Consider the following 57671-nt stretch of genomic DNA (forward strand, 5'->3'; position numbering starts at 1 on the left):
CCTGCCCGGCGCCTGCGTATGCCGTGCAGTTATAAAAGGCGATCACCTGTATGCCGCAGTATTACGCTCTCCCAATATGGATGCAGAAGGGAGTGGCTTTGTAACCATACTGGATAATGACAATAAGGTAGTTTCCAACATTGGTGGTACCGCGCCGGTATATACCAACGGAAAGCTGCAGCCGATGCAGCAGGCAGAGAAAATATTTGTACATCCGCATGATGTATGTGTGGACAACGACGGGAACCTCTACGTGGCACAATGGGCCTCCGGGAAAGTGTATCCTTATAAACTCAGGAGGGTATAATGACCGTGAAACAGCCATCCAGATGGCAAAGCGCAGGCAGCAGCCTGTTATTTGCCGGTAATATTTTTATCCTTTTCCTCGTGATCTTTGGCAACAGGGTGGTGCTACCTCCCTGGCTGCAGGTGCTGGGGCGCATGCATCCTTTGTTGCTGCATTTTCCTATTGTACTGATCCTCGTGGCGGGTATTTTAACGTTTATCCGTTTACGTGAGCCTGCCGCTGAAGCATGGAAACAACAGCTGGCAGCGGTGTTACTGCTCACCGGCGCACTCAGTGCAGTCGTTACCGTTATTATGGGCCTGTTTTTATCCGGTGAAGAAGGATACAACGGCAGTAGCACTTTACAATGGCACAAATGGAGCGGCGTGAGTATGTGCTGGCTGGCCTCCCTCTTATACTGGTTTGGACAATCGGAGAAAAGCCGGCCGCAGTTACAGAAAGGAGGTATCCTTATCACCGCGGCATTGCTGGTGATCACCGGTCATTTCGGAGCCGATATTACGCACGGCGAAAACTTTGTGCTGGCGCCGGTAAGCCCCGCAGGCAAACGGCCACAGGTGTCCTTTGATCAGGCGCTGGTATATGAGCACCTGGTGAAACCGGTGTTGCAGGAAAAATGTATGAACTGCCACAACGCAGGTAAGGCCAAAGGAGAGCTGGCGATGGAACTGCCCCGGCAACTCCTGAAAGGAGGAAAAAGCGGTAAACTGTTTGTAGCCGGCAAACCCGAAATGAGCCTGTTAATGGAAAGACTGCATCTGCCACCGGATGCCAAAAAGCATATGCCGCCGGCGGGAAAACCACAGCTTACACCCGAAGAAGCAGACCTGTTGTACTATTGGATCAAAGGCGGCGCCGATTTCAAAACAAAGGTAGCTGCATTACCCTTAAAGGATAGCCTGCGGTTGCTGGCCACTGCTATGTTGCAGCCCGCTGCATCAACCGCCCCTGTATACAACTTTGCCGCAGCAGATGAAAAGCTGGTGCAAAAGCTGAATAACAATTACCGGGTTATTTACCCGGTAGCCTTGAATGCAGCGCCACTTGTTGTGAACTGTTATAATAAGGATCAGTTCAACAGTAAATCAATAGAAGAACTGCTGCCGCTGAAAAAACAGATCATAGAAATGCACCTGCAGAAGATGCCGGTGCAGGATGCGGATCTGAATATCATTGCGCAGTTCCCGGAACTACGGGTGCTGAACCTGAGCTTTACTAACGTAAAAGGACAAACGCTGCCGGCCCTGGCGAAGCTACCCCACCTGGAAAGCCTTTCCCTGTCCGGTACACCGGTTACGCTGCAGCAGCTGCAAGCGCTGAAAACGGCGCCTGCACTGAAGGAGCTGTACCTGTGGAACACCGCGCTCACCGCCGCCGAACTGGACCAGCTGCCTGCTGCATTTAAACAGGTAGCCATTATCAAAGGATTTACAGACGATGGCAAACAATTGCTGAAACTGAATCAACCTTTATTGCTGAACACCGCTTCCGTTTTCCGTAGTGCTACGCAGCTGTTGCTGAAGCACCCGGTAAAAGGGGTGGAGATCCGCTACACTACTGATGGATCGGTACCGGACAGCATCCATTCGCCGCTGTTTAAAGACAGCCTGTTGCTGCAAAGTAATACTACCATCCGTGCCATTGCCTGCAAAAAAGGCTGGTATGCCAGCGACCCGGTGCAGTTTAGTTTTTACAAATCTTCGTATATCCCTGACAGTGTGGTATTGCTCACACAGCCGGATGGCAGTTACGCCGGCAACGGCGCCAAAACCTTATGCGACGGGCAGAAAGGCGGCATGGATCAGGGCAACGGGAAATGGCTGGGCTACGTGAAAGAACCTATGACAGCCATGCTGCTATTCAAACAGCCCGTACCCCTGCAGTCAGTATCGGTGGGTATCTTAAGAAATATTAACGGGTATATTTTCCCTCCCGCTAAAATAGAAATATGGGGTGGGACAGATGAACAACACCTGAAGCTGTTGAAACGCATTATTCCTGCCGCAGGGAAAAAAGACGATCCTGCTACCGCAATGGAAATAGCAGCTGCTTTCCCGCTTACCACCGTTTCCTGTGTGAAGCTGGTAATGGAGCCTTTGCTGAAAATACCTGGCTGGCATCCCGGCAAAGGGAACCGCGGATGGGCATTTGCAGATGAGGTGTTGTTGAATTAGCTGTGTATAATTTTTACTCATGAGGTCCAGGTATCTTATTTTATTATTGATCTTGTTTTATCATGTGCCGCTATTGGCGCAACGGGTAAAGATTGCTTGCCTGGGTGCAAGCATCTGTGCGGGCGCCCGCCTGCAACGTCCTGAAACAGAATCCTACCCGGCGCAGCTGGGAAGGCTGCTGGGGCCGGGCTTCGAGGTTACCAACTATGGTGTAAGCAGTACCACCTTACTCAAAAAAGGGGATCACCCCTATTGGAATACGCCGGAGTATAAAGCAGCGCTGGCAAGCGATCCAGACATTGTGCTGATCGACCTGGGGGGCAACGACAGCAAGCTGATTAACCGCGTATATCTTGATGAATACGAACCGGATTACCACGACATGATCCGCGCATTCCGTGCATTGCCTTCGCATCCGCGGATCCTGCTACTGCAGCCCATTGTTTCTTTTGTGAAAGACACCACCCAGATCTGGGACCCGGTTATTACAACGCAGATTTTACCGAAGGTGAGACAGGTGGCTTATGATGAAAACCTGGAGCTGGTAAACCTGAACGCACTGCTGATCGGTAAACCCGGACTTATGCCGGATGGTATTCATCCTGAACTAACGGGTACCACGCTGATGGCGAAAACACTTTATGAAGTGCTGCATCCGTTTCGGGACACGGCTTTTGACGCTATCAGCCACCTGCCGGGCGATAAAAAGATCACTTCATTTTATGGCTACCGTTGCGCGGATTTTGAGTTCAGCGGGCGCGCCTGTAAAGTGGTAGCGCCTAAGTTTGCGGTTGCCGGCCATCCGTGGATCTGGCGCGCCCGTTTCTGGGGCCATGAACCGCAAACAGATATTGCCTTGCTGGAAAGAGGTTATCATGTGGTGTATTGCGATGTGGCGGAACTGTTTGGCAATAAGGAAGCCATACGGCTCTGGAACGGCTACTACTCATTGTTACGCAAAGCCGGCCTGGCACGTAAAGCAGTGATGGAAGGCATGAGCAGAGGAGCGGTTTATGTATACAACTGGGCGGCTGAAAATCCGGATAAAGTAGCGGCCGTATATGTAGATAACCCGGTGATAGACCTGTGCAGCTGGCCGGGAAGCCAGTTTAAAAAACAGTTTACGAAACGCAACGAATGGGAAGCTTTCAAAAAGGATTACGGTTTCACTTCCGATAGCGCTGCTATAATGTTTAAAGGAAGCCCGCTCTATAAAACAAAGGAAATTGTAAAGGGAAAATACCCGATGCTGCATGTGTTGGCGGATGCGGATAGGGATGTGCCGCCGGCGGAAAACACATTGCCATTTGAAGAGAAAATAAAAGCGCTGAACGGTGATATAACGGTGATGCATAAACCGGGATTTGCCCATCATCCGCATAGCTTCCCGGATCCTACGCCCATCGTAGATTTTATCTTAAAAGCGGTAAAGTAAAACAGTTAGCTTTCAGCGTAATGCCGGAAGCTAACTGTCTGTAGTTTATTTTACGAGCCACTCCAGTTTATACATACCACGGAACCGGTCGTAGGTGAGCAGTTCTGCATCACGCTTAAAGTGGGTGTCCATCTGATCCGCCAATGTTTCATGAGCGGGGAAAGCCTGCTTCACATTCCAGGCGGTCAGCGTTTGTATTTTACCATTTGGGGCGGAGAAGTACATTTTGTACTGATCTTCCGGACCTGCTTTCGGAGAAGTGGGTATTTTTCTCTTATACAGCAATAATTGCGGGTTTTTATTCAGGATCTGGTAACTATGATTACCTTCTACCCGGTATACATCGCCATTTGTGAGCTGGTAAGCAAATATTTCATTTTTGTTGATATGAATATTTCTGCCGTTATGCTGCAGGGTGACATAACTTTTAGGCGCAAGCGTATGCAAATGGATCCTGGGCGCTTTGCTGCTGTTATCTTTGGTATAACTCAGTTCGTTAGCCAAATAATCATCCATGCTGCGGTAAATGCCGGTGATCTTCTTTTGCGCGTCTGCTGCTATATTGACACACATCAATAAGCAGATCATGTAAAAAATTCTGCTACAGTATTGCATATGTTGATCTTGTTTTGGTGCCAGGATTAAGATAGCAAAATTAGCCGATAATTTCTTGTTAAGACATGACAAAAATCATTAAAAACTTCTCAAAAACATTTTGGGTATCTATTTTATCAATCAAAAGTGCCGCTTATCTTTATCCTTTCCACGCTAAACAAAACATACCCACTGTGAATACCAAGCTACTATTTTTACTCGCTGCAATAATAGCCATCACACAGCATCCGCTGAAGGCCCAAACCAACCGTTTGCCCGATTGGGCAATGGGCGGCTTTGTAAGACCTGCGGGCGTAAATCCCGTGATCCGTACAGATTCCACGGCGCATTTTTATGATTCGCTCCTGCAAAGGGAGGTCGACTGGGAGTCGAACGACACCTTTAACCCTGCCGCCATTGTTAAGGCCGGGAAAATAGTAGTGCTTTACCGCGCGGAAGATAAATCCGGCATAAAGATAGGCATGCGCACTTCCCGGATCGGCTATGCGGAAAGTAAAAACGGCACTTCTTTCAAAAGAAAAAGAATACCGGTATTATACCCGCGCAACGATGATCAGCAAACCTATGAATGGCCGGGTGGCTGTGAAGATCCCCGTTTAGCCGTTACCGTTGATGGCACATATGTGATCTTCTATACACAATGGAACCGGCAGGTGCCGCGGCTGGGAGTAGCCACCAGCAAGGACCTGGTAAACTGGACCAAACACGGTCCCATCTTCCGGAAAGCCGGCGGCCGTTTCGTGGATCAGCCACATAAATCGGCTTCTATTGTTACGGAGCTGAAAGGAAAGAAACAGGTGATTGCAAAAGTGAATGGTAAGTACTGGATGTATTGGGGAGAAGCCGGCGTATTTGCCGCTACGTCTGATAACCTGGTCGACTGGCAACCCGTTACCGATAGCAGCGGTGCATTAAAAGCGCTTATAAGGCCCAGGAAGGGCTATTTCGACAGCGGGCTTACGGAGTGCGGTCCGCCGGCTATTATCACGGATAAAGGCATTCTATTGCTTTATAACGGCAAGAACCAGCCGGGCGATAAAGGCGACAAGCGTTTTACTGCAAATACCTACAGCGCCGGGCAGGTACTTTTTGATAAACAGGATCCTGAAAAAGCCATTGCCCGCCTGGATGTACCCTTCCTGCGCCCGATGGAGGCATTTGAAAAAAGCGGGCAGTATGCCGCAGGCACTGTGTTTATAGAGGGACTGGTATATTTTAAGAAGAAATGGATTTTATATTATGGCTGCGCCGACAGCAGGGTAGGGATGGCCGTATTTGATCCCAAACATCCTGCACCGGGAGATCCGCTGCCATAGGTATCCGAGGATGAACAAAACGGTCCGGAAACGGACAATGCGGAACAACTAATTCATTGGTTACCAGCAGTCGTTATTGCGGTACTTTTTTAGCCGCATAGCCGGCTGCTTTCCGGTACTAAATTTACGCTGTCATGCATACCCGTTTTTTTGCCTTACTCATTGTTGCTGCTTTTTTTGCCGCATCACATGCAATATGCAGATACCGCCGTGGTAAACCGCATCAGTACCGTTATACGGCACGTCGCCGGTAAATATAAAGCCGACACCTCGAAATTTGTACTGGCCGGATACGACTATGCCGGCAACATCGCCCTGCGTTATACGGAACTAACCCAACAGTTTCCCGGTAAATATGCCATCCATCCCAAAGCCGTTTTTACTGTAAGCGGCCCTTTTCTTTAAGATGGCATAATCCTTTTGCCTATGCCCTTTCATCAGTGGACATACCAGGTCGTTGATCAATGTGGTGTCCAGTATTTCGTACAGCGGGAGTTGCGCGCGGTAAATATGCCACATGGAAAAGTCGTCGTAGTAATTGCCTGATGCCAGTTGTTTCACCTGGTAAGATTGCGCAAAGGCAGGGTAGGTGCCTTTTACATCATTGAAAAGACGCGGGGTGCTGCATGGTATGATACAGCGCCGTATAAAAGATTTTTTTATCTTTTTCGGAAGAACAGGTTACTTCAATTTTCCCCAACGCTTTATTTTATACATCGCTGCCTGCTTTTGTTTGTGCGCTAAAATCCCGGTGATTGATTTCTGCGGCAAGATTTTCCCGTACGCCATCAATAAAATTGATGCGCCGTTGCTGGCAGAGTGGCGGAATCCGCTTAATTTGCAGGCAATGAACGATACGCATATGACACAACCGATAAAGCTACTGGCTATCTGTGGAAGCACCCGGCAATCCTCTTCCAATCATCATTTGATCAAAGCGATCACAGAGCTGAGCGCCGGTAAGTTTACCGTGCAACTGCTGCACTGCCTCACGGAGATCCCGCATTTTAATCCTGATCTGGACACAGCCGCAGACAGTGCGCCGGAGGCGGTGCAACATTTCCGGGCGCAACTGGCGGCGGCAGATGCCGTGCTGATATGTACGCCGGAATACGCCATTGGTGTGCCGGGGACACTAAAAAATGCGATCGACTGGACCGTATCTTCCATGCATTTCTCACAAAAGCCGGTAGCGCTGATTACAGCTGGTACTTCAGGCCATAAAGCGCACCAGTCGCTGCTGGGCACACTGCTGATCATTGAGTCAAAGATCGCTGAAGATGCGCAGCTGGTGATTTCCTCGGTAAGAACAAAAGTAAACGGCGAAGGCGTGATCACGGACGCGGCCACGGAAACGCAGGTACGAAAACTGATCCATGCACTGGTAGATGTGGCAGAGGGGAAAGAAACCACCCTGCTGCCGGCGCCCTCCCTGTTCTAATCGCCTTCGGCGATTTTAAATTGTCTTGGAGCAGGATTACGCTGATTTTACTGATTTTTTGGATTTGATCACTTTTGATTTTAAATGATTAAGGGAGATAAAAACGAATATATCCGCTTATATCTCCCTTAATCATTTAAAAAATCCAAAAAAATAAAATCCCAAAAATCAGTAAAATCAGCGTAATCCTGCTCCAAGACAATTTCCATCGCCGAAGGCGATGCCCGCTACATTTATCTTACACTGTACTTCACTTCTTCTGTTACGCCTTTCCAGTTGTCGGTGCGGAAAGGCGCGGCCGGGAAGCCGTCTTTATTAAAAAGATTATCTTCCAGGTTATCATCAGACCAGCCATAACGAACGGCTACCGGTGTACTCACTTCATCTGCATACACTACTACTTTATCGCCATCAACAAATGCTTTGGCGTAATGGAATTGCTTATCGGCGCCGGCTACTTCAAAGCCGCGGATATAGCCATATTTATCCTTTACTTCCAGACCGCTGCCGGTGCTGGTAAAGCTAACGGTTATCTTGTTGCCGTTTACCTGCATGGACTGGTATACCGGGCCGCTGAAAATATTGTTTTGTCCGTAGGTATCATGTAAGGCTACGGCAGCCAGTCGCTTTCCTACGTCCTGTTTGTTTTTCGGGTGGATATCTTTGGGTTCGCCAATGTCGGTGATAACGGCCATGCCGGTATGGGGTACCTGCAGGGTAAGGGTTTGCGCTTCTCTCAGCTCTGCCCATTTGCTGCCTTTCTGGCTGTTGCCGTTGGCGGAATTAAAGCTGGCCAGCTGTACAAAGTAAAACGGAAATTCACCCTGGTTCCACAACCGGCGCCAGTCGCTGATCATCAGCGGGAAGGCTTTGCGGTACTGGTAGGCGCGGTCGGCGTTGCTTTCGCCCTGGTACCAGATGGCGCCTTTAATGGCAAAAGGCAGCACCGGGTTGATCATGGCATTAAACAGCAGGGAAGGATAACTGTTGGGGCCCACGCTGGCGCCGGGATTGAACGCCTTCTGGATGCGGAACGCCCAATCTCCTGCAAGGGATAGTTTCTGGCTGGCTGTTTGCAGAAAAACACTTTCTGCATCTCCATAAAAACCACCGCCGCCGGTATTATCTTCAATGCTAACTGCAATTACATTGTTACCGGCTTTTAAAACCCCGGCAGGGATTTTATAGGTACGCGAGGCGTCGTAGCCTTTGGTACTGCCTACCTGTGTACCGTTAATATAAGTAACGTCGTTGTCGTCTATGACGCCCAGGCTCAGTTCTGCCGGTTTGCCGGCATCGGCGTCGGCCACCTGGAAGCTTTTACGGAACCATACGATCCCGTCGAAGTCGGGCAGCTGTTGTTGCTCCCACAGACCGGGTACCTTCATTTTTTTCCAGGACTGGTCGTCCGCACGGGGAGTGGACCAGGTGGCCAGTGTAGCCGCATTGGGGAGGCTGCCCTGTAAATTCCGGATCAGCTCCTGCTGCCTGTTTTTGGCGATGATCGCAGCGGAGTCCAGGTTTAGTGTTTGAAGGCGTTGCATCACGTCGCTGAAGTCCCCGGCGTTGGCCAGTCCTTCGCGGCTGATCCAGGTTTCCACGATGGTGCCGCCCCAGGAAGTATGTATTAACCCGATAGGTACGTGTGTTTGTTCATTCAGTGCTTTGGCAAAGAAGTAGCCTACCGCTGTAAAATCGCCGGTATTTTCCGGTGATGCGGGGAGCCAGGCGCTTTGCTTCACGTCTTCCAGCGGAACCACCGACATCGCTTTGGGGAGGTAAAAATGGCGGATGGCCGGGTTGGCGGATTGGGCAATTTCCTTGCTCGCGTTGGTTACCCCGTTCACATGGAATTCCATGTTCGATTGCCCGCTGCAGATCCATACGTCGCCCATCAGGATATCGTGGAGGCTGATGTCATTTTTGCCTTTCACCGACAGGGTATAGGGGCCGCCTGCTTTCTCCGGCTGCAGGAAAACCTTCCATTTACCGTTCTTATCTGCTTTTACGGTTTTTTCCTGTTGGTTGAACCGGATGGTTACCTTTTCATTTTTATCGGCCCAACCCCATACCGGGATTGGCTTGTCGCGCTGTAACACCATGTTGTCGCCGAAAACGTTGGGTAAACGGACATCGGCAAAACTGAAGGAACTTATCATGGTTGCCGCCAGTAATAAAACGTTTTTTTTCATAATTGTGGTATTGTCTGTATTGCGGGGAAGACCCCTGTTGAATCATGTGCGTATAAATGTAAGGAAGACAGGCATTATTTTATAATTTTTCAGGGCGGGTTGGCAAAAATGATATAATATCACCTGTATCGCCTGAAAGGCATAAAAACATCCGCATGAGAATTATGTAAAAGATAGCATGAATTGTATAACAGCCCCCGCCCCGTTGTTTCGTAATTTTACATCATCAGATTAATTATTCATCACCAGATAAAAAGAATCAACATGAACGCTACACAATTCAAAACGAATATCAAATGCTCCGGATGTATTGCAACAGTAACGCCTGTATTAAATGAACTGGTAGGCGCCGATAACTGGGAAGTAGACCTGGCCAGCCCGGATAAAATACTTACTGTTACAAAAGAAAATCTGGATAAAAGCGAAGTCAGGGTGGCAATAGAGAAAGCTGGTTACAAGGCAGACGCATTATCGTGACAACAGCAGCATGGAAGATATTATCAACAAGTAAAAACTAACAGACATGAAAAAAATATTAATGACAGGCATCATATTGGTAGCTGCATTTATGCAACAGGGTATGGCACAGGATAAAACTGTTTCCACACAATTATCTCCCTTACTCTCTTTATACTATAATATTAAAGATGCACTGGTGAGCAGCAATGCGGGAGTGGCAGCTGCCAAAGCAGATGAGTTTGTAAAAGCCGCCGCCCAGGTTGATATGTCATCCATGCCGCCCGCTGTTCACAACGCTTATATGCCACTGGCCGCAAAGTTATCTGCAGATGCCAAAGCCATCGCTGAAGCAAAAGATATCAGCAAACAACGCGAATATTTCAAAACATTCTCTGATAATTTCTACCAGCTCGCCAAAGCAGTACCGCTTTCTGCGCAGCCGGTATACCAGGAGTACTGCCCCATGAAAAAAGCTTACTGGTTAAGCAGCAGCAACGCTGTTAAAAATCCTTACTACGGCAGCCAGATGCTCACCTGTGGTAAAGTAAGCGATACCATTAAATAGTTCCTTAATCATTCGTATGAAAGCAGTATTCCTGTATATAACATTGATGAGCCTGTGTAGTATTGTTGCTGCACAGGCTTCTTTCAATACCGCGCCAAAGGTAGTCCGCTACGATCTGTATGTGGGCGACAGCATGGTACACTACTCCGGTAAAATGAGCCACGCACTTACCATCAACGGCACCATTCCCGGACCAACCCTGCACTTCACAGAAGGAGATACCGCAGAGATCTACGTACACAACACATTAAAGGAAGAAACGTCTATTCACTGGCACGGCCTGATCTTACCCAATCAATACGACGGCGTTTCCTATCTCACCACACGGCCCGTGAAAGCCGGTGAAACACACCTGTACCGCTTCCCCATTGTACAACACGGTACTTACTGGTATCACAGCCACACCATGTTCCAGGAACAAAGCGGTATGTATGGCGCCATTGTTTTGCATGAACGCAGGGAAACTACCGGTAAGGAATATACGTTATTGCTGAGCGACTGGACCGATATGCACCCGCATACGGTAAACAGGTACCTGCATAATGCCAACGACTGGTTCGCTATTAAAAAAGGATCGGTGCAGAGTTACGCCGAAGCCATACAGCACAAGCATTTCAAAACCAAAGTGACCAATGAATGGAAACGTATGAACGCGATGGATGTGAGCGACGTATATTACGAACGCTTCCTGTCGAACGGTAAAGAAGCAGATACGCAGCCGCAGTTTAAAGCCGGTGATAAAGTAAGATTACGTATCGTAAACGGTAGCTCCTCTACTTACTTCTGGCTTAACTACGCCGGCGGGAAACTCACGGTGGTAGCCAATGATGGCGCCGATGTGGAACCCGTGGAAGTAGACCGGCTCCTGGTAGGCGTATCTGAAACTTACGATGTAATAGTAACCATCCCCGATAATATGCAGTACGAATTCCTCGCCACTGCTGAAGACCGCACCCGGTCCACCTCCCTGTGGCTGGGCCAGGGCATGAAAATGCCGGCGAAGCCATTACCCCGCCTGAAATATTTTGAGGGTATGAAGATGATGAACGATATGATGAAGATGAACGGTAACCTCGATACCAGCAGCGGCATGCAGATGAGCAACCAGGTAATGGATATGAACACGGTGATGTATCCTGAAATCACCGGCGATGATAAACCCATGAACCACGCAGGTCATGATATGCACAACATGCCGGTGGATAGTGCCGCCAGGGATATCGTAACCCTGAACTACGGTATGCTGCGGGCGCCGGAAAAAACAACGCTGCCGGACGGCCCCGTTAAACTCCTGCATTTTGAACTAACGGGGAACATGAACCGTTATGTATGGAGTATCAACAACAAAGTGGTATCTGAAACAGACAAGATCTTAATAAAGAAAGGAGAAATTGTACGGATCGTGTTGTACAACAATACCATGATGCGGCATCCCATGCACCTGCACGGGCATTTCTTCCGGGTACTGAACGGACAGGGCGAATATTCACCGCTGAAAACCGTGCTGGACATTATGCCGATGGAAGTGGATACGATTGAGTTTGCAGCTACAGAAAGCGGCGACTGGTTCTTCCACTGTCACATTCTGTATCACATGATGAGTGGCATGGGACGGGTGTTCAGCTACGAAAATTCACCACCTAATCCTGAAGTGCCGGACCCTGCAAAAGCATACCGCATGCTGAAGAAAGACGACCGTATGTTGTACCCGATGGCGCGCGTAGGACTGGAAAGTACCGGCAGCGACGGAGAGATCGTCGTAGCGAATAGCCGTTACCGTTTGTCCACCGAATGGCGTGTAGGATTAAACGACCGGGATGGTTATGAAAGTGAAAGTCATTTCGGAAGATACTTCGGTAAAAACCAGTGGTTGTTCCCTTACATCGGCTGGGATGTGCGTTACCGCAAAATGGATGAACCCGAGAAGAACCTCTTCGGCCAGCAAAATACAAGGGACTTCAGGCAGGTGCTTCACGTGGGCCTGGAATATACCCTACCCATGCTCATTGTGGCAGATGCTTCTGTAGATACAGATGGCAGAGTACGGGTGCAGTTAACAAGAGAGGATGTACCCATTACAAGACGGTTACGTTTTGGTTTTATGGTAAACACCGATAAAGAATATATGGCAGGGTTCCGGTATATTGTTACAAAGAACTTTGCATTTTCCACGCACTACGACAGTGATATGGGACTTGGCGCGGGCATTACATTAAGCTATTAAAACTTACAGCAATGGAACAGCAGCATCAGCACAACACCATGAAAATGGAGCATGACCATGCCGCCATGAACCACGGCGCGCATCACGATCATCATGCCATGATGATCGCCGATTTCAGGAAACGTTTTTATGTAGTGCTGGTGCTGACGATACCGGTGATGTTGCTGTCAAAGATGATCCAGCACTGGCTGGGTATTTCGTTTACATTTTCCGGAGATGCCTATGTTTTGCTGATATTATCTTCTGTGGTGTTTATATATGGCGGATGGCCTTTTCTGAAAGGGTGGTGGGAAGAAATGAGAAGCCGGGAGCCGGGCATGATGACGCTGATAGGCTTTGCAATTACAGTAGCCTACGTGTACAGCGTGGCCACCGTATTCGGATTGCAGGGCATGGACTTTTTCTGGGAGCTTACCACCCTGATCCTCATTATGCTGCTGGGTCACTGGATTGAAATGAAGTCGGTGATGGGCGCCTCGCGGGAGCTGGAGCTGCTGGTGCAGCTGATGCCGGATGAAGCGCACTTGGTGCATGGCGATCATGTGATGGAAGTAAAAACTGCGGAATTGAAAGCCGGAGATATCATCCTGGTAAAACCCGGGGAAAAAGTAGCCGCAGATGGTACCATCCTGGAAGGCAGCACGTCGTTAAATGAAAGTATGCTCACCGGTGAATCCAGGCCGGTAGAAAAGCAGGCGAACGATAAAGTAATTGCCGGGTCTATCAATGGCAACGGCGCCATCAAAGTAACGGTTACGCATGGCACAGCAGATTCCTATCTGTCGCAGGTAGTGAAGCTGGTGCAGGATGCGCAGCAGTCCAGGTCAAAAACGCAGCTGCTGGCCGACAAAGCCGCGCGCTGGCTGACGGTGATCGCTATTTTAGCTGGTATCGCTACTTTTTTATACTGGTGGCTGAGTGGCCGGGAGTTGTCGTTTGCCATAGAGCGCATGGTAACAGTAATCGTGATCTGTTGCCCGCATGCGCTGGGACTGGCGGTGCCGCTGGTGATTGCAAAATCCACCGCTTTATCAGCACGGCATGGATTGCTGATCAAGAACCGGACTGATTTTGAGAATTCGAGGAAAATCACCACCATTGTTTTTGATAAGACAGGCACCCTCACGGTAGGGCGTTTCGAGGTGGTGCGGTTTGAATCGTTGCGGCAGGGTATTTCCAAAGAAGAGATCCTGAAAATGGCCGCTGCGCTGGAGCGGAGTTCCGAGCATCCCATTGCCACGGGCATTACCGGTAAGGCGAAGGAACTGCAGCTCATCCTGCCGGCGGCGGAAAATGTAACGGCCATCACCGGGAAAGGCATCTCTGGCAGTATTGGTGGGAAAGAAGTACAGGTAGTGAGTCCGGGTTATGTCGAGGAGCAGTTTAAGGGCGCTGCTACCGCTGCCATTCAGCCAGGGGAAACCCTGGTATATGTTGTAACAGACAACACGGTGGCGGGCTTTATTGCGCTGGCAGATCAGATCCGGCCGGAATCGGCAGGCGCTATCGCCACGCTGAAGGAAAACCGGATCAAAACGGTGCTGCTCACCGGCGACAATAAAGTGGTAGCAGAAAGTGTAAGTAAAACGCTTGATATGGACAGCTATATCGCCGAAGTGTTGCCCCACCAGAAACTGGATAAGATAAAGGAATTGCAGCAACAGGGAGAGTTTGTGGCCATGACCGGCGACGGGATCAACGACGCCCCTGCGCTGGCCCAGGCAAACGTGGGTATTGCCATCGGCAGCGGGAGCGATGTGGCGGCGGAAACAGCCGGCATTGTACTGGTGAACAGCAACCCGCAGGACGTGGTAAACCTGATCCTGTTTGGCAAGGCCACCTACCGGAAAATGATCCAGAACCTCGCCTGGGCAACGGGTTATAATATTGTGGCGCTTCCACTGGCCGCCGGCGTGCTTTATAAGCAGGGGATTTTGCTGAGCCCCGCTGCAGGAGCGGTGTTGATGACCGTAAGTACCGTGGTGGTAGCTATTAATGCCAGCCTGTTGAAAGTGAAAAGTTCCGGGAAATAAATAATCACTAAATTGCAGTAGAATTATGCATGTGATATAACTGATTTTACAACCGTATTGCTTTGTCAGCTATCCCGCTAATGCCTCTCAAAATATAGCCATATGAACATCGGTCAACTTTTTCACCGTGTTGTGAATACCGGAACCTTCCGCCAGGAGGAATCGATGGCAAAGGTGATCAGGATGGTCAATACCTTTTCTGTTATTACCACCGCTCTTTGCCTCTTATTCGGCGCCCTTATTTACCTGGGCACCGGGAAGCTGGATCTGCTGATCCCTGCCTATATAGAAGCCGGGCTTTTCCTGGGAGTATTGTTCCTCAATACCGCAAATAAACCTGTTTTAGCCAGTATCGCTTTCGTTGCCATTAATAATATAGCCATTGTTTATTTCAGTGCCGTAATGGGCATGTTAGCGGAAGTACACCTGTTATTCCTGTTCCTGCTTGGAGCATCGCTCATGATTTTCAGGACCCGCGCACTGGTAGCAGCCAGCATTGTGGTGGCCGTGGTATCGGTAACGGCCTGCGAAATCAATTATTATTACACACTGATCACTCCTATGGAAATGGGGCACGACCAGCAATTTCTCATCCGCTGGATAACACTACCCGCTATCCTCCTGCTGGATGTAGCTACTATCTTCCTGTATGTAAGAAAATTAAAAACACTCAATACAAAGCTGACAAAAGCCACCGATGAGAAAACGATCTTCGTGAGGGAAACCAGTCATGAAATCCGGAACCCGCTGAATGCGATTTATGGCATCAGCCAGGACCTCATGATGAAAGCGCACAAAGAGGAACGCTACAGCGATATCCGCCCGGAAATAGAACACCTGTATTCCGCTACCCACAACGTTTTACAGATTATCAATAATGTGCTGGCCATTTCTAAAATAGAAGACGGCGCGGCGTATACCATACATCCCGAAGCAATTAATATCCGCGAACTTATTTCCGATAAAATCATCGTATACCAATACATTGCCGATCTGCGGGGAATAAAGATCAGGGCAGATATTGCGGAAGATATGCCCTGCTATATACTGGCAGATAAAAACAAACTGGCGCAGGTGCTGAATAACCTGCTGTTTAACGCTATCAAATTTACCCGTACCAACAGCCTTATTTCAGTAGGGGTGTCGTACGAAGGAGCCCAGTGGCAGTTCCAGGTAAAGGACCAGGGACAAGGTATTCCTGCAGCAGACCTGGTTACGCTGTTTACGCCGTTTAAATCGGGTAAAAGCGATTTTGAAGGTACTGGTCTTGGCTTGCCTATCACAAAGAAATATGTGGAGATGATGGGGGGAAAGATCACCGTTACCAGTATCCCTGAAGAAGGAGCTACATTTATTGTGCGGTTACCGTTAACGGTGAGCGCGGCGCCATCGCCTGACCAGGGTGGCTGGATGGAATTAACCCTTCACAAAGGGCTGAAAAGCCTGGTAATTGATGATAATGAGATGAGTCAGCTGGTGTTGTCCAACTTTTTGCGCCGGCTTGGCTTCACTACAATGGTGGCCGGCAGCGGGGCAGAAGGTATTAACAAAGCAATGGATGAAAAACCGGATCTTATTTTCATAGATAGTTATATGCCGGGACTTAGCGGGAAAGATACCCTTCAGATGCTCGGTGATATACCTGCTTTAAAAAATATTCCGGTGATCGCCGTATCCGGCGATGCATTCCAGGAGTCGATCGATGATATGCTGGGCGCGGGCGCCAGGGAATATATTTCCAAACCTATTGATCTTAAACTGTTGAACAATACGGTGAATAAGGTATTGTTCCAATAGTTACGCATATACATACTGATAGCGGGTAGTGTCCTTACCACTCCAATCGATGTTGCCTTTCATCATTTGTCCCAATGTTAAAATATACTGTTCCAGTACCGGTCTTACGCCAGCTGCGCACACAGCGGTGAGTACATCGGCGGTATTGTTGAACAATGCAACTTCAGAGTTGTGGATCTTCACGGCCTGTTCTACAGCCTGGTCAAGTGTAAGCTGCTGGTGATGCTTTAACAGCATTACCAGGTTCAGTTCATCGCCGATTTCTGATTCTTTGGAGAAGGAGTAGAGGTCGTTGGCCCAGCAGATGGTACGACTGCAATACAGTCCCATGTTTTTCACCTGCGTATTGGCGCGCAGGTCGGCGGGTAAATGGATGGCGCCCATGAGGGTGGCCAGTTCCAGGAAAAAGTTAGCGCCACCGATCTGGGGGCGGAAGCGCATGTAATCTTTCAGGGAAATGTTGCGGGCATGATCTACATGTTGCATACGCCAAAGATTGGCAGTAAAGGCATCCTTCAGGCTGCGGGCAAAACGTGCCTGCCAGGCCCGGTTGCTGATCCGGCACATCCGCTGCCAGATATCGCTCATTGCTGCCAGCAGGGGACCGCCGCTTTCCAGTGTGAATGTCCGGCCGGTTTGCAGTATCTGCATCATGTGGTGGGCCATGCGCTCAAAGCCGGTATTAAATTCATTGGGCGCCAGCGCATCGAGATGATCATCCCACAAAAAAAGAAGCGTGTTAAAATCGCTCGCAATACATAAAGAAAAGAACGGTGCATCCGGGAACATCCTGGCTACCATCCAGGTGAACTTCTGATCGTGATAAGCATTCCAGGAGCTTTCGTCGGTGGCAAGATGAAAAGCATGAACCCAGTCGGTCGTATGCGCATCTGCTTCATATACCTGCGGGTGCAAACGCTGAGGATAAGGACAATAAAGTTCCGGGCGGGAAATGGTTGTAAACATGACATATTGTATTTAAAAGTGAATAGATAAAACTTACTGGCTGATAGCTGGCTTTAGATTATTTTACAAAAATATCAATGTACCGGACGACCTCCGAAAAAATAGCAGAAACACTTTTACAGCAGTGAACAATTGACCAGTTCAGCCGTTATAGTGATAAGCAGATCATCAACTGTTACTGTAATCAACCATCATAAGCAAGTGAACAAATCGCGCAATTCAAACCAGTCAATAGCATAAGTATTATCAACCTTAAAACTCACATGTATGTGGACTTGTTTACGTTCCTGCAAACGCGGAACATTTTCTTTATACCTGATCCTCTGCTGTACTGCCGCAGCCTTTGCCCAAAACATTAAAGTCACCGGAACAATTACTTCCACAAAAAAGGAAGTAATACCAGGTGTTTCTGTATTACTGAAAGGTACTAAAACAGGCAGCGTTTCCGATGCCGCCGGCAACTATTCCATCAACGCACCAGCTGATGGCATACTGATCTTTAATGCCATCGGCTACCTGCGGCAGGAAATTCCCATTAACAACCAAACCACTATCAACGTTACGGTAGTGGAAGACAACAAACAGCTGGGGGAAGTAGTAGTCACCGCTTTGGGTATCACCAAAGCCAGGAAGAGCCTCGGTTTTTCGGCCACCGAAATCAAAGGCGCCGACCTCGCCATCACCAATGAGGTAAACCCGGTAAATGCCCTGCAGGGAAAAGTAGCCGGCGTGCAGATTGACCAGGGCGCAGGCGGACTTTTTGGAAGTACCAAAATAGTGATCCGCGGTAACTCCACCCTCCGTAATAACAACCAACCCATTTTTGTGATCGATGGCGTGATCGTAGATAATGGTACGTTCAGCGGCACCGGCCGCGACTTTGGTAATGATCTGAAAAATCTGAACATGGAAGACTTTGAGTCCGTTACCGTGCTCAAAGGATCATCTGCTGCTGCGTTATACGGTTCCCGCGCTATCAACGGGGTAATTCTCATCACTACCAAAAAAGGACATGAAAGAAAAGGTTTAGGCATTAACGTTAGTCAGACGTTTAATGTATTCAAACCTTATTCCGGCCCCGACTTCCAGAACGAATTTGGCGGCGGCACCGTAGGCGGATTCTTTACCGATAACCGCGACCCTAATTATAAACCAAACGAACAATGGAGAACAAAAGTGTTCCCCACTGATCCCAGTTCAGGCAAGCCGTATATCGACCGGCAAATTGGACGGGAGCTGGAAAACTGGGGACCCCGCTTCGCCGGCCAGGATGTGATCAACTACGACGGCACCCCCACCAAATATGTAGCGCAGCCCAATAATTTCCTCGACGCATTCCAGACAGGTCATGGCTCGGCTACCAACGTATCGCTCGATGGCGGTAACGACCGTTCCACTTTCCGCGTGTCCTATACCCGCGATCAGAGTGAAGGTATCGTTGCTAAAAATAACTTGCTTAAAAACAGCGTGGAAGCGCGCGTTACTCATGTGATCAATAAATTCCTGAGCGCCGATGTAAGCGCCAACTACACCTACTTCACCGGAAGAAACCCGCCACGGCTGGGTGGGCTGGATGCCTTTGCCTCCTATAACTTCGGTAAACTGTTTACCTGGATCTTACCACGTAACTATGATACGCGCTACTGGATGCAAAAAGAGCATTACACCAGCGCACTCGGCGGCGCACCCAACCCGGCAGATCCCAATGAAACCAACAAGTCGCCGGAATCCCGCTTCTGGTTTAATTTATATGAAAACGATTATTTCCAGAATGAACAAACCATCCGCGGGCGTGTAGCCATTACCGCTAAACTCACCCCCTGGGCTAACCTCGTGCTGGAAGGCAACGTAAATAACCTGTATACCAAAAATGAAAACAAGGAACTGGGACAGGGACAGAATTTCACCGGCGGCTTATACGGTCTTGGTCATACAAGTAAAGAAAGCTATTTCTTTAAATGGATGGGTACCATTAATAAAACCCTCACCAAAGATCTTGACCTCAGCGGCTACATAGGTGGTGAAACCCAACGTTTCCAAACTACTTATAACTACAGCGAAACAGTAGGCGGGCTCAGTTATCCCGGCAACTACTTCCTGGCAAACTCGGTAGAGAAACCAAAAGCGGAAGGCGGACTAAGAAGCAAGAAAGCCTTTAACTCTATTTATGCCAGTGTGGACCTTGCCTGGAAGAACCAACTGTTTGTACAGGGTACTTTCCGCGGCGACTGGTCGTCCGCACTCACCTATACCGATGGCAGCGGTAATTACTTTTACCAGTACCCGGCTGTCAGCGTTTCCTGGCTGTTTTCAGAAACCTTTAAACTGCCTGCATGGATCTCCTATGGTAAGTTAAGAGGTAATATAGCCGGACTGGGTAATGATACCGATCCTTTCAATATCAATCCCGGATTTGCGTTTAACGGTTACACTTCTTCCGGTGGTCTGGATCTGCCCATCTCTACTTACAGCCGCTATCCCGATCCGCTTACCGGTAAATTTATTGCACTGGCGCCTGATCTGAAACCGGAAAGAAAAGTAGCCAAAGAGCTGGGTATGGAAATGCGTTTCCTCAAAAACAGGGTTGGCTTTGATGTATCTGTTTACCAGGATAATACCAAAAACCAGATCCTCGATATCGGCACTCCGCCGGAATCCGGACTGGAAGGCATTATCATCAACGCCGGAAATATCCAGAACAGGGGATTGGAAATTATGATCGACGGAACACCGGTGAAGTCCAACAGTTTTGAATGGAACACCAGCGTAAACTATTCCCTTAACAGGAACCTCATTAAATCACTATATCCCGGCAGAACAGAGTACGACCTGAAAGCCAATGTAGGAGAAATCAGTACCTGGGCCATTGTAGGTAAATCTTACGGAACCCTCCGCACTACTATTCATTCAAAAGCATACCAGGCTACAGATGGCAATGGCAACCCGATAGACGATCCCAATAACGGGAAACCGGAACTGGCCTGGCGTTCCGATGCGCGTGCCGGATTCCCTGCCCGCAGCAACACCTTACAGGATGTAGGCGATATCAATGCAAAGTTCCGTGCCGGATGGAGCAACACTTTCCGGTTTAAAAATATTTCGCTGAATGTATTACTGGATGGTAAATTTGGCGGCGACTTCGTATTGCTTACCTATCGCTATGGCACACATACCGGCGTGTTGCCCAACACCCTCCAGGGCAGAGATGCCGAACATGGCGGCATTACCTGGACCAGCAAGTATGATCAGCAAACCTACGACGACGGTCTTATCCCCGACGGCGTATTTGCCAAAGGCCAGATGGTAACCATGCCTGATGGCTCACAGGTCAACGTAGGTGGCATGACCTATCAGCAGGCTTACGAAAAAGGATTTGTGGAACCTACCCACGCACCGCAGTTTTATTATCGCTATGGTTCTTCATCTACCGGTGTTTCCGATTACTGGATCAAAAAGAATTCCTGGATTTCTTTGAGACAGGTGTCTTTAGCATACCAGTTTTCACCGGCACTCTGTAAGAAGCTGATGCTGAATAATCTTAGCGTGGCGATTGTTGGCCGCGACTTATTATACCTGTACAATTCATTGCCTTTTAATTATAATCCCGCTTCCAACAATTCCAATAACACGGCCTTCTCCGGTGAAGAAGGATTTCTGCCAATGGTACGCTCCATTGCAGGTACCATCAGGGTTGGGTTCTAAGGAAGAATAAATTGTACAAACAAAAAATCAAGATCATGAAAAATACATTTCAATATATAAAAACCGGTTTGTTACTGGCACTGCTGGGCGTTAGTTCGTGCTCTAAAAATTTCGGGGATATCAATACCAATCCAAGTCTTGTTTCCAAACCGGACGTAAAATTTCTTTTGAGTTATTCGCAGGATAAAATCATTACCTACCAGGGTACAGAATGGGTATGGGAAAGCATGGAGCAGCTGATGCGTTTTACGCAGCATGTTACTTCCAGTCCTTACGAAATCACCAATAATGTAAATACCCGGTATAATAACTACTACCTGCAGATTTTACCTAATCTCTTTGAAATAAGAAAGCAGGTAGATGCGATGCCGAATAAAGACGAGTACCAGAAGATTGCTATGGCGACGTACGTATTACAGGTGCTTCACGGGTTGAAAGTAACGGACATGAACGGTTCCATTCCTTATTCACAGGCAATTGAAGGCCGCTACCAATCGCAATACGGACCTGTATACGATGAGCAGCCTGCCCTGTTCAATAACTGGCTTTCACAACTGGATGCCGCCATTGCAGTGCTGTCGAACAGTGCGCTTCCCACGCAGGTAGGCTACGGTCAGTCCGATATTTTTTATCAGAGCGATTGGATCAAATGGGTAAAGCTGGCCAACACGCTCAAACTTCGTATAGCCGCCAGGTTAGAGAATGCCGATAAAGCAAAATGCCAGGCCGTGTTCCAGCAAGTATTAAAAGATCCTATCGGGCCTATTGATGGCGACGATTCACAGGTGAAGTATCTTAACAGCACGTATACGCCCTTTGGCAACGGTGGGGATATCGACTACCGCAGCCGCCGCTATGCCACCACTTCCATTATGGCGTTCCTGAAAAAGAGCGAGGACCCGCGTTTACCGGTGTATTTTGAAAAGAACGACCTGGTAGGCGGCTATAAAGATTCGCTGACCAAATACAACGTCACCCTGCCGGCTTTCATTAATCCAAATGATCCGCTGATCATGTACCAGGGCGGTCCGGCCGACTGGACCACCAATCCTACTGTGGCGGCATATATCGGAAATGGATTTATTGTAAGTCAGTATACCAAATACAACCTGATATCGCCTATTAACCGCCGGTTCTTTTCTCCCAAGCTCAACTCAGCTACCGGCAACTTCCTGGATGTACCGGTTACCTATGCAGAAACCTGTTTTTACATAGCAGAGTTTATACAGAAGGGATATGCCGGGGGCGTGGATACCAAAGGAACGGCGGAAGACTGGTATAAAAAAGGCATCACCTCTTCCATTCAAACTATGAATGCGATTGCTGTTGCAGCCGGTTCTACTACGGCTTACACCGGTACCGGGTTAACTGAAATCAATGCTTATCTGAATAATGCGCAGGTGAAATTCAATGGCGTTAATAACCTGGAACGGATTTACATACAGGCATACCTGAGCATGTACCGGCAAGCTAATGAAGCCTATGTATTTTGCAGGCGCACCGGCTATCCAAAAACGGGTTCCGCTTACTATGGCAGGGAAACGTTTAATGAGCTGATACCGCGCCGGTTCTGGCTTACAGATCCCGGTGAAGTAAACAGGGCTAACTGGAATGCGGCGATGCAGCAACAGGGCTTTACGCCCAATGCGCAGGATTTGCCTACACTGAGTTCGCAAAGGATCTGGTATGATAAACAGGCCCCGGAGTTTGGAAAGGGATTGTAAAGAGAAGGAAAGGGGTGTTTCAAAAGAGACACCCTTTTGCTTACATTGTGCCAGGAAAAAATAAGCAGGATACCGGGTGCAGCAAACATTCCCACAATTCCTTAATATTGCGGAGCGGGTGAGGCGGGCACTAATCCATTTCCCCGTCTCTGCTTTTTAATTAAATAGTTTTAAACCGATTTATTTGCCGGATAATCCTTTATACGCTGAGAGGGAACTGCTTACAGGTATCGCTGTCGGGGATCAACAGGCTTTTGCACAGCTATACCGTCACTACTGGAACGAGATATACCATCTTGCGCTTTCTTTCCTGAAATCGCCTGCTCAGGCGGAAGACACCATTCAGGAAGTATTTGTAAAACTCTGGCATAAAAAAGATACGCTACCTGCGCTACACGACTTCCGCCCTTATTTTATGGTGATGGTGCGTAATGAGATCATTAATACCTTGCGCAGGAATCACCGTCACCTGCTGATCCAGGGCATGGAGCCGGTTATTGCCGGCACAGCGGAATCTCCGCAGGAAGCGCTGATGAATAGCAAAGAAGTTGCCGCGCTGATAAAGGAAGCGCTGAGCAGCTTGCCGGCCAGGCAACAGCAGATCTTTAATCTTAGCCGTGAACAAGGCCTCACACATGAACAGATCGCCCAACAAATGCAGGTGTCCAAAAAAACGGTCGCTAACCTTATCACCCTTACCCTGAATCATATCCGCAGACATCTTAGCCGGCAGGGATATCTTCCGGAGTTGCTTTTCCTGGTCATTATCTGCCAGGGATAAAAAAAGCATTTTTTTTCGGGAGTACTGCTATTTATCTCCGTGGTATATATACACGGATGTGCAGGAACCATAATCAAACATTCATGAACACTTCATTTATTACGCTAATAGCCGCTTATCTCACAGATTCGCTGACTCCGGAACAGGAGACAGCATTTATTGCTATGCTGGAAGATCCCGCCAACCGTGATATACTGGACAGATTTATAGCAGAAAAAGCGGCTACGCAATCATTAACCGGGGAGGAGGATGTTGATCGCAGAGAGAAGAGCCTGTTGGCCCTGCAGGAGAAACTGCACCAGGCAGATCCCCCGGTTCGCCGCCTTCGTGTTCTGCGCAGATGGGGATGGGCCGCCGCATCACTCCTGCTTATTCTTGCGGCAGGCGGCTATTTCCTGCTATCCGATTCATCCCATGTGCCATCCGTATCGCAGTCCTCCCGGCCCATTCCGCAAATTACACCCGGGAAAAACGGGGCAGTGCTTACGCTGGCAGATGGCTCACAGGTAGTGCTGGACAGCCTGGGTAACAGCGTTGTTGCCAGTCAGAATGGAACACAGGTAGTATTAAAAGATGGCCAGCTGGCATATCATCCCGGCGGACAAACAACGCCGGAAGTACTTTGGAATACCATGACCACGCCACGGGGAAGGCAATTTAAAGTTATCCTTCCGGATGGCACAACGGTGTGGCTGAACGCAGCCTCTTCTATCCGTTATCCTACAGCGTTCAGTGGATCGGAGAGAAGAGTGGAGGTAACCGGAGAAGCTTATTTTGAAGTGGCAAAGAATGAGCAGATGCCCTTTCAGGTAAGCATTAACCGTGAAGCGGAGGTACAGGTGCTGGGAACAGAATTTAACATCAACGGCTATACGGATGAACCTATGATAAAAACTACCCTGCTGGAAGGAAGTGTGAGGATTGTAAAAGGAAAGAATACCAGGATACTGAAACCGGGGGAACAGGCGCTCATCCATGCTACCGGTAGCTCCGATGCGGAAATTGGGATAAAGGCAGGAGAAGCAGAAAAGGCGGTTGCCTGGAAAAAAGGCATCTTCAATATGGAAGGGGTAGAAACCGCAGCATTTATGCGGCAGCTTTCCAGGTGGTACGACCTGGAGATTGTATATAAAGGACCAGTGCCTGAAAGAACGTTTCATGGAAAACTTGGAAGGGATCTTCAGCTGTCACAAATACTGGAAGTGCTTTCACAATTTAATATACGGTATAAGCAGGAAGGGAAAGTTTTAACGATAGAATAAAATCACCATTAAAAATAAATAACGATGAAGTAAGATCCATCCAGGCCCGGAAAAAGAGCCGGAAGTGTTTGCAGCACTTCCGGCGGATAGCTCCGGTTGATCCTGGAAACAATTTGCATTGCTCAATACAAGACTGCTTTATTATCAACCAAAAACCGTTACGAAAGTATGCAATTTACTGCTATTTGTAACCGGACGTCATTTCTATTGGCTTATTTCCGGTTTTCATGCTCAACACTGCGGGTTATGAGACTAACTGCTTTTATTCTTCTGTTTTTTTGCCTGCAGATATCGGCAAAAACCTATTCCCAGAAAGTTACCATTACGGGGAAAAATTTAAAACTTGAAAAAATCCTGGCGCTTGTTGAAAAACAAACAGGATTTATTGCGCTGTATGATGAAGAGGTACTGAAAACAGCTAATCCCGTTACAGTAGCCGCCAACAGTCAGCCGCTCGACTTATTTCTAAAGGATGTTTTCAAGGGCCAGCCTTTTGGATATTCTATAAAAAATACGTCTATTATTATCAGCAGGAATACTACGCCTGTTCCCAGGATGCTTTATGTTCCACCCGTTACGGGCACTATCCGGAATGTTTCCGGCGAGCCACTGCAGGGCGTTTCTGTTCAGGTAAAAGGAACCTCCTATGGCACGGTAACGGATGCTGCGGGAAAGTTTTCACTCAGCGCGAAAGAAGGGGATGTGTTGACTATTTCCTATGTAGGATTTCTTGGGTTGTCTGTTAGTGTAACCGGTTCAGGGGGCGTAATACTTATTTCAGCAGAACGGCAGGGACAAAAAGGAGAAGCGTCATCTTCCCTGTTGAATAGTGCAGAAGGACTTGTTATCCACCTGTTGCCGTCCGTAAGTCAGCTGGAAGTGGTGACGGTTAATACCGGCTATCAGCAGATTTCAAAAGAAAGAAGCGCCGGCGCGTACTCCATTCCTGATCTGAATATTGTAAGGAACCGCAGTTCCAGTATGAATATTTTGCAAAGACTGGATGGCCTGGTGCCCGGCCTGGTGATCAACAATTCGCCCAGTGCCGCGAGGGATGGAAGTATTTTCCAGGTACGCGGACTCACTACTATTAACGCCAATAAAAATCCTTTATATGTGGTAGACGGAATGCCGATGACTGACCTGTCTTCCATTAATCCGCAGGATGTGGCAGATATCAGTGTGTTGAAAGATGCTACGGCAGCCTCTATATGGGGGGCAAGGGCCTCCAATGGGGTGATTGTGGTGACCACCAGGAAGGGCGTTAACAGCCGGAAAATAAAAGTAGACTATGATGGTTTTATCAGCTTACAGGGAAAACCGGATATTAATTATTTCCCTGTACTAAACAGCCGGCAATACATCCAGGCATCGCGCGAAACTTTTGATCCTGCAGGTTGGCCTTATAGTAATGCCACCGCCTACAATCCTGCAATGGCTAATCATGTGGGCCTAAGCCCCGACAGGCAGATCCTGTACGACGTGTCGAGGGGCCTCCTCTCTGCCGACCAGGGAAATGCAAAACTGGACAGCCTGGGAGGGCTCAGTAATATGAACCAGATAGAAGACATCTGGTACCGCCCGGCCAGTCTGATGAATCATACTGTTTCCGTATCGGCCGGCACTGAGAAATATACATTTTATGGCTCTGTGGCTTACACTAACAGAACAGACTATACACCAGGCAATCGTGATAATGCCTATAAAATAAACACCCGGCAGGATATCAGTTTCAATAAACACATAAAAGTATTTGTGATTGCCGATCTTACCAACCAGCTAACCTCTGCTAACAGGTCTGTTTCTCCTGATAACCGTTTTTTGCCTTACCAGTTGTTCAGGGATGCTTCTGGCAAAAATATTTCCATGTCATATATGGGATACCTGAGCGATGAAGCCCGTGCAGATGCTTCAGCAAGAAGCCGGATCAACCTGGACTACAATCCGCTGGATAATATAAATACCGGCTTCACAAAAAGCAATGGTTTTGTGGGCCGTATTAATACAGGGATCACCATTAACCTCCTGAAGGGATTGCGTTTTGAAGGAATGTACGGATACGTTAAAGGTACCAACAGGACTACGCAATATGATGATAATACTAATTACCAGCAGCGTATCAACACTGTTAATTTTACTGTGGCAGCCACACCATCGGCCACACCGGTGTATTACCTGCCCACCAAAGGCGGTCAGTATGCCGTTTCAAACATTCACGATGATAACTGGATTGTGAGAAATCAGCTGGTATACGACCGCAGCTGGCAAAACACCCGTCACCAGTTTACCGCTCTGGCCGGGCAGGAGGGGCAGAGCCAGAAAAATGTGCTCAATAGCAGCATGTTGTATGGTTATGACCTTAATCTTCAAACCTATTCCCTGCTGGATTATAAAACACTTACTACTACCGGTGTTAAATCGCCGGTGCTGCCGTTACTATCTTCCGGTTCTTTCCTGAATGGCAATTTGCTTTTCAACCAGTCGGAAACCGAAACCAGGTTTACTTCTTACTATATTAATACCGCCTATACCTTTAACCGGAAATATTCCATCAACGCTGCCTGGCGGAATGATCAGAGTAACCTGTTCGCCCAGAATAAATCCGCCCAGCGAAAACCAGTATGGAGCGTGGGCGCCAAATGGGATCTGTGCAACGAATCTTTCTTTGAAACCGTAAAAGGCGTTAACAGTCTTTCCCTGAGAGCTACCTATGGTATTACGGGAATTTCTCCTACGCCGGGCAGTGCCGCTTCCTTTGATGTGCTGGCGCCTGTTACAGCTCCCAATGCCCCTGGCGGACAGGGACTAAATATCGCCACAGCTGCTAACCCGCGTCTAACCTGGGAAAGCACCAGAACTTTTAATATAGGTATTGATTATGCCTTGTGGGGCAGCCGCCTGGCAGGCTCTGTAGACCTGTACCAGAAGAAAACATCCAACCTCCTGGGCAATCTCCCGGTAAACCCGCTTACAGGCTATACCACGATTTTTGGGAACATTGGAGATATTACCAATAAAGGAATAGAAGTGTCCATCTCTTCCGCCAATATTATGAAGAAGAATTTCAGCTGGGTTACCATATTGACTATGTCCTATAATAAGAATGAAATAGATAACCTGGTACAGAAAGTACCTGTGATTACAGGCGCGCAGAAAATTGCACAGAACTACCTGATGGGTTATCCTGCCTTTGCTGTTTTTGCCTATAATTTTGCGGGGCTCGACGAGCTGGGTGATCCACTTGTAAAGCTGTCGGATAAAACAGTAACAAAAGGAGTAGCAGCAGTACAGGCAGATGACGTGCTCTATATGGGCGTTTACCAGCAACCCTGGAGTGGCGGCTTATCCAACAGCTTTAGCTATAAGGCATTATCGTTAAATGTAAATATTATTTATAACCTCGGGCATGTAATGTTCAGGGATGCTAATACCGTTTACTCCGGTTATGGCTTTATCAGTAACCAGGATTTCCGTTCCGGCAACCTGCATGCGGAATTTGTTAATCGCTGGAAACAGCCTGGAGATGAGGCTAAAACAAATATTCCTTCATTTGTGAGCAGCGAATCTGCCAGTACCTCACGGCGTAATACGAATTATTATGTGTATGGTAATCTCAACGTAGCAGATGCTTCCTATGCTAAGATCAGGGACATCACCTTGTCGTATGCCATGCCTGATTTTATTATTAAAAAGCTGCATGCAGAGCAGTTGTCGTTCCGGCTGCAGGTATCTAACCTGATGTTGTGGAAAGCTAATCACGACAACATAGATCCGGAGTTCCAGGATGCCAGGTTTGGCTACAGATCTGTGCGCGCCAACCAGGGAGCCGTCACTATCGGCGCTCATTTAACACTATAAAAATTACTAAAATGTTGCGTGTAAATAAAAGTATCCAAAAGCTATTACCCGGATTGCTGTTAGCAGTGAGCCTGGTTGCCTGTAAGAAGGATTTTCTTGAAATCAATCCTAAAGGGAAACTGATTGCTGAAAAAACAGCAGACTATAACCTGCTTTTAAATGGCCCAGGTCTTTCAACAAATTCATTGTTACCCCAATTTGTTTTGGGAGACGAAGTAGCTGCAGCAACGCCCTATTTTGCCGGCGCTAATTCCATATTAAGCGACGAGAAAGCTTTCAGATGGGAAGATGATCTGTATCTTCCATCGGACAACAGCTCGGAATTAACAACCCTCATGAGAAGTGTGTATGTATACAACAAAATCATCAACGAAGTGATGGATTCACAGGAGGGAGAAGAGGCGCAAAAGCAATCCATCATGGCCGAAGCACTGGGTGGCAGGGCATGGTGTTATTTTATGCTGATCAATTATTACGGTAAACCGTATAATACCGCTACTGCTGCCACGGATCCGGGTGTACCTAAAGTAACAGCCGCCGATGTAACACAAACAACTTTTACCCGTGCAACAGTGAAGGAAGTCTATGATTTTATTATAGATGACCTGACCCATGCATTACCTTATCTGCCTGCACAGCTTACCAACCGCACCCGGATGTCGAAAGCTGCGGGAGAGGCGCTATTGGGTAAAGTTTATGTGTTCATGGGACAGTTCGACAAAGCACTCACCCATCTCGATGCTGCTGTAAATGATTTATCAGATGCCACTATACCGGTAGGGCTATACGATTTTCAAAAAGAATTGGCTGCAGGAGGCGCTTTTACACCCATCAGTCCATTCCTCGGGCCGGCCAGGAGTAACCTGTACAGCGATCAGGAAGCGCTTTATCTGCGGCAATCGTTTAACTTCTACAGTCAATACCTGTCTGGCGTGGTAATCAATCCTGCAACGGCTTCCCTGTACACTGCCGGTGATTTCCGGTTACAATTTTTATCTCCCTATCCCTTACTGGTGTTTACAGAAACGTATCCAAAAGGAATGCTGAGAGGATACGGAAGAGGATTCACTAACCTGGGAGCAAGTGTTCCTGATATCTACCTGTTAAGGGCAGAATGTAAGGCCCGGCTCAATAATGTTGCCGGAGCGGTTACAGATATGGAAGCTTTCAGGCAAAAAAGAATGCCGGCTGCAGAAGCTGTTATTCCTGATGCTGTTGCTGCAAATCAAACGGCGCTGACAAAATTTATCCTCGAAGAAAGAATCAGGGAGTTTGCATTGGAGGGATACCGCTGGTTTGATATGCGCCGTCTTTCTGTTGATCCTGTTTATAAATCAACGGTAGGCAATGCCCACGTTGTTTATGATATGAGCGGGGTATTGCAGAACACGTATACATTAAAACCGGAACGGCTTACACTTCGTTTCCCGTTATATATTATTAACAGCAATCCTGGTATGGAGCAAAACCCTTAGTAGCCACAGGGATTATATCTTTTTAAATAACAGTAGTATAAATACAATCAAATGAAAAAATTATTTTTCATCTGCCTGCTTAGTGCAGCATCCGCCGGATTACAGGCGCAGAAAAAAACAACGATCATCGCTAAAGTAGATGGCCTTGAAAAAGATACGGCGTCCTGGGGTATCAGGGGCTTTGATTACTCAGTGTATCCGCAGGTAGAAATGCATCTTACCGCTAAACCCGGAAGTGATCACAAAGTGAAGTTTCAGTTTGATCTCACCCGCCCGCTGGAGATAACGTTTTATACCAACCGGACATCTGTGGCGGTTTTTGTGGAACCTGGTGATAGCGTGGAGCTGGGTTATGATGCAGGCAAAAAAGATTCTACCCTTACTTTTAGTGGTACGAAGGCAAAAAATTCTGAAATATTAAATAAGCTGAATAATATTTATGCAACAGACTGGAATAAACTTGACAGTACCACAACACCCAACAGCTTCGCTGCATTTTACAATAACGTTTATGCCAAACAGGAAGCGCTTTTAGCCCAAAACAGGAAGGTGCTCAGTCCTGTTTTTTATAACTATGCGCAGGCTTCGGACTATGCTTATAATATATCAGGATTGATCAGCATTCCAGGGCTTATGCAGATGATTAAACAAAAAGAGAAGTCTGACTGGCTGCCTTCCGGTTATTGGTCTTATGTCAAAAAAGTTAAACTGGAAGAGAAGTGGCTCGTTAACCCGAACTATGTGAAAACGCTTAGTTATTCATACCCTTCCCTGCTGTTGGATAAAGCCCGGATGGACCAGCACAAATTTGATGAACCGATGGCGAAGGGAGATAAATTACTGAGCATCTATGAAATCCAGAAAGAAAAATATAAGAAGTATCCAGCCATTATGGAAGTAGTATTACCGCGCGGTATGGAAAATCTGCTCAACGGCGCTGCCGATGTCAGCACCCGGAAAGATGTGTTGGACGACTATCTTGAAAACTATTGTAAAAGTGACGCCGGGCGTACTGCTTTGAAATCGTTGTATAGCAGGCTGGCAGCCGTTCGTGTAGGGCAGGTGCCGCCGGCTTTTACCTTAAAAGATTTGAACGGCAAGGATGTTTCCCTGGCCGATTTTAAAGGAAAAGTGGTGTATATAGATTTCTGGGCCAGTTGGTGTGCTCCCTGCAGAGCGCAGATGAAGGAAGCTGCACCTGCATTGCACAAACGGTTTGAGGATAACAAGGACGTCGTATTTCTTTACATCAGCGTAGATGAGAATGCCAATGCCTGGAAAAAAGCAATTGATGATGATAAGATAGAAGGTATCCACCTGTTGTCTGATAACGGCGGAAAAGGCCGCGTGGCGCAGTTATTCAATATCAGTGGAGTGCCGCGTTATATGATCATTGATAAACAGGGAAAAGTATTTGATAACGATGCTCCCCGGCCAAGTGAAGAAAAAACAGTAACAAGAATAAACGATGCCCTCAAGGCTTCGTGATGGAAATAAAATAGGGCTGGCACTTTTTGTACCAGCCCTGTTTATGGATGTTTATTACTTCTCGGATACTTCTCGGATACTTCTCGGATACTTAGGACTCGTCTATGTGTCGTACTCCCCATACAGTCCCTATACAGTTCCTATACTGTTCCTATACTGTTCTCATACACTCACTATACACTCATCATACACTCCCCATACACTCCCCATACACTATGGTCGTTTCTGACCTGACGGATTTCGGCATAATCCGGCAAAAAGCGGCAAAAGCGGCATGTTTTTTTTGGGACGATCCCGCCAATGAGTAATTTTGAATGGTGGTTATTCTGATCTCAAACTCTTAACAGGGTTCATCAATGCGGTTTGCATGGATTTATATCCCACTGTTAAAATGGCTACGGCAAGAGAAATGAGGATGGCCAGTACAAAGATACCTGCGCTGAAATGAATGCGGTAGGCGAAGGTATCCAGCCACCGGTTCATCATGTACCAGGCCAGCGGCGCTGCTATCACAAAGGCGATCAGCAGCATGTAAACAAATTCTTTGCCGAACAGCCACACGATATTTTCCACGTTGGCGCCCAGGGCTTTGCGGATACCCATTTCTTTGGTTCTTCGTGTAGCCATAAACGATACCAGGCCATATAAACCGATGCAGCCAATGGTAATGGAGATAATGGTAAACAGCCGGATCAGCCGGAGGATCATATTATCGGACTTATAAAACTGCGCAAGCCGTTCGTCTAAAAAGGAATAGGTATAGACCTGCTGCGGGAAGGCTTCCTGCCACGCTTTCTCCAGCAACGGCGCTATAGATGTGTAGTTAGTCATGTTTACCTTTACGGCGCAGTTAAAGTAATGTTCATTGGAGGTAGTAAGATAAACCGCATCAATAGGTTCGTGAAACGAGCGGTTATGGAAATCTTTTACCACGCCTACAATCAACCCGGTGCTGCCATTAATCACTGCTTTTTTGCCGAGCACCTCTTCATTGGAAGCCAGCTGCAGTTTTTTTACAGCGGTTTCATTGACCAGGAATTCACGGATGCTGTCGGAAGGGTTGAGGTTACGGCCGGCGAGCAATGGAATATCGAAAGTGGACAGGTATTCAGGATCGGCAGCCTTGTAGTAAATGGAGAATTTCTCGTTTTCCTTGCGGGAGGCGAACCTGATACCGGTAGAAGGCGTTACTGCTGCCGCAAGTGTTTGATATTCCGCCAGGCAGACCTGAAGTAGTTTGTTATCATGATAATAACATCTGTGCGTGGTATCGTAAAAACGATGCCATTTAGATAAGCCTTCTCTTTTCAACTATTTTTGATGTGGAGATATTTTACATATGTTCGTTTGCGTACAGTTATCGTCCGGTTTCGGCAGCGCAGTTACAAAGTAGCTGCTATCCGGTTAACGGTTTCTTTCAATGCTGTTAAAGAAGTAGTGCTGGTCACCTTATTTACTCTCATCCTGATAATTTTATCTTTCTTTCTTACCATGATCAGCTGGAAGTTGTTGCTGTCGCTTTGAAAGAAACCTTCGTCGCCGGTATTGTTGAGCAGCTGGATGTTGCCGTTGCGGCGGTTATCATCAAGGATACCGGTATAAGTTTTTTGCGCGGCAGCTACAGACCTGTACTGTTCGTAGTTGTAGTATACATGACCGGTTTCCCCGGAAACAGGGTCAGATTCCACGGCCGTAAACGCACAGCGGTACTTCAGGGCGTCGCGCTCCTGTTTTTCCGACTTCAGGGTAAGCAGTGCGCTTTGGCCCAGTATTTTTGCGGCGTCTGTGGGAGTGAGGTAGAAGTAGGGAACAGTATCTGCGGCAAAGCCTGATGAGATCAGGGGAAGCAGCAGGAACAGAAAGAGCAGTGTTTTCATAACGGTATCAGTTAAGGTGGAATTTACACGGTTGCTACTTTTCTTGTATCGCAGTGTCTTATCCGGACACGTGCCGAGGCATCTAATTATTCGTTAATGAAGTTACAACTTCCTGTTTGATATGACTAAAAAGATTCCCTGGTAAGGAACATTTTTCCAGCTTAAATGCACCTGTAATCCAGGGGTTCTTAAGCTGGAAAAATGAGCTATCCGAATCAACCTGGTAGCGTATGAAAATTTTTGACACTTTCTTTTTTTGTGGGGCGCCCGGGTGTTGATTTTTTCTTTCTTCCCCACCAGATGAGGAAGCCGGTAACGGGCAAAGAAGCGGCTATCAGGGCGGCAAAGAACATCAGGAGCCGCCCCGGGAGCCCGGCGATGCTGCCCACATGGATGTCGTAGTTCATACGCACGGCTTTTTCTGCCACGGTTGCATCTTTGTATTTACCAAGATAAGGAGGGGTGATCTCCTGGCCGGTATGCTGATCGAAATAGAGGTAGTCTGCGTTATAAAACTGGTGGCGGCTGGGATAGGCCCTGGCAATGATCACTGCGGAATCGTTGGCGGGCATGGAAATGCTGTAGCCAGCGGCCTGCGGATAACGGGCCATGAAGGCTCCAAACACCTGGTTGATGGCGGTGCTGTCTTTCACCGGCGCATGATTATCAGACTTCACAGGTACAGCGCCCGGTCTTTTTTGGCCACCGCTGAATACCCAGAACTCTGCCTGTGCCATCCATGTGAAGCTCCATACCAATCCCGTTAATGCGGCGAAAACAACAATCCAGCTGGCGTAAAAACCCAGCACATTATGGAGGTCATAGTTCAGTCTTTTTGGCGAAGCATCGAGCCTGATGCGGAAGCTGACCTTCCGGCGGGCTTTGTTGCGCGGCCACCACAATACAATGCCGGTTACGAGTATAAGAAAGAAGACTAGTGTACCGCATCCGACTATAACGCCGCCGATGTCGTGTGGCAGCCACAGGTACATGTGGCCGTTCAGGATGAAATGAAAGAATTCATCGTCGCGGTTAAGCACTTTCTGTACCTGGGCCGTATAGGGGTTCACGTATACGTTGTAATAGTGATACGGTTTCTTTTGGAAAAACTGGACTACGGCCGCTTTGTCTTTCCCCTGGTACAGGATGCGGAACGCCTTTTCTCCGCCTCTCCTGGCTTCTCCCGCTGCGCGGATGGCGGTTACTGACTGGAACGGCCGGTTCTGCGGGGTTACATGGTGATAGGGCGCTGTGTATGCAGACAATTCCGGTTCCCAGGAGTAAATGGCGCCGGTAATGGAAATGATGAATACAATGATCCCGGAAATGAGTCCCAGCCAAAGATGCAGCCAACCGAATATTTTTTTGATGCGCATGTGTTGAAATATAAAATGAAAGCACAGCGAACCGTGCTTTCATGGATGTATGAATGGTGGGAAATCCTATAATTTGATCACGAGATTCACCGCGTAATTGCGTAGCGGTTGCGGCTCGCCCCACGGACCCCAATACATGGTATTTGAAATGTTATCCAGCTTTATGCCGATGCGGTAACCGGGCCGGTCGTAGAACACGGTGCTGTTTACCAGCGCATAGGCAGGGAAGAATAATGTATTGGCGTCATCAAAAGGAGTTTCGCTGTTGTAAAACACGCCGCCGCCAATGCCCAGGCCCTGCAGTTTCCCTTTCACCAGCCGGTAGCTGATCCAGGTATTGGCGATGTGTTTACCGCCGGAGCGCGCAGGCCGTTTGCCCACGTTGGCACTGGCTTTGGTGATCTCGCTTTCATTGAACCCGTAGCCGGCTGTAATATTGAGACCAGGGAAGGGGTTGGCGATCACTTCGGCTTCAAAGCCTTTGCTTTTCTGCGTTCCATCCTGTATGGAGAAGGCCGGGTCTTCGGGATTTGAGCGCAGCTTATCGGTTACGTTGATATCGTAAGCGCTGAGTGTAACGTTTAATTTGCTCTGCAACAGCTCTGCTTTCATGCCGCCTTCCCACTGGTTGGCCTGCTCCGGTTTGAAGAGGTTGCCTTGTTTATCCGTTTGGGCGCTGTAAGTAAATCCGTTCTGGTAGTTGGCGAAAACAGACAGCTGGTCTTTGATCAGCTGGTATACAGCACCGAACTTGGGAGAGAAAGATGATTTGCTGTAACGGCCGGTTACATTGCCGTTCAGCAGGTTGGTGGTACCCTGGTTGTCTACCTTATCCCAGCGAAGGCTGAGCATAAGCAGCAGGCGTTCTGTAAAATTGATCACATCTGAAGCGTATACGCCATAGCGGTCAAGATGACTTTTATAGAAGTTATTCGCCTGGGCAGTGGGAGCAGGGAACAACGGATAAATTTTTTCCATCATCAGGAAGCTGGTGGGAGCAGCAGCGCTCACAGTATCGAGGATGAAGCGGGAAGTGTAGGTTGGCTGTGTGATGTCGGCCAGGTAATCCAGTCCTACCAGCACACGGTGTTTGATTGAACCGGTATGGAAAGTACCGTTCAGGTTCTGCTGGAGCTGGATGGTATTGTAGTTGTGGCTATACTTCTGAAGCTGACGGGCAATGCTATCCGTGCCGGGTCGCCAGGTGCCGGAGAACTGGTATTGTTCGCGGGCATTCACGCCGCCGGTGGAGAATACAGTGGTGGTGTTCCAGTTGTTGTTGATTTTGTAATTCATTTGTGCGAACACATTATAGCCAGGGAAAGTAGATATGAGGTCGTTGGTATAATAGGTGCGTTTGTAGTACTTGCCCATCGCCTCCTTGTATTCAGTAACGCCGGCTGCGGGATTGAGGTAAGCGATCGATGGGGTTCCGCGGTTACGGAACGTTTCGAGGTCTACCAGGAAGCTAAGCCGGTCGTTGGCCTGGTAAGAGAAGGCGGCTGACAGGAAATAATTTCTTTTGAAGCCTGCTTCCTGGAAGCTTTCCTGGGCATGCCTGCCAAAATTCACCCGCAGCAGGGCTGTTTTTTCCTTGTTCAGCGGCGCGTTCAGGTCAACGGTGATGCGATTCAGGTTGTAACTTCCCGCGGTCAGGCTGATGTCTGTTTTAAAAGTATCGAAAGGTTTCTTGGTCACACGGTTCACCAGTCCGCCGTATGATACCGCGCCAGTGCCAAACAGTGTACCGGAAGGGCCTTTGATCACTTCAATCCTTTCCAGGTTGGATACGTCTACCGTTACCAGCTGGTTGGCCGTCATGCCATTGCGTATGAAGTTCTGCGTACGGAAACCGCGGATAATAGTGGAAGTACGGCCATTACCTACCGTTTCAGTCGAATTTACACCAGCAACGTTCTTGATGGCATCTTTATAATCCACGATCATCTGCTCCTGCATTAGTTCGGATCCTATGATGCTGTATACCTGCGGATTTTCCAGGTTCTTCAACGGCATACGTGCTACATAATCTGTTTCTTTCTTCGCAAATTTATTACGCCCGCTTGCTACGATTACTTCCTGCAGGTTTTGCCTGGAAGTACTGAACTGGAAATCCACTTCCGCAGTTTGTCCTGCTGTTACGGTTACCGGACGGCTGATCACGTCACGACCGGTTATAAAGGCTTCCACGACATATGTTCCCGGAGTAATATTGCGGAGTGTATACGTTCCGCTTTCGTTGCTGGTAGTTTGTTTACGGGAATCTTTCAGGCGAAGGCCCACACCGGGAACCGGTATGCCGTCTTCCACCGTAACGCGGCCTTTGATGGCGCCATGCGCCGGATTCTGCGCCTCAACAGCCGTGTTCAACAGGGCAGAGAACAGGCATGCCATTGCCAATGCAATAACTCTCATGATCAGTTTTTAAGATTTAGGAGAATAGTGGGAATGCTACAATAGACGAACATAGTGTTGCAAAGATAGCAGGCTGGGGCGGCCCATAGGAATCGAATCGGGAATTTGGTTTATGCAATCGGGAAAAATAACGGTAACAGGGGTACGGACTAAATAAAGATCCTTATAAAGAAGACCGTTTACTTCATTATAAGGACCGTTTACTTTTATTCTAACCCTTCAAATATCTTTCCTGCGGCTACACTCAACGCATCTTGTGCAGTGCGGTCCGCTTCATTCGTTAATATCACAATACCGGTATTCCGTTCAGGGTACACCACGCAATAACTGGAAAATCCAAACGTACCACCGCTTTGCCAGATCCTTCTTATACCGTTGCCGGTTTTGTTCATCTGCCAGCTTAAACCCATTGCATAGCTATTAATGTCGCCCCAGGCGGGTTGGTGTGTTAACTTCACTACCGGGTTGGTTTCGTCAGTTTGTAAACGGACATATTGCAGCATATCGGCCACTGAAGAATAAATGCCGCCGGCTGCCAGCATCAGCGGGGGATTGTACGGCATGACGCGGCCCTGTTGATTATAGCCTTTTGCTGCATCATCGGGAAGCGACGCCGTAGTGTATTTCATGCGTTGCGGGCGGGTAATATATTTTCTCACCAGTTCCGCGTACGACATTCCGTATATGCGTTCCAGTATGAATCCAAGTAGCTGTGCGTCTGCGTTGGAATATTTGAAATGATAACCGGGAACGGTATCCAGTTGTACCTGGTGAAGATCATTAAAAAATGCCGCCATAGAATATTCGTGCTGCAAACTATCGATGACGCCGGGAATGGAATCATCGGGGCGCTGGAAAAGATCACGATGACCGGGCAGCATGAAAGGCAGGCCGGAAACATGTGCAATCAGGTGTTTCAGCTGGATTGCACGTCCTTTGTATTGCAGGTTGGGATAATCTCCGTTCAGGTAAAAACGGATGTCATCATCCAGTTTCACTTTTTTATCTGTTACTGCTTTTGCCAGTAAATAGCCGGTAAATGTTTTGGAAACAGCACCAATTTCATACGGGGTGTTGGGAGCGGGGAGTGTTGTTTTACTGTAACGGTAGATATAGGTTTGTCCGCCGGTATATACCCCTACTTCCGCACTCACGCGGGCATTGTGCTGCATAAACACGGAGAGCGCAGATTGTACCAGGCTGTCCACTTTTGTTTTATGAAGATTATCAGTTGTTACCTGCGCCTGTGTAAGAAGTGTTGATAAGCATAACAGGAATGCCGGGATAAATTGTTTCATGGTTGCTTTTTGAAAACATCCTATCCTAAGAGAGTGCCATTTGGCACAGCATTCACTGTTATCTTCTTATGTATTTAAAAATAAAAATACTTGTATCAAAAATGAACGCCGGGTGTACGCAGGCGTACTACACTATGGTTGCAGCGGGCCTTTACTTACTTCTTCGCCTGCCTTGTATACCGCTGCTATTTTCCGCGTGTTCTTAATATCCTGTGCGGGGTTGGCATCCAGGATGATCAGGTCTGCGGTTTTACCTTTTTCTATGGTGCCATAGTGGCGATCTATTTTCAGGGCAGCAGCTGCATTTTTAGTGGCAATGGTGATTGCCTGTAAGGGACTCAGTCCTGCCTGCACGAGCAGCTCCATTTCAAGATGCTCGGAGAATCCCTGTGTACGCACCGGCTGTGCACCGGAGTCGGTGCCCAGTGCTACAATGATGCCGGCATCTGCTATTCTCTTTACATTTTTCATCGCTGTTTCAAACGCATGCAGGTTCCGTTGGTAGGAGGGGGAGTTCTTTAACTTATCCTGGTAGGCAGGCGAAGTAATCATTTCATATACGCCGGGTTCCAGCGATGCTTTGAAGAAAGGGTCATTGATCCACTCCGGCTTACGGGCATAGATATACGCATATTCATCCAGTGAAAGGGTGGGGATGTAAATGATGCCTTTTGCTTTCATCTGTTGCAGTAACGCCGCATCAATTTCCTGGTCGCGGATACTGTGCGCAATGATGTCCAGTCCGCTGGCAACAAGGCTTTTCGCATCTGCGAGGTAATAAAGATGTGACGCCACCGGGATATGATGTGCATGCGCCCTGGTGATAATTGCTTTGTAAATAGCAGGGCCCATTTTTGGTGTTGATCCGCCAAAATCATCTACCCACATTTTTATTACCGTTGGCTTTACCAGCGATACGCTATCCAGCTGCGCAGTAGCCTGTGTCACCGTAGCAGGATGATACACATACTTCATCGGCGGACCACCCTGCGCTGCCGCAAATCCATAACCGGCAGAAAACAGCCGTGCGCCCGGTAATAAACCATTTACAGAAGAGTCGCGTAATCCGGAAGTGAAAAGCATCGGTTGGTCAGATCCCATCACCAGTATGTTAGTGATGCCGTAGTCTGCGTACTTTTTCAGTTGTGATAATATGTTTTCGCGTGTGTATGGATCGCTGTTGTTATCGTTACCTTTCATCATGCCAATATGCACGTGGCTGCTGATGATAGCGGGCATAACGGTTTTGCCTTTGCCATCAATCACCGCAGCGCCGCCTGCTGGTATATTCCTGCCGGTTGCGGCGATTTTGCCATCTTTGATTAAAATATCTGTATGTTCCGCAGGAGTGCCACCGTTGCCATCGATCAATGTTACGTTCTTCAACAGGGTAGCCTTAACAGGAGGCGTTGGCTGAAAGGCAGCCAGCGGGCAAAGAGCGAGGAAGAGTAACAGGTAGTTTTTCATAGTATTATTTTCTTACGGGAAAATAAAGGTAACAAAAATCGCCTACCCCACTATCCTCATCATAAAATCAACCGCATCCTTTGAATGCAACGCTGCTGTCGACTCCATCGTTATTCTCGCTGTTTCACCGGCCCTTGCACGCATTTGTTTTTCATACGCAGCAATGGCGGCATGCACATCCGGGAAGTTTTCCCCGGTAAGGCAGCGTCCTAATTCAAGGGCATCCAGCATCGCCATATTCACGCCTTCGCCTGCGTAGGGAGGCATCAGGTGGGCGGCGTCGCCGAGCATAGTGAGATTGGGCAGTGCGTTCCATGTTTGATCAAAGGGCATGCAGTATTGGGGGCGTGGTATGAAACTGGCGTTGGCATTTTCAAACAGTTCCAGCCAGATATTATCCCAGCCGGTAAAGGTTGCTTTAAACCAGGCTAATACCTGTGTTTTATCTGAGAAGTTGATGTTACTGGTTTTATACCAGTTTTCATCAGTATTTACGCCGGTATAAAACGCCAGGCTGCCGTCTCCTTTGGAACTTACGATTAATGATTGCGCATCACCGAGTGCAAATACTTTCCCTCCTTTCACGAGTGCGTTTATGTTTGGGCACATCGTTGAGGCATCATATACCGCGCCTTCCACAACGGTAACGCCTGCATAAAAAGGCTGGATGGGCGTGATATACGGACGGATCTTTGAGTTGGCGCCGTCTGCTGCAATCACGATGTCGGCGGTAGCGGTGCTGCCGTTTTTAAACATCAGCTGCCAGCCGTGCCCGTGTGGCGACATAGACACAAACTGGCTGTCCCATACAACGGTGTCGGGTTCCAGTGAATCCAGCAGTATTTCTTTGAGGGGGCCGCGGTCAATTTCCGGGCGCGATCTGTCTTCTCCACCGTTTTCATGGTCATCGAGAATAATGGCTGCGTGTTTATCAACGATGCGCAGCCGGTCGGCGCCCGGGCGGTAGCTGGCCCTGAATGCGTCCATCAGCCCGGCTTCTTCCAGTGCTTTTAATCCTGATTCTTCGTGGAGGTCCAGCGTGGCGCCCTGTACCCGTGCTTCCCGGTTCACGTCCCTTTCGTATACTGTTACGGCTGCGTTGTTCATTTGCAGGATCCTGGCAAGCGTTAATCCACCGGGGCCTCCGCCTACGATGGCTATTTTTTTGTGTTGAATGATGCTCATGCGCTTGTTTTATTTATTTCAGCATTCCTTTGATCACTGCTTCGCAGCAGTTGAGTATCACTTTTTCTGTGATGATCTGTTTGGGTCGTGCTGTGTAGTCAAAATATTCATTTACCAGTTCCAGCAGGGGCGCGAATAATAAGGCCCGGTAAACATCCTTGTGGAAGTTGCGGACTACGCCTTTTTTTACCTGTTGTTTAAAGAACTGGTGGATGGGTTTAAAATATTGTCCCTGTTCGATGTTAGCCTGCTGGTATGCTTTGTTGAGCAGGGGAGAAGTTTTCCCGTTCTGAAGCAATGCAAAGTGCGTCCTGTTGCGGGTGAGGTAGCGAAAGCTGTTTTGCCACAGCTTTTTTACGCCAGTTGCAAAATCCATGTTGGCGTGAAAATTTTCCAGCACGGCTGTTTCATAGGGCCCCAGTACTTCTTCAATAAATAATTTTACGAGAAGATCTTCTTTATCCTGGTACTTTATATAGATCGTTCTGGGCGATATGTTGGCCGCTTTTGCCAGCTTCTGCATGGTGAGGTTTTCCAGTCCCTCTTCAGCAATGATCTGTAATGCAATGGTGCGGATAGCTTCCTCTTTCTCCAGGTTTTTAGGTCTCATGCAATAAATGTTACTGCAAAGTAAGTAAATGTTTGTTTACTTACGAAATCTTTCTTCCGGGAGATAATAAAAAAAGCTGCCCCGGAACATCCCTGTTCCGGAACAGCCTCATCTTTCAGGTGCCACTATTAATTTTTTATTTCGCCGGGAATTACTTCCACTACCTGTTTCCTGCCACCCCGCAGTATGTCTACCGGGATCTTTCTGCCGATCTGTTTATCGGATAACAAAAGATGCAGGTCATCTACGGAAGTAACCGGTTTGCCATCGAAGGCAATGATGATATCGCCGATATGCAGTTCGCTGTTGTAGAAGTTGCCATCCGGAACGGTTTCAAACACGTATACACCCGTGTGAATATTGAGTTTGTTGGCGCCAATCATCCTGCTGCTCAGGTTTACCGGTTGTGCGGCGATGCCCAGCTGCGCCCTCCGGATCTTTCCGTGCAGGATCAGCTGACCGGCAATCTGTGCGGCCAGGTTGGAGGAAATGGCAAAGCAAAGTCCCTGTGCGGAAGCGATAACGGCGGTATTCACGCCAATTACCTGCCCCATAGAGTTGACCAGCGGGCCGCCGCTGTTGCCCGGGTTAAGGGCGGCATCGGTCTGGATCACATTGTCGATCAGCCGGCCATTGCTGGCCCGGAGCGTACGCCCCAACGCGCTCACCACTCCTGCGGTAACGGTGTACTGCAATCCCATCGGGTTACCAATGGCAATCGCAATTTGTCCTACCTGCAGCATAGAGGAGTCTGCCAGCGGCATCGCTTTCAATCCCGTTTCGTCGATCTTCAATACGGCAATATCCGTGGAAGGGTCGGCCCCCTTGATCTCAGCGTTTACCCGCCTGCCGTCTACAAACGACACTTTAATACGGTCGGCGTTTTCCACTACGTGGTTATTGGTAATGATAAAACCATCGGAAGAAATAATGAAGCCGGAACCGGCGCCTCCCTGCGCACGCCTTTCCCGCGTTCGCTGGTCGCTTACCTTCTTCTGTACTTCTATATGTACCACCGATTCGGCTACAGTACCCACTACGCCGGTAACGGTTTGAGAATAGGCATCTAATAAACTCCTATCGTTCGACGCCTGATGCGTAAGAAATGAAATTGAGTTATCCATAATAACCCAGCGGCTCAAATTTATTTCCAGTTTATTGCAGATGCCGTTTTGGCATCTGATGGGCCGGCTTTATGCCATCTTTACTTTTCAGCACTTGAAAATTATAATTATTTAGCTATTTTGACGGGGAATGTTTTTCGTCTAATAAGGAACTATGCCAGCAATTGATTTACAGGCACTGTGGGATGCGGTTTATAGGGCGGACGATCAGCAGTCGTTCCGGGAGTTGTTTAACCATTTTTACACCCGTTTAGTGCGTTTTGCAACGGATCTGGCTATCAGCAGGGAGGCGGCGGAAGAAATTGTGTCCGATGTATTTGTGCAGCTCTGGAAAAACCGCAGGGAAGGCGAACCCGTTCTGTATCTGAAAACATATTTATATACGGCCGTCCGTAACCGTTGTTACAATCACCACCGCGATGAAGGGAAGCACCGGTGGCTGGAGCTGGAAGCAGAAGATGCCCCGCTTTCCGGCGATGTGCACCCGCAGCTGGAGTGGAAGGAAATGCAACAGTGGCTCGATAAAGCCGTAGCCACGCTTTCCCCGCAGGGCCGCACCATTTTCCGGCTGATCCGGGAAGAAGGATTTAAATATAAAGAAGTAGCTATTCTCCTCGAAATTTCTCCCCGTACAGTAGAAACCCAGCTGGTACGCGCTACCAGCCGCCTGCGTGAAGCATTGCAGCAATACAGCAGGGACTTTGACCCTAAAATCCCCGTCCGTTAAATTTTTTTTCAACAGCTGTAAGTAATGAGGTCCCTTTTGGTGTCTCTCTACCTGGGAACATTTAAACAGCACCTATGCACCATCATCGCCTGGATGAATTAATGACTGCAAAACTGAGCGGCACGCTGGATGAAAGCGGCCGGCAGGAACTGGCAGACTTACTCCTGCAACACCCGGAATGGGCGCAGGAACTTTCTTTGCTGGAACAATACTGGAATACGGTACCTGAACCGGAAGCTCCTCCCGCTGCTGTTTTTAGTGAGATGATGGCTAAAGCGGAACCCGCCGGTAAAACAACCGTAAAAGTCGTGCACTGGTGGAAATGGGTAGCCGCGGCCGCCCTGATAGGGTTGCTGTGTGCTGTCAGCTACCAGTTGTGGAGTCCCCGTGATCAGCAAAAAGACCTGCAACTGGTAGAAACCCGCAACGGGGAACGCCGGCAGTTCCGCCTCAGCGATGGCAGCATGGTACACCTCAACGCATCCAGCCGTCTTACCTGCCGGCTGAATGACCGCACCCGCGAAATGTGGCTGGAAGGGGAAGCCTACTTTGATGTAGCCAGAGATGCGTCCCGCCCTTTTATTGTACACGCGGCCTCCATGAACATCCACGCACTCGGCACGGCGTTTAATGTAAAAGCCTACCCGGAAGATGCATTATATGAAACCACCCTGCTGGAAGGCGCTGTAGAAGTATATCTTGATAAAACGCCGGAACAGAAAGTATGGCTACGCCCGTACGAAAAACTGGCCATCAGCAGCCATACGGCGTTCCCATCTCCGGAAAAAAAATTAATGATAAAACCCGTAGTGTCGAAGGCAACAATGGCTAAGGCGGCGGCCCTACCGGCAATAGACAGCACCCTGTCGGAAACGGCCTGGGTGAGCAACCGCCTGCAATTTGAATCACTCAACTTTGAGCAACTCGCCAAACTGCTGGAACGCTGGTACGGCGTAAAAATAGAATTCAGAAACGAGGCAGTGAAAAGTTATGTGTTCAGCGGTTCCTTTGCTTCGGAAACCATTACCCAGGCATTACAGGCATTACAACTAACAGAAGAATTCCATTTTGATAATCAAAGCACGCGGATCATCATTTATTAAGCACATTCACTTAAAAACCGGTTATGAAAAACTAGAAAACCTATAAACAGTTCAATGAAAAAAGCACAGGAAATGCTACGAACATTCCCTGTGTGAAGGCTAATCAGCAAAGCGCCGGCCCCTTTGGACGGGATGGCAGGGCCTTGCTATTGTATCACCTATCATCACAAATTTATGGAAAAAGTCAACCAATCGGATGCATGCCGGCGAAGAACGGTCATGCTCAAGCATTTGATCATTATGAAGCTATCATTCTTTATTGTCTTACTTTCCTGTATGCAGGTGGCAGCCACCGGGTACTCCCAGAAACGCATCAGCATCCATGTAAAGGATACGGAAATAAAAAAGGTACTGGACCGCATCGCCGGCCAGTCTGATGTACGTTTCCTTTACAGCAACCGTAAAGTAGACCTTCAGCAGCGTGTAAGTATCAATGCGGCGGAAGAACCACTGGAAAAGGTGCTCGACAAAGTACTGGCGGGCAGCGGCTTTGCCTGGAAAGAACTGGAAGGACACCTGGTGGTGATCATCCCCGAAAATACCGCCTGGGAAAACATCCGCATAAAAGGACACATCTCCGGCGCCGATGACCATGCCTCCCTGCCCGGCGTTACAGTACAGGTAAAAGGTACCGCTATCGGTACCCTCACCGACGAAAACGGTCACTTCTCCCTTGATGCTCCCGCCGGTGGCACACTACTGTTCCGCTATGTAGGCTATGAACCCCTGGAACTGCCGGTGAAAGCCACAATGGAAGTACAACTGAAAAAATCTTCCAGCGCCCTCACAGAAGTAGTGGTGATCGGATACGGCGTAACCCAGAAAAAAGACCTCACAGGATCTATCGTCAGCATCACCCCTAAAGAATTTAATAAAGGCATCATCACTAACCCCGTCCAGGTGTTACAGGGAAAAGTAGCCGGCCTGGTGATCAGCAAACCAGGCGGTAACCCCAACGGTAAAATCAGTATCAGCCTCAGAGGCGCCTCCTCCCTGTCGGCCAGCAGCCAGCCACTGTTCGTGGTAGATGGGATCCCCGGCATCGACATCAACGCCGTACCACCGGATGATATCGTATCTATTGATGTGTTGAAAGATGCATCCGCAGCAGCCATCTACGGTTCCAGGGGCGCAAATGGCGTTATCATCGTTACTACCCGTCGCGGTAAAGAAGGCGCCACCCAGGTATCCTACAGCGGTTATATTGGTATGGAGAAGATGTCCAACACCTACGATGTACTCAGCGCCGGCGACTACCGCAAATACCTGAAGGATAATAATATCGACGCATCGGCATTTGACCTCGGCGCATCTACCGACTGGCAAAAAGCCATCACCCGCACAGGTATCAGTCATAGTCACAACTTATCCATGAGCGGCGGAAAAGACAATACCCGCTACAGTGCCTCTGTAAACTATCTCAACAACGAAGGCGTAGTGATGAACTCCGGACTGGAACGTATCATTGGCCGCATTACCCTCGACCAGGGCGTATTCGACAACCGCCTCCGCCTGGGCCTCTCCATGAACTATGTAGGAGAGAAGAATAAATACATAGGCGCCGATCCGGATGGCAACGGCGATAACCGCATATGGGAGCAAACCATCGCCTATAATCCTACAGCGCCTATCTATAATGCCGATGGCTCCTGGTTTGAAAAACTGGATATCAACGACAACTACAACCCCGTTGCATTGGCCAACCAGATCAAACACCAGCGGGCACTCAATAGATTTATAGGCTCCGCAAAAGCTACGTATGATATTACCAGCCACCTTACTTACGACCTGTTACTCGGACTGGAACGCGCTTCCAGCGACCGCGGTTTGTACTATTCAAAAGAATCACCGGTGATAGAAGGAGCAGGCAGCAACGGTACCGCCACCTGTGCTTCGCAAACCTGGGATAATAAAACACTGGAAACTTATTTCACCTACAACCAGCAATGGAAGAAGAATGTATTGAAAGTAACGGCCGGTTATTCTTATCAAAACTTCTTTAGAAACAACATGTCGGCCGGTAACACCCAGTTTGTATCCGATATCTTCAGCTATAATAATCTTGGTGCAGGCCAGGGCGATCAGCCCGCAGTTACTTCCGGCGCAGAGGAAAACTCGCTGGTATCCTTCATCGGTCGCGTATTCTATAGCTACAACGATAAATACCTGCTCACCGGTACAGTACGCCGCGATGGTTCCACCCGTTTTGGTAAAGATAAAAAGTGGGGCACCTTCCCCTCAGCTTCAATGGCATGGCGTATTACGCAGGAACCCTTCCTGCAAAACAGCAGCTGGCTGCAGGACCTGAAATTTCGTGTAGGCTATGGCGTTACCGGTAACCAGGAAATACAAAACTATAAATCCCCGCTTACTTACAGTCCGGGTGGTAAAGTACTGGACAACGGCCGCTGGGTAACTTCTTACCAGATCGGGCAAAACGAAAATCCAAACCTTCGCTGGGAATCTGCTGCCCAGTTTAACGCTGGCTTCGACTTCACCATGTTCAAAGGACGCCTGAGCGGAACACTGGAATACTATGATAAACGCACCAAAGACCTGCTGTTTAATTACAACGTGCCTTCGCCGCCTTACCTGTTCCCGTCGATGCTCGCCAACGTAGGCAAGATCAGCAATAAAGGAGTGGAGCTGTCGCTCAGCGGCGCTATCATTGACCGCAAGGATTTTAGCTGGAACGCTTCCTTCAACATCTCGCGCAATTACAACGAGATCCTTTCCATCGCCAACGACCAGTTCAAAAGCGATGCTATTTATGATGGTACCGTAGGCGCGCGTGGTCTCACCGCCGTGCAGATCGTAAAAGTAGTACCCGGTTACTCTATCGGTACCTTTTACATTCCGCACTATACCGGTATTGACGCCAACGGCAACCAGCAGTTTGAAGACATTGACGGCAGCGGCAGTTTCGACTTCCGCAGCGATAGCCGCGTAGCGGGTAACGGGTTGCCCAAATACCAGGCAGGATTAGCCAATACCTTCCGCTATAAAAACTTTGACCTGAACTTTTTATTACGCAGTCTTTTTGGCTACCAGATTTTCAACGCCACCGACCTTGTACTGAGCGATCGCTTCAGCCGCTTACCCGGCCGCAATGCGATGGCGAAATACGCCAGCAGCGATATCCGCGGCACCTATGTATCGGACCGCTTTATTGAGAACGGCGCCTTCCTGCGGCTGGACAACTTCTCCCTGGGTTATAGTATCCCCGCCGCCAACAGCAAGCTGTTTGCCAACCCGCGGGTATATATCTCCGGGCAAAACCTGTTCGTGATCACCAAATATTCTGGTCTGGATCCGGAACTGCCTATCGACGGCCTCGCTCCGGGTATTGATAACCGTAACGTATATCCGAAAACACGCTCTTTTGCAGTAGGCTTTACGATGAACTTTAAATAAAAACCATCGATATGAAATCAACATTCTTTAAATATACCCTGCTGGCCGGCATGATCTGCTCGGTTTTCAGCTGCACCAAACTCGACGAAACATTTTACGACAGAGGTACCGACGACAACTTCCTCAAAACAGAAGATGAACTCAACGCCTTTGCCAACGGCGCCTACGCCAAAATGCGCGGGTACCGCGACAGCTACTGGAAAATGAACGAAGTAACCACCGATGAAACCACCGTACCTTCCCGCGGGGCGGACTGGAATGAGGGTGGCCTGTGGCGTGTACTCATCAGCCACGAGTTTCCCATCACGCACCAGTATATCAACGATATGTGGAACTTTATTTACCGCGATGGCGTGAACCCGGTAAACGCCATCCTGCAAAAGCTGGAAGGTTCTTCCGTGGTGCTTCCCACCAAAGACCAGATCATCGGGCAAATGAAAGTACTGCGTGCATTTCATTACTACCTCGCTATGGATGCCTTTGGCAATGTGCCGGTAGTCACTTCTTTTGAACAAACGGAACCTCCAAAGAATACTCCACGCGCACAGGTGTTCACGTTTATTGAAAAGGAGATCAAAGACAACCTGGCCGTATTACCATCTGCCCTGGATACAAAAAACTATGGTAAAGTAACCAAAGGTATGGCCTTTATGCTGCTGGCAAAACTATACGCCAACGCAGAAGTGTATACCGGTACCCAACGCTGGGCAGACTGTATTCGTATGTGCGACTCCGTTACTGCCACAGGCTACCAGCTGGAACCAGATTACTTTGCTAATTTCTCTACCAAAAATGAAAACTCCAAAGAGAATATCTTCGTGGTGCCTTATGATGCCATCAATGCCAAAGGCATGATGCTGCACTATCTTACCCTGCATTATAACAGCCGTTATACCTACGGTTTGCCCAGCTCGCCGTGGAATGGCTGGTGTACGCTGAAAGCATTCTATGAAGCATACGAAGACGATGATAAACGCAAAACCATGTTCCTCGAAGGACAACAATATGCGCAGGATGGTACCCCTCTGAAAACAGAACAGGGCGCGCCGCTCATCTTCTCCCGCACCATTGGCGACCTTGCCAATGCCACGCAAACAGAAGGCGTACGTATCGTTAAATATGAAATCCAGAAAAATACCGCCTATTCTGATCAGGATAATGATCTTGTTATTTTCCGTTATGCAGATGCACTCCTGCTTAAAGCAGAAGGCTTGCTGCGTACCGGTCAGGCCGGACCGGCGCTCACCCTTGTAAACCAGGTGCGTGCCCGCAGCTTTGAAACCGCTAAACCGCTGCTTACGCTTACACTGGATAATCTCCTGGCAGAGCGTGGCCGCGAGTTTATCTGGGAAGGCTGCCGCCGTCAGGACCTGGTCCGCTTTGGTAAATGGAACGGCACCTGGCAGTTCCACCCGGCTGATCAACCGTTCCGGCAATTGTTTCCTATTCCACAGGCACAACTGGACGCCAATCCTAACCTGGTGCAGAACCCGGGATATAAATTATAAAAAAGCAGGACCGGCCATCACAGCCGGTCCTGCTTTTTTTACGGACGTGGTATTTCTGTTTTTACTTCATGCCCGTGGTTGCACCACGGACCATTGTTCCCATTGTTCCATTGTCGTATAGCCATTCGGGTGAGAAGCACGTTGGCCGCAATGAATAATACAATCACCAGTATAGAAGCTACTTTAGTGATAGTGCGAAGGGCCGGTTTTTTTGAGAAACCGCCAAAAACATAACCGATAATAAATACCATGCTGGCAGCAAACAGCACACGCAGCAGGATAATAATTCCAAATCCCATGATCATTCTTTTTAAAGGTTATTTAATTTTTCCCAGTAACTGCTGATCATCAGCCCTGCCCCAGTGCGGGTACACATCAGTTCCTGGGTTGACCAGCTTTTGCAGGCTTTCGGTAGCCAGTTTCTTTGCCTGTTCCTTATCGCCGCCCCACATTTTGGGAGTGTAGTATTTTACCCATGCTGATACATATAATGCCCGTGGATTGCCGGGTTCGAGCACCAGCGCCTTTTGCAGCATTTGTCCGGACAGTACGCCGTATTTGCGGCCATACGTCATTGGATTGATGAATACTTTGGTGCGGTATACCATACTCAGCACAGTGTATACTTCTGCCAGCTCCTTCTTTTGGGTAGTGCTGTCCAGCAGCGAGAGCGCTTGCTGCACCTGTGCTTCCCCACGGTCGGCAAAGGGCTCAATCTTTTCGCCGTCGTCCTGCAGCAGGAAACCGATCTTTGCATTACACAATGCTGCATAGTAGGGTGGCAGCCATGCGGGTTGTTCGTTGATACCGGAAAATGTTTTCTCCAGCACCTGGTAGTCTTTTACGGTTTGTGCCTGATCCAGTTTGGTTACCGCCTGTTGTAATGCATTGGATTGCGCCATGCCGCTGTAATAGCATACTACTGCGAGAAGCGCACAGATAAATAGCTTTTTCATGTTGATGTGTGTTTAATTTTTTATAAATTATTATTAAGGAAGTCGTCGGTACGGTCTATACCGAAACTCATAAATACGCCGATGAAATAGCCACGTGTAGCCGGCAGCGTTACCGGTTCTTTTAATTGTCCGTTTGCACTGTATTGATACCCGAACACCTGTTTGGTACCAAAGAGGTTATTAACTCCCATCGCAAAGCCGGAGAAATCTTTCCACTTCCGGTTTTTAAAGAAGGAGCAGAGGTAAGCTATATGCAGGTTAGCAACGTTATACGCCTTAGTGGTACCCTGATCGGTGATGCCGTGGGTATTGATATGATAGTAAGGACGTCCTGCTGCCAGCGCCCAGGAAACATTCACATTGGTGCTGATCTCCCGGAAAAACTTTTTAATAGCCACCGTAGTGGTATGCGGCGCTGTAAAGGAGGGCCGGAGTGAGTAAGGATAATCAAGATAATGGCGTTTGGTATCCAGGTAGGTATACGTTATCCAATAGTCCAGGTCCTTGATACTTTTTTTATCCCGCCAGAAGAGTTCCAGTCCCTGCGAATAGCCGTTCCCGTTATTACTCAGGGCAGGTGTTGTTTTTACCAGGTGGTGATACTTTTTATAATACAGCTCTGCACGGAAGAAGCGGTTGTTCGCTTTTTTAGTGTAGTTCAGCACATAATGGGTAGCGCTGGAAAAGTTGAGATCACGATACTGGTACAGAAAATCGTTAGCCGGTTCCTGGTAAAAGATACCATACGCCAGGTTAAACTGGCTGGCATCGGGCAGGCGGTAAGCAATGCTGAGCCTGGGCGCTACCACCAGCTTACGCAATACAGAAGCATACTCCATCCGCACACCGGCTTTGGCGGCAAGGTTAGGGGCGAGGTAAATATCGCCTTCTGCAAAAATGGCCGACAGGTGATCCGTTAATGCAAGGACGCTGTCGTTGGACATGCCTTTATCACGGGTATAGAAATGTTCACCGCCAAAACGCAGCGCCTGTCCTTTGGAGAAGAAGCGGGTGAATACAACCCTGGCCTGTGCAAAATCAGTGCGGATGGTTCTGTTGCCTGTTTTATAAGGGAGAGATGAAGCAACAGCATTGCCTTTCGCATCTGTGAGACTGTTGGCCGTAGCTTCCCGGTTATAGCTGTACACTGCGCCGAGGTCCATCTTCCAGTTGTTGTTCAGGTAGCTTCGGAAGCTGAGGTTATTGTAGCTGTTCCAGCCGCGTACCTGGTAACCGGCGTTAAGCGCGGCGCTGTCGATGTCTGGTTTATACATGCCTGCATTGCTGTAGCTCCAGTTGCTGTATAGTTTGAGCATACCTGTTTTGCCGGTACGTATCCTGAAGTTGAAGTTAGCATCTGTATAGGAGGGGCCGGCGAAGTAGTCAGGTACCTGCGGTACTACACTGTTATACAATGATTGATTGCTGTAATTCAGGTTCACGCCATAACTGCTTTTGTTATTCTGTGCCAGATGCTGGAAGCCTGCGCCCAGGTTAGCCGGGAAGATGCTGAAGCTGGCGGAGGTTTTTTCCGGCAGGTCGGTGCTTTCCATGATAAGTGCGCTGCTCATGGCGGAGCCATATAACGCAGAGTAACCGCCTGAGCTGAAGAGGATGCCTTTGAACAGGAAGGGGTTGATCCGTGCATATTGTGGTACACCGGGAACAGTGGGGTAGTTGGGTGTTTTAAGCAGGGTGCCGTCGATGAACTGCCGGGTTTCATCGCCGGTACCGCCGCGTACAAAAAGCCCTGATTGTTCCCCGATCTGTTGGGCGCCTGGCAGGGAGCGCAACGCCTGTGAAATATCGGCGTTACTGCCTGCTACCGTGACGGCATCAATAGGGGTAAGCGAAGCGCCTTTGGCGCGGTCGCTGGCTTCAAAGCTGCCGGCGCTTACCACTACTTCCTGCAGGGGACGTTTGCTTTTTATAGTGGTGTCCTGTTTGCTTTGCGCTATGGCGGCGAAAGGAAGCAGTGCGATAAAAAATAACCCTGTTTTCATGACGGTTAGTATTATAACCGCAAAGCTACCGGGAAGAATTACCGGTATTTTGGAGAGTAGACGGGAAGGGGAATTGTTGCGACAAAACCGGGACGGTTCAGGATTGCAGCATCCTGTTTACATTCTCTTTATAGAATTCACTCACGGCTATTTCAATGTTGCCGATGCATACCAGGTCGCGCTTAACGGTCGTAATTTTCTTCACCGCCACGAGGTAGGATTTATGTGTGCGGATAAAAGCGCCGGCAGGAAGTTTCTCTTCCATTGCTTTCATGGTCATGCGGGTGAGTATGGGTTTGGCGGTACCGGAGAGGTGTATCTTGATATAATCTTTCAGTGCTTCTATATAGGTAATGTCTGCTGTGAGGATCTTTACCTGCGTGTATTCCACATTTACAAAGAAAGAATGTTCTTCCACGGGCGCCGGCTTTTTCAGGCGGAACAACTCACTGGCACGGTTACACGCTTTCAGGAAACGTTCAAAGGAAAAGGGTTTAAGCAGGTAATCCACTACCTGCTGGTTAAATCCTTCCAGTGCGTATTCTTCATAGGCGGTAACAAGAATCACCATCGGCGGTTGTTGAAGCGATTGCAGCAGCTGCAGGCCATTCAACCGGGGCATCTGTATATCCAGGAAAAGCAGGTCAATAGGCTCCTGCTGTAGTACTTCCAGCGCTTCCATTGCATTGCGGCAGGTTTTTACCAGTTGCAGGAAAGGCACCTGCCGGATATTATCTTCCAGCAGTTCCCTTACCAGTTGTTCATCATCTACGGCTATACAACGTATCATGTGAGCTTCAGTGTTAAGGTGATATGAAACAGCGGCGGTTCATCCCTGATCTGCAGCTGATGCCGCTCGGGGTAAAGCAATTGCAGTCTTGTTTTTACATTCGCCAAACCAATGCCTGAGTTCTCGTCCTTGCTGGCGTTGGGATCATTGTCGTACTCATTCAGCACTTCAAAGATAAGTACATCTCCTTTCATCTCCAGTTGTATATCAATAGCCGGATGCGGCGTATAGCCGGTACCGTGCTTGAAAGCGTTTTCTACAAATGGAATCAGCAGCATGGGTTCTATGGTATAGTTGCCGGCAGCCTCATTGGTAGCCATCTTCACGTTAATGGACACTTCGTTGCCGAAACGCAGTTTTTGCAGGGCGATGTAACTGTTGAGATACAGTATCTCCTGGGAAAGCAGCACCTTTTTACCGGTGTCGTACAGCATATAACGCATCAGGTCGGATAGCATGATGAGCGCCGGTTCCAGCTGATCGGATTTTTTCCTGGCCAGTGATACCAGGTTGGTGAGTACATTAAACAGGAAATGCGGACTCACCTGCGAACGCAGGAACTTCAGTTCCGAACTGAGCTGCTCCGCCTGTTGTTCCTTTTGCCGCCTTTCTGCACGCAACCTTTCTGTTACACGGCAATATATCAGGCTGACAAGATATATACCTGTTGATGGGCCAAATACAAATTTATACGCCGCCCGATCCCGGAGCAGATCCGGGAACCAGTGCGCCATGATTATATATTTTAACTGGAAAGATAAAAATACCAGGAGGAGTACCGTAAGAAAATAGAGCCACCAGTACCGCCTGTTCCAGAACCGGGGATATAACACCAGGGCATGAATATAAAAGATGGCCATATGGATAACACCGCAGATAGAAAAGAACAAACCAGGCATACTGCCTATCCGGTAGCTGCTGTCCGCATTGGAAACGATATAGGGCAACAACAGTATTACACTCCATATAACAATATGCAGCGTGATTGTAATTTTTTTCAGAGAGATATTTTTTTTCATCTGCTGTCAGGATAAAGCTACTGATTTTTATAAAGCTAGGCGCATTAACGGCCTTCATAAAGATAGAATAGACATCCCCGGTAAATGTGCCGGCAACACCTGGAAATAGCGCGACAGGGAAGTATTTATTATATTCAGAGAAAATACCATTATTATAGGTGAACGCAATGATTAATTTTGAGCACCACTAAGATCTAAATTTCCTGTTATGATAAAACGCAGTATCGGGATGCTCATTTTGCTGATGATCGCCTCCCTGGTTTTTGCCCGGCAATATGAAGCCAACTGGAACTCTCTCAACAAACGCGGTATTCCTGCCTGGTTCAGCAACGCCAAGTTTGGCATCTTTATTCACTGGGGGGTGTATGCAGTGCCCTCTTATGCCGTAGTAGGACCCGGTGGTTATTCCGAATGGTACTGGCACAACCTGAGAGGCGCCAAAGAAGGGTCCCATCAGCAGGTACAGGCATTTCATGATAAGAATTATGGTAAGGATACACCGTATGAAAACTTTGAAAGCCAGTTTACCGCTTCACTGTATAATCCGCAGCAGTGGGCAGAAGTGTTCCGCCGCTCCGGCGCTAAATATGTAGTGCTTACCTCCAAACACCATGAAGGCTACTGCCTGTGGGATAACAAACAGGCAAATGAATCCTGGGGCCATTCCTGGAACGCTGTTACGGGAACGCCTAAACGCGATTTGCTGGGCGATCTTACAGACGCCGTGCGTAAGGAAGGGTTGAAGATGGGCTACTACTATTCCCTGTACGAATGGTTTAATCCGCTCTGGTTAAAAGATAAACAGCGGTATGTAAAGGAAGTGATGACGCCTCAGTTCAAAGACCTGGTAACCCGTTACAAACCTTCTATTATATTTTCAGATGGGGAATGGGAGCTGACAGATACCGCCTGGCAAAGCCCTTCGTTGCTGGCCTGGCTGTTTAATGAGTCGCCGGTAAAAAATGAAGTAGTGGTAGATGACCGCTGGGGCAGTAATACCCGTGGTAAAAACAATGGCGCCACCTATCTTACTTCTGAATACGGCAGCGGCATGCAACCGGGTGTTATCTGGGAAGAGAGCCAGGGTATCGGGCAATCATACGGCTATAACCGTATGGAAACAGCCGACGACTACAAGAAAAGCGCCGACCTGGTGCTGATGCTGGTAGACATTGTATCCAGGGGCGGCAACCTCCTCCTGGACATCGGTCCCACGGCAGACGGCCGTATTCCCGTGATCATGCAGCAGAAGCTGCTTGATATTGGCAAATGGCTGGAAGTAAACGGCGAAGCGATCTACGACTCCAAACCCTGGAAGATAAGTCAGCAATGGAGCGCCGGCAAACGCCCGGAAACAAAGGAAGCCAGCTTTATGTCGGGCTACAACATTTCCCAGCTGGTGAAAAAATCTGATCAGCATGCCAACGTGGAACTATTCTTCACCCAAAAACCAGGCGCATTATACTGCTTTGTGCCTTCCTACCGTCAGCAGGTGTGGATCCGTAACTATACACCGGCCAAAGGCGCTGTAGCGAGTGTGCTGGGCAGCAATAAAGCCATCAGGTGGCAGCAGAAGGGGAAAGACTGCCTGGTAGACCTCTCGTCCCTGCATCCCGGGGATGCGCCGGAAGGCTTGCTGGTAGTGAAAATGAAAGGATAATACCTGTTACATACCCGGCACAGAGAGAAGGCAACCTGTCTTCTCTTTGCTATTTTTACCGTTGCCGTAGTTTTCTTAAAAAAGAATTTTAAAAAGTATATTTTTAAAGGAACAGAAAATCATTTTCTTTCCGATGCGCTCGAATTTCACCTATGGGTTGATAGTTTCCACGTTATTACTATCCTGCACCTCAAAGAATGCTGCTCACCGCACCTGGCAGGTGTATGGTGGCAGCAGGGAAAATATTCACTATAGCGCCTTAACAGAACTGGATACCGGTAATGTTTCACAATTAAAAATAGCCTGGGAATACCGCACCGGCGACACCGCAGAGCGGACACAGATCCAGGTAAACCCAATAGTGGTGGGCGAAAGGCTGTATGGCGTTTCTCCGCAGCTGAAATTATTTGCGGTACATGCGGCTACCGGTAAGCCTTACTGGACCTTTGATCCCGTGAAGGCCGGTGAAAAGAACGCCTTCCAGTTTAACCCCTGCAGGGGCATTACTTACTATGAAAACAACGGCAAAGAACAACGCATTTTTTATACCGCCAGTAGCCGGCTATATTGCATAGACGCCCTGAACGGTATGCCTGTAAATACTTTCGGCGACAGCGGGTATGTGGACCTTCACCGCGATATGGGCCGCAATATGGATCAACTGGATATCACTTCCACCACACCGGGCGTTATTTATAAAGATCTGCTGATTGTAGGCACCCGCGTAGGAGAAGCCGCCGGAGCGGCTCCAGGCTATATCCGGGCCTACGACGTGCATAACGGCCGGCTGAAATGGATTTTTCATACCATCCCGCAGCCGGGAGAAGAAGGCTACGATTCCTGGAATGACAAAGATGCCTGGCAACATACCGGAGGAGCTAACTCCTGGGCAGGCTTCAGTGTTGATGAAGAAAAAGGCATCGTGTATGCGCCGGTAGGATCCGCTACAGACGACTTCTACGGCGGCAAAAGACCCGGCAATAACCTGTTCGCCAACTGTGTACTGGCACTGGATGCCGCCACCGGTAAAAGGATCTGGCATTTCCAGACGGTGCATCACGACCTGTGGGACAGGGACCTGCCAACCGCTCCAATGCTGGTAACCGTAAAAAAGGAGGGTAAACCGGTGGAAGCAGTAGTACAGGTTACAAAAACAGGATTCATTTTCCTGCTGGACCGTCGTACGGGCCAGCCTTTATACCCCGTAACGGAAATGCCTGTACCGGCAGACACGGCGTTGCCCGGGGAATGGGTGTCGCCCACACAGCCGGTACCCACTTTTTTTAAACCATTTGTGCGGCAGTCGCTGTTGGAGCAAGACCTGA

Annotated in this window: 42 protein-coding genes (2 of these 42 only partly in view); 24 read left to right on the forward strand and 18 right to left on the reverse strand. The window is 48.5% G+C overall.

The window, feature by feature from the left end:
* The 3 genes in view from ACMXI2_RS08400 to ACMXI2_RS08410 are tightly spaced (at most 19 nt apart) and all read left to right on the forward strand, a layout consistent with a single transcriptional unit that may run on beyond the window.
* Positions 1–307, forward strand: the end of a protein-coding gene (locus ACMXI2_RS08400) for an NHL repeat-containing protein (RefSeq protein ID WP_483781239.1). The gene continues 719 nt to the left of window position 1, outside the view; only the last 307 of its 1026 coding nucleotides appear in the window; its start codon lies beyond the left edge, outside the window; it ends in the stop codon at positions 305–307.
* Positions 307–2481, forward strand: coding sequence for a c-type cytochrome domain-containing protein (locus ACMXI2_RS08405; RefSeq protein ID WP_483781240.1), 2175 nt, complete (start codon positions 307–309; stop codon positions 2479–2481). The genes ACMXI2_RS08400 and ACMXI2_RS08405 overlap by 1 nt, the downstream gene beginning before the upstream one ends.
* Positions 2482–2500: 19 nt before the next feature.
* On the forward strand, positions 2501–3916 hold the full coding sequence (locus ACMXI2_RS08410; RefSeq protein WP_483781241.1) for a GDSL-type esterase/lipase family protein: 1416 nt from the start codon (positions 2501–2503) through the stop codon (positions 3914–3916).
* A gap of 45 nt (positions 3917–3961) precedes the next feature.
* Here ACMXI2_RS08410 and ACMXI2_RS08415 read toward each other — a convergent pair whose 3' ends face one another.
* On the reverse strand, positions 3962–4504 hold the full coding sequence (locus ACMXI2_RS08415) for a hypothetical protein (RefSeq protein ID WP_483781242.1): 543 nt from the start codon (positions 4502–4504) through the stop codon (positions 3962–3964).
* A 200-nt stretch (positions 4505–4704) separates the two neighbouring features.
* Between ACMXI2_RS08415 and ACMXI2_RS08420 the strand changes: the two genes are divergently transcribed.
* A complete protein-coding gene (locus ACMXI2_RS08420; protein WP_483781243.1) occupies positions 4705–5847 on the forward strand; it encodes a glycoside hydrolase family 130 protein in 1143 nt (380 codons plus the stop codon).
* Positions 5848–5997: 150 nt separating this feature from the next.
* On the forward strand, positions 5998–6252 hold the full coding sequence (locus tag ACMXI2_RS08425) for a hypothetical protein (protein WP_483782429.1): 255 nt from the start codon (positions 5998–6000) through the stop codon (positions 6250–6252).
* Here ACMXI2_RS08425 and ACMXI2_RS08430 read toward each other — a convergent pair.
* Complete coding sequence (locus ACMXI2_RS08430; protein WP_483781244.1) at positions 6178–6408, reverse strand: glycoside hydrolase domain-containing protein; 231 nt, start codon at positions 6406–6408, stop codon at positions 6178–6180. The two genes, ACMXI2_RS08425 and ACMXI2_RS08430, sit on opposite strands and share 75 nt — an antisense overlap.
* 28 nt (positions 6409–6436) lie before the next feature.
* Between ACMXI2_RS08430 and ACMXI2_RS08435 the strand changes: the two genes are divergently transcribed.
* Positions 6437–7288: an NADPH-dependent FMN reductase gene (locus ACMXI2_RS08435; RefSeq protein WP_483781245.1), complete on the forward strand. Its 852-nt coding sequence runs from the start codon at positions 6437–6439 to the stop codon at positions 7286–7288.
* A 233-nt stretch (positions 7289–7521) separates the two neighbouring features.
* On the opposite strand, the gene ACMXI2_RS08440 is transcribed toward ACMXI2_RS08435, so the two are convergent.
* Complete coding sequence (locus ACMXI2_RS08440) at positions 7522–9480, reverse strand: sialate O-acetylesterase (RefSeq protein WP_483781246.1); 1959 nt, start codon at positions 9478–9480, stop codon at positions 7522–7524.
* 264 nt (positions 9481–9744) lie between these two features.
* Between ACMXI2_RS08440 and ACMXI2_RS08445 the strand changes: the two genes are divergently transcribed.
* The 5 genes from ACMXI2_RS08445 (at position 9745) to ACMXI2_RS08465 (ending at position 16558) form a co-directional block, all read left to right on the forward strand.
* On the forward strand, positions 9745–9957 hold the full coding sequence (locus ACMXI2_RS08445; RefSeq protein WP_483781247.1) for a heavy-metal-associated domain-containing protein: 213 nt from the start codon (positions 9745–9747) through the stop codon (positions 9955–9957).
* Between the two features lie 46 nt (positions 9958–10003).
* The gene (locus ACMXI2_RS08450; protein ID WP_483781248.1) at positions 10004–10504 is read left to right on the forward strand and encodes a DUF3347 domain-containing protein; all 501 of its coding nucleotides are present in this window, start codon (positions 10004–10006) and stop codon (positions 10502–10504) included.
* A gap of 16 nt (positions 10505–10520) precedes the next feature.
* Entirely contained in the window at positions 10521–12728 is a 2208-nt protein-coding gene (locus ACMXI2_RS08455; protein WP_483781249.1) for a multicopper oxidase domain-containing protein, read from the forward strand.
* Between the two features lie 11 nt (positions 12729–12739).
* Positions 12740–14761, forward strand: coding sequence for a copper-translocating P-type ATPase (locus tag ACMXI2_RS08460; RefSeq protein ID WP_483781250.1), 2022 nt, complete (start codon positions 12740–12742; stop codon positions 14759–14761).
* 102 nt (positions 14762–14863) lie between these two features.
* Positions 14864–16558, forward strand: coding sequence for an ATP-binding response regulator (locus ACMXI2_RS08465; protein ID WP_483781251.1), 1695 nt, complete (start codon positions 14864–14866; stop codon positions 16556–16558).
* Here ACMXI2_RS08465 and ACMXI2_RS08470 read toward each other — a convergent pair whose 3' ends face one another.
* Complete coding sequence (locus tag ACMXI2_RS08470; RefSeq protein WP_483781252.1) at positions 16559–17524, reverse strand: terpene synthase family protein; 966 nt, start codon at positions 17522–17524, stop codon at positions 16559–16561. It abuts the gene before it with no gap.
* Between the two features lie 267 nt (positions 17525–17791).
* Here ACMXI2_RS08470 and ACMXI2_RS08475 point away from each other — a divergent pair, with 267 nt between their 5' ends.
* The 7 genes from ACMXI2_RS08475 (at position 17792) to ACMXI2_RS08505 (ending at position 31814) form a co-directional block, all read left to right on the forward strand.
* Positions 17792–21226 (forward strand): SusC/RagA family TonB-linked outer membrane protein, encoded by a 3435-nt coding sequence (locus ACMXI2_RS08475; protein ID WP_483781253.1) that lies wholly within the window; start codon positions 17792–17794, stop codon positions 21224–21226.
* Positions 21227–21261: 35 nt separating this feature from the next.
* Positions 21262–22950, forward strand: a complete 1689-nt coding sequence (locus ACMXI2_RS08480; protein WP_483781254.1) for a SusD/RagB family nutrient-binding outer membrane lipoprotein — start codon at positions 21262–21264, stop codon at positions 22948–22950.
* Positions 22951–23134: 184 nt separating this feature from the next.
* The gene (locus ACMXI2_RS08485) at positions 23135–23731 is read left to right on the forward strand and encodes an RNA polymerase sigma factor (RefSeq protein WP_483781255.1); all 597 of its coding nucleotides are present in this window, start codon (positions 23135–23137) and stop codon (positions 23729–23731) included.
* Positions 23732–23814: 83 nt separating this feature from the next.
* A complete protein-coding gene (locus ACMXI2_RS08490; protein WP_483781256.1) occupies positions 23815–24993 on the forward strand; it encodes a FecR domain-containing protein in 1179 nt (392 codons plus the stop codon).
* Positions 24994–25239: 246 nt separating this feature from the next.
* Positions 25240–28851 carry a SusC/RagA family TonB-linked outer membrane protein gene (locus ACMXI2_RS08495; protein ID WP_483781257.1) on the forward strand — a complete coding sequence of 1204 codons (3612 nt, stop codon included), beginning with the start codon at positions 25240–25242 and terminating at the stop codon, positions 28849–28851.
* An 11-nt stretch (positions 28852–28862) separates the two neighbouring features.
* Complete coding sequence (locus ACMXI2_RS08500) at positions 28863–30326, forward strand: RagB/SusD family nutrient uptake outer membrane protein (RefSeq protein ID WP_483781258.1); 1464 nt, start codon at positions 28863–28865, stop codon at positions 30324–30326.
* A 51-nt stretch (positions 30327–30377) separates the two neighbouring features.
* A complete protein-coding gene (locus tag ACMXI2_RS08505; RefSeq protein WP_483781259.1) occupies positions 30378–31814 on the forward strand; it encodes a TlpA family protein disulfide reductase in 1437 nt (478 codons plus the stop codon).
* Positions 31815–32135: 321 nt separating this feature from the next.
* On the opposite strand, the gene ACMXI2_RS08510 is transcribed toward ACMXI2_RS08505, so the two are convergent.
* The 9 genes from ACMXI2_RS08510 to ACMXI2_RS08550 form a co-directional block, all read right to left on the reverse strand.
* Positions 32136–33125, reverse strand: a complete 990-nt coding sequence (locus ACMXI2_RS08510; RefSeq protein ID WP_483781260.1) for an ABC transporter permease — start codon at positions 33123–33125, stop codon at positions 32136–32138.
* A gap of 71 nt (positions 33126–33196) precedes the next feature.
* Positions 33197–33691 carry a hypothetical protein gene (locus tag ACMXI2_RS08515; RefSeq protein ID WP_483781261.1) on the reverse strand — a complete coding sequence of 165 codons (495 nt, stop codon included), beginning with the start codon at positions 33689–33691 and terminating at the stop codon, positions 33197–33199.
* Positions 33692–33906: 215 nt separating this feature from the next.
* Positions 33907–35067, reverse strand: a complete 1161-nt coding sequence (locus ACMXI2_RS08520) for a PepSY-associated TM helix domain-containing protein (protein ID WP_483781262.1) — start codon at positions 35065–35067, stop codon at positions 33907–33909.
* A 66-nt stretch (positions 35068–35133) separates the two neighbouring features.
* Entirely contained in the window at positions 35134–37482 is a 2349-nt protein-coding gene (locus ACMXI2_RS08525) for a TonB-dependent siderophore receptor (RefSeq protein WP_483781263.1), read from the reverse strand.
* A gap of 206 nt (positions 37483–37688) precedes the next feature.
* Positions 37689–38780, reverse strand: coding sequence for a serine hydrolase domain-containing protein (locus tag ACMXI2_RS08530; protein WP_483781264.1), 1092 nt, complete (start codon positions 38778–38780; stop codon positions 37689–37691).
* Between the two features lie 132 nt (positions 38781–38912).
* Positions 38913–40247 (reverse strand): amidohydrolase family protein, encoded by a 1335-nt coding sequence (locus tag ACMXI2_RS08535; RefSeq protein ID WP_483781265.1) that lies wholly within the window; start codon positions 40245–40247, stop codon positions 38913–38915.
* 42 nt (positions 40248–40289) lie between these two features.
* A complete protein-coding gene (locus tag ACMXI2_RS08540; RefSeq protein ID WP_483781266.1) occupies positions 40290–41432 on the reverse strand; it encodes an FAD-dependent oxidoreductase in 1143 nt (380 codons plus the stop codon).
* Between the two features lie 13 nt (positions 41433–41445).
* A complete protein-coding gene (locus tag ACMXI2_RS08545; protein WP_483781267.1) occupies positions 41446–42042 on the reverse strand; it encodes a TetR/AcrR family transcriptional regulator in 597 nt (198 codons plus the stop codon).
* A gap of 128 nt (positions 42043–42170) precedes the next feature.
* Positions 42171–43166, reverse strand: a complete 996-nt coding sequence (locus ACMXI2_RS08550) for a S1C family serine protease (RefSeq protein WP_483781268.1) — start codon at positions 43164–43166, stop codon at positions 42171–42173.
* A gap of 154 nt (positions 43167–43320) precedes the next feature.
* Here ACMXI2_RS08550 and ACMXI2_RS08555 point away from each other — a divergent pair, with 154 nt between their 5' ends.
* From ACMXI2_RS08555 to ACMXI2_RS08570, 4 genes are all read left to right on the forward strand, one after another.
* Positions 43321–43893, forward strand: a complete 573-nt coding sequence (locus tag ACMXI2_RS08555; protein WP_483781269.1) for an RNA polymerase sigma-70 factor — start codon at positions 43321–43323, stop codon at positions 43891–43893.
* A 74-nt stretch (positions 43894–43967) separates the two neighbouring features.
* Positions 43968–44996, forward strand: a complete 1029-nt coding sequence (locus ACMXI2_RS08560; RefSeq protein WP_483781270.1) for a FecR domain-containing protein — start codon at positions 43968–43970, stop codon at positions 44994–44996.
* Between the two features lie 240 nt (positions 44997–45236).
* Positions 45237–48410, forward strand: coding sequence for a TonB-dependent receptor (locus ACMXI2_RS08565; RefSeq protein WP_483781271.1), 3174 nt, complete (start codon positions 45237–45239; stop codon positions 48408–48410).
* Positions 48411–48421: 11 nt separating this feature from the next.
* On the forward strand, positions 48422–49918 hold the full coding sequence (locus ACMXI2_RS08570; RefSeq protein WP_483781272.1) for a RagB/SusD family nutrient uptake outer membrane protein: 1497 nt from the start codon (positions 48422–48424) through the stop codon (positions 49916–49918).
* 38 nt (positions 49919–49956) lie between these two features.
* Here ACMXI2_RS08570 and ACMXI2_RS08575 read toward each other — a convergent pair whose 3' ends face one another.
* The 5 genes from ACMXI2_RS08575 to ACMXI2_RS08595 all read right to left on the reverse strand — a co-directional run bounded on the left by ACMXI2_RS08575 (position 49957) and on the right by ACMXI2_RS08595 (position 54686).
* Positions 49957–50217 (reverse strand): hypothetical protein, encoded by a 261-nt coding sequence (locus ACMXI2_RS08575; protein ID WP_483781273.1) that lies wholly within the window; start codon positions 50215–50217, stop codon positions 49957–49959.
* 18 nt (positions 50218–50235) lie between these two features.
* Positions 50236–50874 carry a hypothetical protein gene (locus ACMXI2_RS08580; protein WP_483781274.1) on the reverse strand — a complete coding sequence of 213 codons (639 nt, stop codon included), beginning with the start codon at positions 50872–50874 and terminating at the stop codon, positions 50236–50238.
* A gap of 20 nt (positions 50875–50894) precedes the next feature.
* Positions 50895–52877 carry a TonB-dependent receptor plug domain-containing protein gene (locus ACMXI2_RS08585; protein WP_483781275.1) on the reverse strand — a complete coding sequence of 661 codons (1983 nt, stop codon included), beginning with the start codon at positions 52875–52877 and terminating at the stop codon, positions 50895–50897.
* Positions 52878–52974: 97 nt separating this feature from the next.
* Complete coding sequence (locus ACMXI2_RS08590; protein ID WP_483781276.1) at positions 52975–53667, reverse strand: LytR/AlgR family response regulator transcription factor; 693 nt, start codon at positions 53665–53667, stop codon at positions 52975–52977.
* Positions 53664–54686, reverse strand: a complete 1023-nt coding sequence (locus ACMXI2_RS08595) for a sensor histidine kinase (protein WP_483781277.1) — start codon at positions 54684–54686, stop codon at positions 53664–53666. The genes ACMXI2_RS08590 and ACMXI2_RS08595 overlap by 4 nt, the downstream gene beginning before the upstream one ends.
* Before the next feature lie 208 nt (positions 54687–54894).
* On the opposite strand from ACMXI2_RS08595, the gene ACMXI2_RS08600 reads away from it, so the two are divergent.
* Together ACMXI2_RS08600 and ACMXI2_RS08605 are read left to right on the forward strand one after the other, a co-directional pair.
* Positions 54895–56346 carry an alpha-L-fucosidase gene (locus tag ACMXI2_RS08600; RefSeq protein WP_483781278.1) on the forward strand — a complete coding sequence of 484 codons (1452 nt, stop codon included), beginning with the start codon at positions 54895–54897 and terminating at the stop codon, positions 56344–56346.
* A 133-nt stretch (positions 56347–56479) separates the two neighbouring features.
* Positions 56480–57671, forward strand: the 5' portion of a protein-coding gene (locus tag ACMXI2_RS08605; protein ID WP_483781279.1) for an outer membrane protein assembly factor BamB family protein. The gene runs 950 nt beyond the window's last position; the window shows 1192 of its 2142 coding nt (coding positions 1–1192); its start codon is at positions 56480–56482; the stop codon falls past the right edge of the window.

The organism is Chitinophaga sp. G7 BAM 1005 (assembly GCF_057126945.1).

What these genes read in the sequence shown, in the direction of transcription:
- ACMXI2_RS08405 (WP_483781240.1), top strand. Translation starts at nt 307, where the DNA reads ATGACCGTGAAACAGCCATCCAGATGGCAAAGCGCAGGCAGCAGCCTG.
- ACMXI2_RS08410 (WP_483781241.1), top strand. Translation starts at nt 2,501, where the DNA reads ATGAGGTCCAGGTATCTTATTTTATTATTGATCTTGTTTTATCATGTG.
- ACMXI2_RS08415 (WP_483781242.1), bottom strand. Translation starts at nt 4,504, where the DNA reads ATGATCTGCTTATTGATGTGTGTCAATATAGCAGCAGACGCGCAAAAG.
- ACMXI2_RS08440 (WP_483781246.1), bottom strand. Translation starts at nt 9,480, where the DNA reads ATGAAAAAAAACGTTTTATTACTGGCGGCAACCATGATAAGTTCCTTC.
- ACMXI2_RS08445 (WP_483781247.1), top strand. Translation starts at nt 9,745, where the DNA reads ATGAACGCTACACAATTCAAAACGAATATCAAATGCTCCGGATGTATT.
- ACMXI2_RS08450 (WP_483781248.1), top strand. Translation starts at nt 10,004, where the DNA reads ATGAAAAAAATATTAATGACAGGCATCATATTGGTAGCTGCATTTATG.
- ACMXI2_RS08455 (WP_483781249.1), top strand. Translation starts at nt 10,521, where the DNA reads ATGAAAGCAGTATTCCTGTATATAACATTGATGAGCCTGTGTAGTATT.
- ACMXI2_RS08460 (WP_483781250.1), top strand. Translation starts at nt 12,740, where the DNA reads ATGGAACAGCAGCATCAGCACAACACCATGAAAATGGAGCATGACCAT.
- ACMXI2_RS08465 (WP_483781251.1), top strand. Translation starts at nt 14,864, where the DNA reads ATGAACATCGGTCAACTTTTTCACCGTGTTGTGAATACCGGAACCTTC.
- ACMXI2_RS08470 (WP_483781252.1), bottom strand. Translation starts at nt 17,524, where the DNA reads ATGTTTACAACCATTTCCCGCCCGGAACTTTATTGTCCTTATCCTCAG.
- ACMXI2_RS08475 (WP_483781253.1), top strand. Translation starts at nt 17,792, where the DNA reads ATGTGGACTTGTTTACGTTCCTGCAAACGCGGAACATTTTCTTTATAC.
- ACMXI2_RS08480 (WP_483781254.1), top strand. Translation starts at nt 21,262, where the DNA reads ATGAAAAATACATTTCAATATATAAAAACCGGTTTGTTACTGGCACTG.
- ACMXI2_RS08490 (WP_483781256.1), top strand. Translation starts at nt 23,815, where the DNA reads ATGAACACTTCATTTATTACGCTAATAGCCGCTTATCTCACAGATTCG.
- ACMXI2_RS08495 (WP_483781257.1), top strand. Translation starts at nt 25,240, where the DNA reads ATGAGACTAACTGCTTTTATTCTTCTGTTTTTTTGCCTGCAGATATCG.
- ACMXI2_RS08500 (WP_483781258.1), top strand. Translation starts at nt 28,863, where the DNA reads ATGTTGCGTGTAAATAAAAGTATCCAAAAGCTATTACCCGGATTGCTG.
- ACMXI2_RS08505 (WP_483781259.1), top strand. Translation starts at nt 30,378, where the DNA reads ATGAAAAAATTATTTTTCATCTGCCTGCTTAGTGCAGCATCCGCCGGA.
- ACMXI2_RS08515 (WP_483781261.1), bottom strand. Translation starts at nt 33,691, where the DNA reads ATGAAAACACTGCTCTTTCTGTTCCTGCTGCTTCCCCTGATCTCATCA.
- ACMXI2_RS08520 (WP_483781262.1), bottom strand. Translation starts at nt 35,067, where the DNA reads ATGCGCATCAAAAAAATATTCGGTTGGCTGCATCTTTGGCTGGGACTC.
- ACMXI2_RS08525 (WP_483781263.1), bottom strand. Translation starts at nt 37,482, where the DNA reads ATGAGAGTTATTGCATTGGCAATGGCATGCCTGTTCTCTGCCCTGTTG.
- ACMXI2_RS08530 (WP_483781264.1), bottom strand. Translation starts at nt 38,780, where the DNA reads ATGAAACAATTTATCCCGGCATTCCTGTTATGCTTATCAACACTTCTT.
- ACMXI2_RS08535 (WP_483781265.1), bottom strand. Translation starts at nt 40,247, where the DNA reads ATGAAAAACTACCTGTTACTCTTCCTCGCTCTTTGCCCGCTGGCTGCC.
- ACMXI2_RS08540 (WP_483781266.1), bottom strand. Translation starts at nt 41,432, where the DNA reads ATGAGCATCATTCAACACAAAAAAATAGCCATCGTAGGCGGAGGCCCC.
- ACMXI2_RS08545 (WP_483781267.1), bottom strand. Translation starts at nt 42,042, where the DNA reads ATGAGACCTAAAAACCTGGAGAAAGAGGAAGCTATCCGCACCATTGCA.
- ACMXI2_RS08550 (WP_483781268.1), bottom strand. Translation starts at nt 43,166, where the DNA reads ATGGATAACTCAATTTCATTTCTTACGCATCAGGCGTCGAACGATAGG.
- ACMXI2_RS08555 (WP_483781269.1), top strand. Translation starts at nt 43,321, where the DNA reads ATGCCAGCAATTGATTTACAGGCACTGTGGGATGCGGTTTATAGGGCG.
- ACMXI2_RS08560 (WP_483781270.1), top strand. Translation starts at nt 43,968, where the DNA reads ATGCACCATCATCGCCTGGATGAATTAATGACTGCAAAACTGAGCGGC.
- ACMXI2_RS08565 (WP_483781271.1), top strand. Translation starts at nt 45,237, where the DNA reads ATGAAGCTATCATTCTTTATTGTCTTACTTTCCTGTATGCAGGTGGCA.
- ACMXI2_RS08570 (WP_483781272.1), top strand. Translation starts at nt 48,422, where the DNA reads ATGAAATCAACATTCTTTAAATATACCCTGCTGGCCGGCATGATCTGC.
- ACMXI2_RS08575 (WP_483781273.1), bottom strand. Translation starts at nt 50,217, where the DNA reads ATGGGATTTGGAATTATTATCCTGCTGCGTGTGCTGTTTGCTGCCAGC.
- ACMXI2_RS08580 (WP_483781274.1), bottom strand. Translation starts at nt 50,874, where the DNA reads ATGAAAAAGCTATTTATCTGTGCGCTTCTCGCAGTAGTATGCTATTAC.
- ACMXI2_RS08585 (WP_483781275.1), bottom strand. Translation starts at nt 52,877, where the DNA reads ATGAAAACAGGGTTATTTTTTATCGCACTGCTTCCTTTCGCCGCCATA.
- ACMXI2_RS08590 (WP_483781276.1), bottom strand. Translation starts at nt 53,667, where the DNA reads ATGATACGTTGTATAGCCGTAGATGATGAACAACTGGTAAGGGAACTG.
- ACMXI2_RS08595 (WP_483781277.1), bottom strand. Translation starts at nt 54,686, where the DNA reads ATGAAAAAAAATATCTCTCTGAAAAAAATTACAATCACGCTGCATATT.
- ACMXI2_RS08600 (WP_483781278.1), top strand. Translation starts at nt 54,895, where the DNA reads ATGATAAAACGCAGTATCGGGATGCTCATTTTGCTGATGATCGCCTCC.